Source organism: Enterorhabdus sp. P55, from assembly GCF_009911695.1.
In the GTDB taxonomy this organism is placed as follows: Bacteria; Actinomycetota; Coriobacteriia; order Coriobacteriales; family Eggerthellaceae; genus Enterorhabdus.
Window position 1 is genome coordinate 1 of sequence record NZ_QWKK01000007.1, and the last position, 55,115, is coordinate 55,115.

Consider the following 55,115-nt stretch of genomic DNA (forward strand, 5'->3'; position numbering starts at 1 on the left):
GCGCCGGGGCCGGTGACGGTGGGACCGGGCTGCTGCGGACGCGCGGCGGCGCGCCGGTCGGCCCCGGGCGTCTGCGGCCGCGAGCCGGGCGCCCCGTAGCAGGCCTCGTAGGGCGTCTGGGGGCGCGCCCCGCCGTGCGGCTGTCTGTCGTTGTAGGGACTCTGCGAACCCATGGGCTCCCCTCGAGCTCGTCGCGCGACGCCCTTGCGCCTCGCGCATCACAATCCCAAGAATTCTACCACTCCGCGCCACCCGCCTCGGGTCCCTCGCCCAAACCCCACAGCTGCGTCCCGTGACGACTCCTCTCTCGAAGAGCGCTGCCCGTCCGCGGAGCCGTCTGCGCAGTCCGCGCGCCTAAATTGGCCAAAAGCGACGGTTTGACGACGCTTGGGGCCGCCTTCGCCCCGGTTTTCGCGCCCCCGAGCGCCCTTTGGCGCAGGAGCATCGAACGCGACCTGGGGTTTTGCCGCCAATGGCAAGGGGGACGCGCCGCCGCCTCGTCGTCAAACCGACGATTTTGGCCAATTTGCCTCCGAGAATCGCGCGCATTGCGCCAACGTCCCTTTCTCCCTCCCTTGACAGCGTCCCAATGCAAGATATACTTTGCATTTGTCAGATATATATTGCATGAAGGGAACCCGAGTTGGCGGACGAGAAGAACATGCGGATGAAGGCGGCGCGGATGGAGCGCGGACTGTCCCAGGCCGAGCTCGCCGAGCAGGTGGGGGCCACGCGCCAGACCATCGGGCTCATCGAGGCGGGGCGCTACAACCCCAGCCTCAAGCTGTGCCGTGCCATCTGCCGCGCCCTCGGCGTCACGCTCGACGACCTGTTCTGGGATTAGGGAGGATCTGCGATGAGCCTGATGAAGCGCTGGGACGAGTACCTGGGGCCGAAGGACGAGCGCCTGGAGGCCGAGTCGGCCCGCTACCTGAGGATCGGCTACTACCTGCTGCTGGCGGGCGTGGTCCTGTGCATCTACTACGGGGTGATGCTCGAGCAGGTGTCCTACGTGACGGAGGTGCCGCTGCTCACGGCGGCCGGCGCGGAGGTGGTTTTCCCCAACGCCCTGCTGGTGGGGGCGCTGCTGGTGGCCTGCTTCGTCCCGCTCGCGCTCCAGGCGCGCTGCGGCATCGTGAGCGATCGCGCCCGCTTCGCCCAGGTGGACAGCGTCCCGTGGGACCTGGTGCTGCTCACGTCCCTGGCGTGCGGGGCGGTGGTGGCCGTGCTCAGCGTGGTGATGCGCGTGCTGGCCGAGATGCAGATCGTCGGCGTGGGCTCCGTGGCCTGGGGCGGCGACGTCGCCATCGGCATCGTCTGCTTCGGGCTGGCCTTCATGCTGGCCATGGCGTTCTCGGCCTCCCTGTTCCGCGACGCCATCAAGAACCGCCGCCGCCTCGAAGACGAGCTCGACGACTAGCCCCGCGAAACCCGCCGCGTCCGCGTCCGGCGCCCTCTCTTAGTCGTGGGAGATGCGGAAGTAGTCGAGGGCTGCCGCGAAGCGGTCCTGGGCGGCGAGGCAGGTGTCGATCAAGAATCCCTGCTCCTCGTCCCACTCGGCGAGCCCGCGGTAGTAGAAGTGCTTCAGGTCGTCGGTGATGATGAAGGGCGTGACGCCGCTCCTCAGGCATTCCCTGAACATGATGAGCCGGTCGACGCGGCCGTTCCCGTCCTGGAAGGGATGGATGCGCTCGAAGCGGACGTGGAACGCGATGATCTCCTCGAAGGTATGGGCGCGCGCCGGCTCGTAGCTCGTGAGGAGGGCACGCATCTCGCGGGCGACCGCCTCAGGCTCCGTCGTCTTCTGGCCGGCCACCTCGTTGGGGAGCCGCTTGTAGTCGCCGAGGGCGAACCAATCTCGCGCGGCGTCGGAGGTGGACTGCTTTAGCAAGCGGTGCAGCTCCTTGGCCGACGCCTCCGTCAGGGGCTCCTGCGCGTGGTCGATGAGGTGATCGATGGCGCGGAAGTGGTTGGACGTCTCCACGATGTCGTCGACGCGCAGGGCGCCGCCCTCGGCGCCGATGGTGGCGGTCTCGAAGATGAGCCGCGTCTGATCCAGCGAGAGCCGGCTTCCCTCTATGCGGTTGGAGTTGTAGGTCAGCTCCACCTGCACCTTGTGGTAGATGCCGCCGCGCGTGCCCGCGGCCTTCTCCTCGCGCAGGCGCCTGAGGAGGGGAGGGGCCGCCGCCTGCCTCCCGTTGGCACGCGCGGGCTTTTGCGCGTCCGCGGGTATGCTCCAGGTCTTGCCGGTGAGGAACGCGCCGGGCACCCGTCCCGCGGCGCAGTAGTTCCGAACGCTCCGCTCGGACACGCCCCAGGCTTCGGCAACCTCGGAAACGGAAAGATACCCCATCGGCCCACTGCTCCCATCGGCAAGAAACAACGGAAACAGCATAGCAGAATCTACGGTTTATTGCCGATATCGGCAAAAACATGTAACGATAAGAGATCTGGTCGGTTGCCACGCCCCCAACGCGACGACGCCCTCCCCGTTGATCGGCGGGGAGGGCGTCGTCGCGTTGGGGGCGTGGCCTTAGCGCTCGCCGGGGGCCTTTGGGGCCGCGGGCGCGCTTGGAACGCCCGGTGCTGCGGGCACTCCGGGCGCACCGGGCGCCGCGGGCATTCCCGGCGCTGCGTCAGCCGGCAGCTTGGCGCCGCAGGACGGGCAGGTGGGAAGTCCGGGCGCGCAGGCGGCGCCGCAGGACGGGCAGGGTCGATCCGCCGATACGGCGGCAGGTCTGAAGCACATGGGGTGCATCCCTTCTCTCGGATCTTCGCGGCCGGATCGCCCTCCTTGGGCCGGGCCGCGCGTCTGTCCCTAGGCGGCTGCGGCCGCAGCGGCGGGGTCGAAGCCCGTTGCCTTGGCGGCGACCTTCATGCAGGGGCCGAGCGTGAGCAAGATGGCCAGGAAGCCGAAGCCGAGCGCGCCAGGCCAGATCATGGCGAAGAATCCCGTGACGGCACCCATGCCGCCGGGCGTTGCGATGTTGTTGACGAACGACACCGTGAAGGCGATGCAGGTAATGAGCAGCACGGCCGTCACGACGCACTGGATAAGGTAGGCGACCGGGCCGCTCGCGCCCATCCGCGCCGCCAGGGTGCCGCCCCAGGCGACGGCGGGCACCAGATCGCCGAAGGGATAGGCTATGCAGAAGCTCAGCACGAAGCTCTGGACGAAGCCTATGGGGTTGAGCAGCCCCTGGGCGCCGGTGGCTCCCTCGATGATGAGGGGGATGGCGATGCTGAGCACGGCGCACATGATCGCGCACATCAGGATGTTCATCATCCTTCCGAACCCTTGGGGTCCTTTGAACATGGTTCCCTCCTTTGTCACGCGGGGGACGAGGCAACCGCGTCGCCCCCCGCCTCGGCTTGCCCGTCCCCGAGCGCCCCTCGCCTGACTCCCAGCGGTTCGCCGGGCACGAGGGAGAGGCCGCAGGCCGGGCAGGCGGCGGCGCCGGCCTCGACCGGGCCGCCGCAGGCTGGGCAGCGGAAGGGAGGCAGGATTCGGTCGGGCTTCTTGCCGCACCTCCCGCATCCTATGCAGGCATAGCCGCACATTCTCGTCTCCCTTCCCCGTCTGCTAGTTGGGCATCCAGAGGACCTGGCGCGGCTTGGCCTTGAAGTCCTCCACCAGATCGTCGATGCGGCCGAACTTCATGACCTGTGCCAGGCAATGGTGCACGCAGGCCGGCTGCTGGTGGTTGGTGACCCGCTGGGCGCACAGGTCGCAGCGGTTAGAGGGCGTGGGGATGTAGTTCCAGTTCCACTGGCCGTCGCCGTACTCGAACGGGCCGTCCTCGAAGACCCGGATGCCGCGCGCCTCGGGCGGGAAGTCGTGGGCTTCCTCGCAGGCCACCTCGCAGGAATGGCAGTTGGTGCAGTACTCGTAGTCGATGAGGAGTCCGTACTGGCTCATGGTTCCCATCCTTTCTAGCAGGCCGCCGGATCGAGCGACGGGTCATCGATGCGGAAGAAGTTGTCGGTGTGGTCGAGGGGCTTGCCGTCGGCGCCCTCCAGGCCATAGCGATCGGCCTCGACGAGGTCTTCCTCGCTCGCCTTGGAGATCTTGACGAGGGTGGTTCTGAACGGCGCGCCGAATCCCAGCTTGCCCATGCGGGAGTGGGGGATCAGCGTGTTGATGTTGGACTTCCACACGCCGTAGAGGTGCGGGGCCTCCGCGTCTTCCTCGGGGAACCACCAGCCGTGCTGGGCCTGGATGTAGCCCTCCTTGATGATGGGGGTGATCTTCGCCCTGAGGAAGCACACGCCCCAGGGATTCTCGATGCGCACCCAGTCGCCTTCCTTGATGCCGTGCTCGTCGGCGTCGACGGGGTTCAGCTCCACGAGCGGGTCGGGGCACAGGTCGCGCAGCTTCTCGATCTGACGGCCCTCGGAGTGGAAGTAGCCTATCTCGCGTGCGCCGGTCATCATGGTCAGCGGATAGTCCTTCGCCAGGTCAGGAGTGGAGACGGGCGTGGTGGGAGCCTCGAAGTAGTAGGGCAGGGGATCCTCGCCGACCGCCTCGAACATGGGGCTGTAGAGCTGGATGCGGCCCGTGGAGGTGTTGAATCCCTTGGCGCCGTCCGGCCGCAGCTTGCCGGTCTCGTACTTGCGATAGGAGACGTCGCGCTGGATGACCACCTTCTCCTGGACCTCGTCGTAGTCGAAGTCGTAGGCGCGCATCATGGCGATGTCGTAGAACTCCTTGAAGTCCTTCTCGCGGTTCTCCCAGGCCTCGGGGTTGAGGGCCAGGCCGAGGATGCGGTAGAGCTCCCACTCAGGCACGGCCTCGCCGCACTTCACGCACTTGTTGAGCGCGCCCACGTAGTTGGGCGAGCCGCCGTAGTGGGTGGGGACGATGGTCTCCATCTCAAGGGAGGAGGCGAGCGGCAGCACCACGTCGCAGCAGCCCTGGATGGTGGGGGTCATCCACGTGTCGGTGGCGAAGTTGAAGTCGACCTTGCGCAGGGCGTCGTACCAACGCTTGGGCTGGGCCGAGCAAGTGGGGGCGATGAGGTTGGTCTCGCCCAGCCAGCAGAAGTGGATGGCGTAGGGCTTGCCCGTCTCGAGCGCGTCGAGCTGGCGGTCGGCCTGCGACATCTTGAGGCCGCCGGTGTAGAAGGGGAACTCCTCGCGGCCGATGATGGCGTCCTTGAGCTCCTGCTTCATCTCGGGCCAGCCGACCGAGTCGATGTCCTCCTGCATGCCGCCGTCGCCGGCGGTCATGTCGACGAGCACCTGGCCGCCCGGCACGTCCATGTTGCCGGTGATGGACATGAGCGCAAGGATGGCCTGGCCCGCCTGGGCCCCGTTGGGGCTCTGGTCGATGGAGACGCCCCAGGCGATGGAGGCCGGCTTGGCGTTGGCGTAGAGACGGGCCGCGCGGTAGATCTGCTCGGCCGGCACGCAGCAGATCTCAGCCGCCTTCTCGGGCGGCATCTCGGCCACGCGCTCGGCCAGCTGCTCGAACCCGAAGCACCAGCGCTCCACGAAGTCCTGGTCGTAGAGGTTCTCGCTGATGATGACGTTGAGCATGGCCATGGCCAGCGCCGCGTCGGTGCCGGGGCGCAGCTGCACGTTCAGAATGGCGCGCGAGCCGGTCCAGGTGATGCGGGGGTTGATGTTGATGAGCTTGGCCCCGCGCTTCATCAGGTCGATGATGGAGTGGCCGAAGAGGCCGTCGGGGCTGGAGTAGATGGGCTCCTTGCCCCACTGGATGATGATCTCGGGGATCTGGTAGGCCGGATCGTCATAGCCGCCCGGCAGGCCGCCTGCGTAGTCGATCTCGGGGTAGGAGGAGCCCACGACGTCCATGGTGATGGAGACGCGCGGGCCGTAGCACGAGAAGCCGCTCAGCGGATAGCAGCCGTTGGGCGAGCCGAGCACGCGGTGGGCTCCCGTCGCGCCGATGTTGCCCTGGCGGCCCGTGCCCATGAAGGCGACCATGGACTCGACGCCGTAGTTCTCCTTCACCTCGTCGTAGTTCTTCTTAATGATGGCGATGGCCTCATCCCAGCTGCAGCGCTCCCACTTGTCCTTGCCGCGGTCGGCGCGGTCGCGCTTCATGGGATAGATAATGCGGTCAGGATGGTACAGGAAGTCCTTCATGGCCAGGCAGCGCACGCACAGGCGGCCCTTGGTCACCGGGTGGTTCTCATCGCCCTCCACCTTGACGACCTCGCCGTCCTTGACGTAGACCTTCAGGCCGCAGCCCACCGGGTGGCAGCCTGGGGCCGACCATACGCAGGTGCGGGTCACCGTGCAGCCGTCCTCCTCGTAGCGCCAGGGCTTTCCCACGTCGTCGCGCATCTCCACGGCAGCATCATTGAATTCCATGGTCTCCTCCTGTCTCAGATGATGCCTCTCCTGCCGATCCGCAGGGCCCGGCGTACGCTGGGGCGAACCCGGCGGATCTCTTGGAACCCATTATTCAGGGCAGGTGGGGGGACAGAAAGACTGCAGAACCCGCGCTCTGCTCCATGTTTGGAGCAGAGCGCGGGTTCTGTTCCATGGGGGCAGGACTAGTAGCCCGCGACGAGGGTGGAGAGGGGGAAGGCGATGGAGGCGTCCGAGGGCTTGTCTTCGATGTCGAGGGCCTCGAAGAGGTCTCTCGGCACGGCGGAGAGGAAGGCGTCGATGTACTCCTCCGACTGGTCGGGGTGCGGATCGGACTGCCATTCCTTTATGCACTCGATGCTCATCTTGGCGAAGGCCTTGATCTGAAACTCCACGCGTCCGTCAGGCTCGCGGCCGGTGGCTGCGGCGTACTGCTCGCAATAGTGCTCCACGAAGTTCTGCTCGACGGTCTTCTCCATGAGGGTCTTGCCGAGGGCGCTCGATCCGTTCATCTGGAAGAAGCGCTTGATGAAGCGGCGGTTGCTCGCCACGAAGGAGAACAGGCGGCGATGGCCTGTCTTCCATCCGCAGGTCACGCCTATCTGGCGCACCGAGTGCCAGGCGCCCTCCTCCATGAACCAGATGGCAGCTTGGTACTTGTCGCTGAAGTTGCGGTAGAAGGTCTGGCGGGACACGCCGGCGTGGGCGCAGATGTCGACGGTGCGTATCTCCTCGAGCGAGTGCTCCGCCATGAGCTCATCCATGGCCCTGATGATGGCGATCTTGTTCTCCAACGATCCCATGTTGGCCCCCTTGCTGCCGCCGTGCGTCGGAAACACCCTCCCCCATGCGAATTCTAGCAGTCTCTTCGGCGAATGCGCACAGGGTCTGCGGGGCAGTTGCCGCAGGGGGAGGAACCTCGCCCTGCCCCTGCTCCATGGGCTCCGTGCGAGTGCTACAGGGTGGCGGGCACCTTCACCACCGCGCCGCCGTCCAGCGGGACGGAGTCGAGGGGGTAGGCGCGGATGGTTGCGGGGTCTCAATCAGTCTTCCGACGGCCGCCCCTAGGGCTCAAGGAACAGCTCGACGGCCTTGGGCTTGGCGCACTCGCCCTTGATGGCCAGGGCGGCCAGGCGTGTCATGAGACCGCTCACCGAGCGGGCCTGGCGGGGGCAGTCGCGCACGCAGCGCATGCAGCCGATGCAGAGGGCCTTGTCGGCGGTGCGGCAGCTCTTCGCGTCGATGGCGCCCGCTGGGCAGCGCGCGGCGCAGAGCCCGCATCCGTCGCAGGCACTCCCCGCCTTGGGAACGAGGGACGCAGCGCCCGCCTTCTTGTAGGGGCGGCTACCCGGCACGGAGGGCACCGCGTCGTCGCCGTCGGCCAGTTTGGCGGCGATGGCGCGCGCTGCGTCGGCCAGGCATGCGAGGTCGTCGGCGTCGGGGCGCCCGGCGGCGTACTGGGGCAGGATGGAGTGTTGGGCCAGCGCCGCCAGCGTGGCGACGGGTCGCAGGCCGGCGGCTTGGCAGAGGTCGACAAGCTCCACAAGCGTGTCCTCGTAGGCCCGACCCCCGTAAACCGCCACCGCGATGCCCGCCGCGCCGGCGCCATCGATGGCGGCGAGCCGCTCGGCTGCCAGCGCCGGCACGCGGCCGCCGAAAGACGGCACGGCCACCACCGCGACGGTGCCGGGATCGACGGCGGCGGAGGCGAAGTCCGTCGAGCGGTCGGCCAGGTCTATGCGAGCGGTCACGGGCCCCAGGCCCTCGGCCAGGGCCCGGGCTGCCTTCCCGGTACCTCCGGTGGGGCTGAATTCGATGAGCGTCACATCCATGTGTTCTCCTTCCCCAGCGCCTCAGAGGACGCCGTCTTCCTGCGCCCTCTTCCTCATGTCCGCTATGACGTCCGCCAGCGTCATGTCTGCCAGCGCCTGGGCGCTCTCTGCCGACTGCCTGCTCTATCGCATCGATCGCCACCTTCTTGGTGATCCGATCCGACATCGACCAGCCCACGACCTTGCGAGAGAAGGCGTCGATGACGGCCGCGAGGTAGAGCCATCCCTCACTTGTCGGTACGTAGGTGATGTCGCCTACCCAGAGCCTGTTGCGCTCATTGGCGGCGAAGACGCGCTCGACCAGGTTCAGGCGGGGATCTCCCGGCTCGACCCTCTTCTGGATACTGTGCTTTCTGGCCGCGCCCTTGGCGACAAGTCCCAGCCTCCGCATGATGCGCAGCACGCGCTTCTCGCTCACGAAGATGCCGGTTCTGCGAAGCTCTCGGTTGATGCGCCGGTAGCCGTATCTTGCATGATGGCGCTCGAAGACATCCTCCACGAATCCCTCTAGCGCCTCGCGCTCGATTTGCGCGTTGGACTTGCGTCTGTGGACGTATTCGCAATAGCCGGATTTAGAGACTCTCATCAGCTCGCACGCCTTCCTGATGGGGCCGAACTCGCCCCTATGCGTCTTGAGGAACTCGAGCCTCACGCATGGTCTTGGCTCAAGAAGGCCCGGAAATTTTTTAGCATCTCGTTCTCGCGCTCGGGCTCTTCGATCTTCTTCCCGAGCTTGACGATCTCGTAGTCCTTGTTGATCTTCGGAGATCCATTTCCGGGGAATGCCGCTTCGCCCATCTCATCGTACTCGCAAGCCCGCCGTCTGAGCGTCGAGTCCTTTATGCCGAGCTCTTCCGAGAGGCCCCTCACTGTCATCTCGCCCGAAAGAACCACCTTCGCTGCCGAGATCTTGAACTGCCTGTCGTATCGCTTTCTTCTTTGGGTCATATCGAACACCTTCCGCCCTTAACTTGGTGTCCAGATTATCTTACCCACTCCAATTCCCCAGCTCATGCCCGGCATCATGTCGTCGCTGTCCATGTGCTACATCATGTCGTTCTCGCAGTACTTCCTCACGCTGCTCGTGGGCGGCGGAAAGGTGCAGACCTTCGTGCTCACGCTGTTCCCGTACCTCACGGGCGGCGACCGCACCATCGCCTGCGCGTACAGCCTCGTGTTCCTGGCGGTCACGTTCGCGGTGTTCCTGCTGTTCGAGGTGATGCTCAAGCGCTTCGGCGTGCGCGAGGGGGGCGGCTTGTATGAGTAGGGCGGGCAACGGCGTCGCGTCGGGGCGCGCAGGCGCGCGGCCCGACGCGGGCATGCGGACGCGGATGCGGCCGGGCGCGTGGGCGCCGCAGCGGGATTTCGAGGCACGAGGGGGCGGCTCATGCGGTTAGCGCTCGAGAACATAGGCCTGTCGCTCGGCGGGAAGGAGATCCTCTCCGACGTGAGCTTCACGGTGGAGGACGGCCAGTTCGTGTCGATCCTCGGCGAGTCGGGCGCGGGCAAGTCGACCACGCTCAAGGTCGTGACGGGCATCCTGCCGCAGGACGCGGGGCGCGTGACCTTCGACGGCGTGTGCGTGGACGACGTGCCCACGCACCGGCGCGACGTGGCCATGGTGTTCCAGGACATCCGCCTGTTTCCCCACATGAGCGTCGCCGACAACGTGGCGTTCCCGCTGAGGATGCGCGGCGTCCCGAAGGCGGAGCGGCAGAGGGTCGCGGACGAGATGCTCGAGGCCGTGCGCCTGGAGGGATTCGCGCGGCGGCGCACGTTCGAGCTCTCGGGCGGCCAGCAGCAGCGCGTGGCCCTGGCCCGCGCGCTGGCGGCGAGGCCCAAGGCGCTGCCGCTGGACGAGCCGTTCAGCGGCCTGGATGAGCAGCTGCGCGACGACATGCGCCGGCTCGTGGCGGCGCTGCACGAGCGCTTCGGCATCACGTCGGTCATGGTGACGCACGACCCGGACGAGGCGTTGGTGATGAGCGACCTCGTGCTGTTCATGAGCGGCGGGCGCCTGATCCAGGCGGGCACGCCGCGGGAGATGCTGCTGAGCCCGGCGCACGAGGCGGTCAGGACCTGCTTCAACGACTCGTCCGCCATCCAGGGCGACGTCGCGGACGGGGTCTTCGCGTGCGGGAGGCTCCGCGTGCCGGCGCCCGACGTGGCGGACGGTCCCGCCGTCCTGGTGCGCGTCCCGGGCCGCGTGCCCTTCGTGCACGCGCTGGCCTAGCGCGCCCGGGCCCGCAGGGCGTCCATCGCCGGGCGCGGGCTCTCGCCTATCTCGGTGAGGGAGTACTCCACCTGCGGATCCTCCTCGGCTTGATTCTCGCGGCCACGGGGGCGCCGCACCCACGCCGGCGCCCGAGGCGCGCGGCCGCCTTGCGAGAGCGGGCCGGCGTGACGTGCCGGGCGCCGCATTGGACGTCATGCCGGCCCCGCGATGGCCGCCGCGCAAAATCCGCGGCCAAAATGGCCAGAACGGACGGCTTGACGACGCCGCACCACCGTCCCCGCAAGTCCCGCGCAGCAAAACCCCAGGTCGCGAAAATCCAACCCACGGCAAGGCCGCGCGAATACACGCGAAACGCTCCTTTTGCGTCGTCAAGCCGTCCGTTCTGGCCATTTTGGCCGTCGTTTCTGCGCGAGTATCGACTTTCGGGGCCAGGAAGCTGCCTGGTGGGTCGCGCAGGGCGGGGTGGCGTGCGGGTGGGAGTGCGAGCGCGTGCGGGCGCGTCGTGCGGGCATGCAGGCATGTGGCGCTGGGCGCGACGTGCGTGGGTTGGGGTTCACGGCGCAGGCGCGTCGCGTGGGCGTGCGTCACACAGGCGCGTCACGCAGGCACGTCGCGCAGAGCTGGGTCTGCGCGACGCGACGATACGCGTGCGGGCGTGCAGGCGCAAGGCTGGGACGCACGGCGCAGGGCGTGCCATGCGTCGCGCTCGCATGCGGTAGGCGCGCCCGCGTCGGCTGCCTAGGACTCGATCGGGCGCGTGCCGTCCGCTATCCAGTCGACCCAGCTTCCCTCATAGCACTTCTGCCTCGTGTAGCCACGTGATTCGAGCAGGTCGCATGCCTCGCGGGCCAGGCCGCCGTTGTGGCAGTAGACGACGAACTCGTCGTCGGGGCCGAGCCCCGCCTCGGCGAACCTGCCGACGAAGCATTCCGCCGTGTCGCCAGGCGCCTCCTTGGCTGCCATCAGCTCGATGGACTGCGCGCCGGGGATGCGGCTCTCGGCGTACATGAAGCCGGGACGGACATCGACGATGGGCAGGACGCCCAGGTTGTCGAGGACATATGCGGCGTCGACGATCTCGTAGGACATAGGGGGACTCCCTTCATCGGGGCTGCGCGACGGCGCCATGCTACCAGTCCCGCGAGCCTGTTCGCCCAAGTGCCATCAACTTGGCACCGTCCGGAAAACCGTGGTCGTCGGGCGCCCGGGCGCGTGGGCCGCCGGTTTGCCTGCCGCGGCCGTCGGGCGCCCGGGCGCGGGCTGGCGCTCGCCTGCTGCGCGGAATTGCGGGCGACGCGACGTTGCCCTATGATCTCATCGTACCCCATGAGTTCGTTCGAGGAGGCATGCCATGGATAAGGATCTGATCGACTACATCGCCGAGCGCGTCGAGGTTCTCTCGACGTCGGGCGCGAGCACGCAGGTGACCAAGGACGCCGCGCTGGCGTGGAGGGACGCCGTCGAGGCCGGGGGAGAGGCCGCCGCCGACGCGGCCACCGAGCGGCTCCTCGACGTCCTGGAGGGGCGTCCCACCACCATCGACGGCGTCATCGCCTTCGCCGAGGGGCCGGCGAAGGCCCTGTTTGGCGAGGAGGCGGCCGCCCAGATGCTCGCGACGCAGCAGCAGCGCAAGGCCGAGGGCGCCAAGTGGTGCGACTGCGACGCCTGCACCGCCGCCACCGAGATCCTCGCCAGGTTCGGCCGCGTCGAGTTGTAGCCATAGCGCAGCACGAGGGCCCCGCGTCGTTGGGACGCGGGGGGCGCTACAGGGTAGCAGGCACCTTTACCACCGCGCCGCCGTCCAGCGGGACGGAGTCGAGGGGGTAGGCGCGGATGGCCGGGTCCTCGTAGGTGTTGTAGTAGTAGGTGCGGGTGCGGCCGGAGTAGCAGCTGGTGTAGAGGGTGTACTCGTAGTCGCCGTCGGACACCTTGGCCGCGCCGAGGGCCATGGCCACGCCGCCGAGGGTGTGGAACAGGCGGCTGACGTTGGCCTCCTCGCCCTCCTGGGCCGGGTAGTTGGCGTTGAGGTAGGCCGCGCGGACGAAGCGGGACGGCGAGTAGTAGTCGCCGGGGATGCCGCGCATGCCGGCGCCCGACCCGTAGGGGGAAAGCGTCGCCTCGCGCCAGTGGGCGTCGGCGGGGAACTCCGGCGTGCAGGCCAGGTAGCTGCGAACGTTCTCGCGGTGGTAGGCGAAGGTGGGCTGGTTGGCCAACACGTCCAGGTCGTCGTGGTAGACGTGCATGCCGTCGGCCTGGTACTCCACCACGATGGCGCGCTCCTTGTCGCCGATGAGCCAGTGGAGCAGGGCCACCTCGTACTGGTCGCTGGGGGCCTGGTTGAGGATGACGATGTCCTTGAGCGCCTCCTCGGCCTCGTCCACGGTCTTGCACTGGCTGGCCAGGTAGAAGGGGAACGCGTAGGCGGGCATGTTGACCTTGCCGTCCTCCGGTGTGTCGGCGTACTGGGCGTAGCCGGGGAAGTTGAGCCCGGCCACGGCCAGGCCCTCCTCGTTCATGACGTCCAGGTACAGCGGGCAGCCCTCGGGGGCGATGGCCATGCCGATGACGGCGTAGCGGGTGGGCACCTTGCCCTCCATGAAGTCGGGGTGGGTGAAGCCGCGCTGGGTGACGAGCACCTCCTGACCGTAGCCGACGGTCCAGTCGAGGTTGCGTCCGAAGTACAGGTTGCCCTCAGGGTCGGTGAAGCGGATGCCGGTGCACATGGTGGCCCCTCTCTCGGTCAGGCCCCTCTCGGCCCGGGCCCGAACGAGGGCGGGAGCGGGCGCGCGAGGCGGCGGGGTTGCAGCTACGTCCCAGCATGGCCCTGCCCCGCGCCCCGGCTGATTCGTTGCCAAGGCGTAGGGCCGCCTGGGCCTGCCGGTTAGCGCCGGGAAAGAAGAAGGGGAGCGGCCGGAGGCGAGATGCCCCGGCCGCTCCCCCGATCAGGTGATGGGCGCCGCGTGGCCTAGCGAGCCGTCGCGTACTCCACGCTGGCGCGAGTCTCGGCGCCGGCGGAGTCGAGCGCCCAGACGCGGGCGCCGCGCGCCTCCACCCGGGCGCGGGCCTGGGCGTAGGCGGACTGCTCGTCGGCCTCGTCGCCGAAGGCGAGGGCCTGGGTGGGGCAGTCCATGACGCAGAACGGCGGGAGCCCCTCGGCCACGCGCGGCGCGCAGAAGGTGCAGCTGGGAAGGTAGACCGGCTGCCACCACATGTGCAGGTCGGGGTACACGCCGGCGGGGCGGTCGATGCCCTGGCCCGAGCCGTGGGTCTCCACCTCCACGCGGTACACGTCGTCGTCCAGGTGGTTGCCCACCTTGCAGCCCATCGCGCAGGTCCAGCATCCCACGCAGCGGTCGATGTCGACCAGCATCTTGTAAGCCATGGCTTATGCCTCCTTCACGATGGTCTGTTGCGGGTTGGGCGTGAGCTCGCCCTCGAACTTGCGGATGTCGCACCAGGAGTCCCAGTAGCAGTCCGTCGAGCCCGTGAGCGAGCTCATCGACTCCACATAGGGGTTGGGATGGTGCCCGGCGGCCAGCCAGTCGGCGAACCACTTGTCCTCGAGCGGGCCCTGGGAGTCCTGGCCGGCGCACTGGTGGGTGATCTCGGCGTAGGTGCCCTCCTCGAACTGGCGGCGGCGCCAGCCGAACCACACGTGCACGGTGCCGTCGGGGACGCTCTCGTCGAGCACCAGGCGCGTGATGACGTGGCCGCGGTCGTTGAACACCTCCACAGTGTCGCCGTCAGCGAGCCCCAGGCGCGCGGCCTGGGCCGGGTTCAGGCGCGTGGCGGGCGTGCCACCGGAGAGCTTCACCGTGATGGGGTCGTCGGTGAAGCTGGACTGCATGAAGAAGCGCTGACGGCCCGTGAACAGCTGGTAGGGATAGGTGGCCGACTTGCCGATCTTGTTGGGCTCGAGCACCCGGGTCACCGCCATGTCCAGCTCGGCCAGCTTCTCGGCATAGATGATCTCCATGCGGCCGGTCTCGTTGTCCATGACCTCCTCGGGGTTGAGGTAGGGGGTGTACTTGGGCTCGGGCGGCGCGGCGGCGCGGATCATCTTCTCCTGCTTCAGGCGCTCGTAGGTGAGCGGGGGCTGCACGGCGGCGATGAGCGGGTAGGAGGACTGCAGGCGGATGTCGATGTACTCGGGGATGGACAGGGTGAAGTAGTCGCCCAGGCCCACCCGCTTGGCCAGCTCGCTGAACACCCACACCGGCTCGTGGCCGTCCACCTGCGGCTCGATGGCGGGCTCCTGGAGGATGATGTGGTTGTAGCAGGCGCCGGTGATGAGGTCCTCGCGCTCGAAGGACATGAGGTCGGGCAGCACGTAGTCGGCTATCTCGCCGGTGTCGGTGAGCCAGACGTCGTAGTCCACCACCAGTTCCATGTCGCGGACCACGTCCAGCCAGCGCTGGCGGTCGGGCTGCTGGTGCACCGGGTTGCCGCTGCAGACGATGAGCGCCTTGTAGGGGCTGTCGTCGGCCTCGGCGCGGGCGAACCACTCGGCCATGCGCACGGGCACCGACTTCACCCCTGCCACGCCGTCGGGGCAGCTGATGGGCAGGTCGTTGAACACGAGCGGCCAGCTCTGCAGCTGGAGCGCCTCGAAGACGCCGGAGCCGGGCTTGCCGAGCCGTCCGGTGAGGGCGCCGAGCAGCAGGAACTGGCGGTAGGTCTCGTTGGAGTTGCGGTAGCGCAGGCCGTAGCCGGAGAGGATGAAGGCGCTGTCGGCCTCCGCCCAGTCGCGGGCGAGCCGCTCGGCGTCCTCGGCGCTGATGCCGCACTTCTCGGCGGCCAGCTCGAAGGTGTAGGCCGCGGCGCCGTCCTTGAGCTTTTGGAGCGCGGTGGAGTAGCGGCGGCCGGCGAACTCGTAGGTGCCGAGCAGGGGGATGTCGGCGCCCTCGGGGTAGGCGCCGCGCTTGGCCGCCACCGGGGCCGGGGCGCCCGCGGCGGCATCCCATACGTAGAAGGCCCCGCCGTCCTCGCTGCGGGCCAGCTGGCCGGTCTCGTCGTCCACCAGGTAGGCAGCGATGGTGCGGGCCAGCAGGTAGGCGTCGTCCTGCAGGTCGTTCTCGAGGAGGTAGTTCACCATGGCCATGGCCAGGTAGCCGTCGGAGGCGGGCTTCATGGCCACGAACTCGTCGGCGAACCCGGCGGTGCCGTCGAAGATGAGGCCCAGATCGACGATGCGGGCGCCGGCCTCGCGGGCGCGCACGAGGTTCTGGGCGCAGCGCATCTGGTTCTCGATGGGGTTGCAGCCCCACACGTAGATGAGGTCGGTCCCCACCATGATGCGCGGGTCGATGACGGTACGGGGGAACTCACTGCCGGCGTTGTAGAACTCGGCGTAGAAGGGGCCGTTGTCGAGGCCGATGGAGCCCAGGGGCACCGTGACGCCGAAGGTGTTGGCGAAGCGGAAGGGCATGAGGTTCTCGAAGCTGTACTGCGCGGGGACGCCGGCGCCCAGGTTCCACAGCACCACCGAGTCGGCGCCGTAGCGGTCGCGGATCGAGCAGAGCTTCTCGCCGATCTCGTCGAGGGCCTGGTCCCAGCTGATCTCCTCGAAGGTGCCGCTGCCGCGCTCGCCCACGCGCTTGAGCGGGGCCTTCAGGCGCTTGGGGTCGTAGGGCTGGCGCCCGGCCAGGCACCCCTTCTGGCAGATGTGGCCGTCGGGCTCCTCGGGGGCCGAGTAGACGATGCGCTCCATGCGCTCGATCTTCCCGTCCTTCACGATGGTCTTGAGCGCGCAGTAGTCGTGGTCGCCCCATCCGGGGCAGGCCGTGTAGACGAACGACTCCTCTGACATGTGCAACTCCTCTCGATAGGTAGGCTGCCGCGTCCTCGGGCTCGTCAGGCGCCGAGGGCACCGTCTTTTAGCATAGTCGCGCCCCCTTCCCCGTAAAGCATCCTTCGTTGACAATGTGACTAATTGATAATATTGTGATTGAAATAACTGGGTGAGAGCGGATCGCGAGGGGGAAGCGATGGGAGCCAGGAGGCCAGATGCGCACCGGCGTCGGCTGGAGGATCGGTCGGATCCGGGGCACTTCGCCGCGCTGGAGGGGGAGTCGGACTACCTGACGGTGATGAACCTGCTGTTCCGCTCCATCAGCCAGGTGCTCGCCGACCAGTGCGCGCTCACGACGCTGCAGTACCGCATGCTGCTGCGCCTCCTGGGGGCGAAGGGCCGCGTGCTGCGCACCACCGACCTGGCCGAGAACCTCCGCGTCTGCGCGAGCACCATATCGGCTGCGGTGCCCCGGCTGGTGGAGGAGCGCCTGGTGGCGCGCGTCGAGGATCCGGATGACATGCGCGTGGTGTTGTTGGTGCTCACCCCGGCCGGCGCAGACGAGATAGGCCGGGCCGACGGCCCCGTGGCCGCGTTTCTGCGCAGCTACTGGCGCAACCTCACCCCCGAGCAGCTCAAGGTGGCCCTCGACAGCTCTGCGAACGCGGCGGCGCTCCACCACGCCTCGCGCATCGAGAACGGGAGCTTCCGGCTGGATACCGCCTTCTTCGACGCGGTGATGATCTCGCGTACCCTCACCGCGGCCAAGCTCGCCGGCTTCGGCCTGAAGACCTCGCAGTTCCGCGTGTTGGCCGCCCTGCGCATCCTCGGGCCCGGCGCCACCGCGTCCCAGGTGGCGTCCTACCTGTTCCTGAGAAGCAGTGATGTGACCGCGCCCCTCAAGGCCCTCGAGGAGCGGGGCCTCGTCTCGAAGGAGCGCAACGCCGACAACCGCCGCACCAAGGCCCTGGCCCTCACTGACCAGGGCTATGAGCTGGTGGAGGAGCTGGCCCCCATCGTCTATGACGCGCTTTTGGAGACCTGCCGCAGCGACGAGGCCGCCGTGCAGCTGCACCTGCAGGCCGCCCGCGAGGTGGTGGCCCGCGAGCGCGGAGCCTCCGTCTTCGCCTAGCCGCCCTGGCCGTCCCGCGCGGGGCCGGCGCGCTAGGAAACAGTCGCGTATCCGTTGCCGGGCTCGCGCGCTCGAACCACTAGTCTGTCCTCAGTGCGATTGTGCTGAAGGAGACGCAGGTCATGGCTAGGAAAGCTCGAATCATAGTAGTGGGGTGCAGCCCCTTCGGGGCGGCGGTGGCCCGGTCGCTGTCCGCCGCTGGATGCGACGTCACCGTGGTGGACATGCGCGAGGACGCCTTCGACCGGCTGGGCGACGACTTCGACGGCGAGACCGTCACCGGCGACGGGGGCAGCGCGCTCCTCTTGCGAGAGTGCGGCGCCGAGCGCGCCACGCACCTCGTGGCGGCCACGAACCGCGATACCGTCAACCTGCTCGTGGCCGAGCTGGCCAGCGAGGTGCTCGGGGTGCGCCAGGTGCTGCCCGTCGTGGACGACAGCTCCCTGGCGGAGATCCTCGAGCAGCTGGGCATCGACCCTATCTGCCCCCATCGCCTCTGCGAGGAGGAGTTCTTCCGGATCACTGGCCTGCCGCGGGCGGAGGAGGAGCGATGAGGGCCGTCATCGTCGGCGGGCGCTCCCGTGCCGACTTCCTCATGGGCGCCCTGGCCGACCTGGCCGACGAGATCGTGGCCATCAACAGCGATCGCAGCTTCTGCGAGTACCTGTCGAGCCGTCATGACAACGAGGTGGTCTGGGGCGATGGCACGAGCCGGCCGGTTTTGGAGGACGCCGGCGTCGCGGGGTTCGACGTGGTGGTGGCCCTTACCAGCTGCGACGCCGACAACCTGGCCATCTGCCAGGTGGCCAGGCGGTTCCTGGGAATCCGGCGTCAGCTGTGCATCGTGGCGAATCCGGAGAACGTGCGGGTGTTCCGCCAGCTGGGCGTGACGGCCGCCATCAGCGGCACCGCCACGCTCGCCCAGGGCATCCGCGACGCGCTGGTCGAGGCGGCTGGCGACGGCACGCCCGGCATCTCCGGCGACGGCGGGCCCCGCACCGACCTCGGCGAGGGCCGGGCGCTGCTCGGCTCGTGGCATCTGCTTGGGAGAGACCGGGCGTGACGGCCATGGCGGCTCGCACTCCCGCTGATTATCCCGCGTCCCTGCCCCTCGGCCTTCCCTCGGGCGGAGGGTCGCGCGCCCTCTCGCCGGTGGCTCGCTACGTCGGCACGGCCTTGCTGTTCATCGGCCTGGCCGGCTTCGCGCCTCTGGCCGTCCTGTGGCTTTACCCTGACGAGGCGTCTCTGGCGCCCTGCTTCATCTTCCCGAGCCTCGCTGCCATGGCTCTGGGATACCTCCTGCGCTTCGCCAGCTCCCTGCCGGGGCGCGCCCTTCCGCTCTCCCGGCGTCAGGCAGCGGTCTGCACGCTGCTGATCTGGGCGCTCGCGGTGGTGGCCTACGCCGCGCCCTTCGTGGCGGCTGGTCTGCTCACCCCCGTCCAGGCCCTCTTCGAGGCCACGAGCGGGCTCACCACCACCGGCCTGAGCGTGGTGGACGTGGCGACGTGCCCAGCCATGTTCCTGTTTCACCGCAGCCTCATCTGCTACCTCGGCGGCGTCGGGCTGGTGCTCGTCCTCACCTGCGTGGTCACGCGGACGGGCGGTCTGGGCGTTTACAACGCCGAGGGCCACACCGACCGGCTCCTGCCGAGCTCGGCGAAGACCGCCCGGCTCATCCTGCTCATCTACACCGGCCTCATCGCCGTGGGCGCCGTGGCCTACGTCGTCGCGGGCATGGCGCCCTTCGATGCCGTCAACATCTCCATGTGCGCGGTATCCACGGCTGGGTTCGCCACCCATCCTGAGAGCCTCGCCTTCTGGCAGAGTCCCGCCATCGAGCTTATCACCATCGTCCTCATGCTAGCTGGCGGCATGAACTTCCTTCTGCTGTTTCTGCTGATCAGGGGTAAGGTCAAGGCGTTTCTCACCCATATCGAGACGCCGCTGTACTTCGGCGTCATCGTTGTGTTCTCCCTGGCGGTGGCCGCGCTGTTCGGGGCTCGGGGCATCAGCGACGGGCCGGTCGACGCCCTGCGCGACGGGCTGTTCCAGGTGGTGTCGGTGCTTACCTCCACGGGGTTTCAGACGGTGTCCTCCTTCGCCGCCATGGGGCCGGCGCTGCTGTTTCTGTTCCTGCTCCTGATGTTCAGCGGCGCCGAGGCGCGGTCCACCTCGGGCGGCATCAAGATCTACCGCGTCGCCGTTGCCGCCTTGGGGCTGGGGCAGACGCTTCGCAGCCGCTATGGGAGCAGACGACACATCACCAGCGTCAAGATCAACCGCTTCGGCAAGCGAACGGCGCTCACTGCCGAGGACGTGTCCGAGGCCCAGGCCTTCGTGGCCCTCTACCTGCTGGTGTTCATGGCGGGGACGTTCTCGTTCATCCTCTGCGGCGCCACGTTGCAGGAGGCGGCGTTCGACTTCGCGTCCTGCCTGGGCAACACGGGGGTGGGGACGGGGTTTCTCGGGCCGGAGTCGGGGCCCGTGCCGCTCGTCATCGGAGCGGTGGGCATGCTGCTGGGGCGCTTGGAGATCATCCCCCTGTTCATGGGGGCGGGCGCCCTGCTGTCGTTTCTCCTAGGAGGTGTTCGCCATGGGCGATAGCGCGCAGCTGCGGATGCGGCGGGGCTGGCGGTGCCGGGGTCGGCTTCTGGTCCGTGACGTCAGCATCATCGTGCTGCTCTACGGTGCGGGGATGGCGGCGGTGTGGGGGTTCTCCCTCATGGCCGTCAGCCCCCTGGCGGTGTTTCCCGTGTTTGTCCTGGGGATTCTCATCGCCAGCCTGGAATCCGACTCCGGGGTGTGGGGCGCAGCGCTGGGGCTGGGCTACCTGGTGTCCTACGACTACCTGTTCACCGAGCCGCTCTACCATCTGAAGGTGTTCAACCACACCGATGTCGTGGCGCTCGTCATCTTTCTGGTGGTGGCGCTCATCATGGGCGTGGTCACCCATCGCATGCGGCACCAGGTGTCCGCTGCCGAGCGGACTGCCGTCGCGTTGCGCCGGGTCAATCGGCTCGGGGCCGAGCTGGTGGACAGCGTCACCGCCGAGGAGGCGTGTCAGGCGGCCCAGGAGTTCCTCGCGGCGTCTCTGGGGCGCCCGGTGGAGATAATCCTGGGCGCGCCCGATCCTGAGCGCGGTGAGGCCGCCCTCGACTGCTACGAGCAGCACTGCCCCACGGGCTGCGGCGAGCTGGGCTATCGGGGCGGGACGGAGAAGTTCCTGCCCTTCGGCATGCGGGGGCGCTCCTTGGGCGTGGTGGCCATCGACTGCTCCCGGGCCGACCTGGACCAGGCAGACCTCTCGCTCATCTCCTTCGTGCTGGCGCAGACTCAGCTGGCCGTAGAGCGCAACCGCGGCGTGGCGGGGCCGGAAGAGGCGGGGGCGTAGCGTCCTATTGGTGCCGTGCCGCTGCGGTGCATTGCGGGCGTGCTGGCGTTGCCCTATGATGCTCGCGTAAGTCACGAGCCGTCTGAGGAGGCATCCATGGAGAAGGAGACGATGGACTACGTCGCGGAGCGCGTCGCGATCCTTTCGGAGTCGGGGGCGAGCACGCAGGTGACCAAGGACGCGGCGCTCGCGTGGCAGCAGGCCGTGGCGGAGGGGGGAGAGGCCGTTGCCGACGAGGCGACCGAGCAGCTCCTCGACGTCCTAGAGGGGCGTCCCACCACCATCGACGGCGTCATCGCCTTTGCCGAGGGCCCCGCGAAGGAGGTATTCGGCGAGGAGACGGCCGCCCAGATCCTGGCGGCGCAGCGGCAGCGCAAGGAGCAGGGCGCCAAGTGGTGCGACTGCGACGCCTGCACCGCCGCCACCGAGGTGCTCGCCAAGTTCGGGCGCGTCGAGCTGTAGCCGTAGCCCAGCGCAGCACGAGGGCCCCGCGCCGTGACGGCGCGGGGCCCTCGTGCGTGTGGGGGCGCCCCTGGGACGGCTAGTGCGTGGGGGGCGGGTGATGTCCCTAGCGTTCGCCTGCGGGCGGCAGCGTGTCGGCGCCGTAGAGGCGGATGGGCGCGCCGCCGTCGTCGCGGACGTCGCTCGGGTACTCCCAGCCGCAGTGCTCGTAGAAGCGGTCGTGGTCGGTCACCAGGTAGAGGCGATCCAGCCCGTGGCGCGCCGCCTCGATGCTCTCGCGGTAGGCCTCGGCGGGGATGCCCCATTTCGAGGAGAGCCACGTTGCCGCCCGGCTGGCAGCCTCGGGATGCTCGGCGAGGGAGAAGACGGTCGCAGCGGGGGTCACGGATCCTCCTCGGTCGCGGTTCACTCGGTGATGAGGATGCCACGTTCGCAGCAACGCTCGGAATCGCGCGGAGGGCCGCTCGCGAGAGCGCGCTCCCGGCCAAATTGGCCAAAAAAGACGACCTGACGACGAAGTCTCGGCGACGCGAAGGCCTACGCTCAGTAAAAGCCCAGGTCGCAGAAGCCAGACGGTCAGATGGCGCGCGCAAAGGGCCCCAAAGAGAGCGTTTCGAGCGACGAATCTGTCGTCAGGTCGTCTTTTTTGGCCAACTTGCACGCCGATTCTGCACGCGGCCCTGCGAATGCGCCCCTGCGACCCGCACCGCCTTCCCGAAATGTTGCACAACAGATTTTCTCCGGGGGGGGGGGCAATTAAGTGCGGGAACCTCACAGAAAGGAGACGATATGAGGTTGAACCTGAAACGGATGGGGTCTCTCGCGGTCGTCGCCGCGCTGGCGCTCTGCCTGACAGGCTGCGCAAAGGCCGACGAGCAGACCCAGGCGGTCATCGACCGCATTGATGCCATCGGGGAGGTGACGTTGGGATCTAAGGCGGATATTGAGAGCATTCGAAAGGATTACGATAAGCTACCCGATGATCAGGTGAAGTTTGTGGAGAACCTGGACACGCTTGAGTCGGCTGAAGCTGAGCTGGGCAATCTGAAGGTCGACCAATGTATTGCCCTGGTCGACGAGATTGGCGAAGTGGAGTCTGCGAGCGAGAAAAGCGTTGAGGAGGCCTGGTCGGTTTACGATTCCCTGACTTCCGATGAGCGCAGTCGTGTGACAAACAGCGATAAGCTCAAAGAGGCCAAGAAGTCTGTCGATGCTAAGGCAAAAGCCGAGCGGGAGGCTGCGGCAAAAGCGGAGCGGGAGGCCGCGGCCGAGGCTAAGAAATCAACTAGTTCCTCTAAGTCGAGTTCTTCCAGCTCCTCGAAGAAAAGCTCTTCGACCAAGGAGGAAACGGGCAGGTACTATGACCCGAAAACCGGGGGTACGTTGTATACCTATAGTGATGGAACGGAAGAATACACCGACGGATGGGGAAACGCCGTAAGAGGAAAGAACGGTAAAGCCGACGAGTACACGACTGACGGCGGCGAGACGTGGCATAAGTACAAGGATTAGGAGACGCAATGCCTCAGGTTTTTGTTATAGCACTCGGTATATTTCTGGGTCTCGCGGCCTTCGCGGTCATAGGATGACGCCGCCCAGGAAACTGGAATACCGCTTTGAAGCCATAGCGATTTGCGCGATTGTCTCGATCTACTGCGCAAATCGCTTTCTTTATTCGTTTGACGGGCTGCTCCCGACCGCGTTTACCCGTAATCACTTTAACGATCTCTGCGGGGGCATGCTGTTTCCCGCATACGCCAATGCGCTGTTCGAGGCGCTCAAGGTGCCAATCCGGATCGATGATTATCCCAAGGCTATCGTACTTGGCCTAGCCTGCTCGGTTGCTTGGGAGGTAATAGCGCCGTTGGTCTTGGAGCGCAGCACGGCCGACCCTATAGATGCGTGCATGTATCTCGGCGGCGGTGTTCTCTACGTTTTGGCAAGAAGGCTCGTTTTGGGCTCTGACGCGAGGAGATGAGCGCGAAGATGGCGACCTCGCTTCGAGGCTTGGGGTGAAGTTGCATGCGGGCCCTGATGGAGGGGCGTGCTAGCTCCTCTGGGGAGCGAGGTAGTGGTCGGCGGCGTAGCGGTAGCGTTCCTCGAAGCGGGCGATGGCTAGCTTCGCCTTGGGCGTGAACGGCAGCAGCATGTCGTAGGCGTGGAACCATCGCGGATACACGTCCAGGTGGGCCTCGACGCCCGCGCGGCGGAGGTTCTCGACGTAGTCCAGCGTCTCGCAGTAGAACGGCTCGATGTCGCCGACACAGGTGTAGGCAGGCGGGAGCCCCGCGTAGTCGGTCGCCCGTGCCGGGGCGGCGTAGGCGGGAGCGGGCGCGGGGCGGATGCCGCGCAGGTATAGGCGCCAGGCACGGTGGTTCGACCACGTGTTCCACACCGGCGCGTGGTTGTTGCGGGACGAGGGGGTGTCCTTGTCGTCGAGCATGGGGTACAGGGGCATCTGGAAGGCGATGCTGACCTCGCCGAGGTCGCGGGCGAGCAGGCAGGTGGCCACCGTCAGGCCGCCGCCCGCGCTCTCCCCGCCCACCATGATCTGGGAGTCGTTGAGGCCCAGATCCTCGGCGTGGGCCTTCAGGTAGAGCAGCGCCGCGTAGCAGTCCTCGAGGTCGGCGGGGAAGGGGCTCTCCAGCGCGCAACGGTGCTCGGGCGCCACCACGACGGCGCCGAACTTGTCCACCAGGCTGCGGGCCCGCGCCAGCATGATGGCGCGGTACAGGCCGAACACGTGGCCGCCGCCATGAATCCACAGGATGCCAGGCGTCCGCTCGGGTGGACGGGCGCTCACCGTCGGCCGCATGACCAGCAGGCGGATGTCGCGTCCGGTGGAGGGAATGGCTCGCCATTCCTCGGTATGGAGCCTCTGACCCATCGTCGCCCTGCTCTCAACTCGGCTGCGTTGCTTTCGATCATTCTACACCGGGCTGCGCTGTCGGGCGGGGTCGGTGGGGCCGCGGCCTCGGCTCATGCCTCGGGCGTCGCGTCCTCCCTTAGGGCGTCGACGAGGGCTTGGGCGGCTCGGGGGAGCCTCTGGTGCTTGCCGCCACACGACGAACAGGCTCGTCTCGAGCGTGGGGGAGAGGGGTCGGAAGACGAGGTCTGTCCCGGGGCCGGCGTCCACGATGCCGTCGAGGGCGACGGTCAGGCCGACGCCCTCCTTCGCAAACTGCGAGGCGTTGTAGGCCAGGTCGTAGGTCGCCGCCACGTCCAGGTCGCCCCCCCCGTCTGATCCGAACCAGGACATGAGGTCGCTGCTGCGCGCCGCCCGGTAGGGGAGGATGAGGGGCCTGCCGGCGAGGTCGTCCCGGGTGATGGACGTGATGGAAGCGACGGGGCTCGAGGAGCTTCTAGGGCATCTGAACGCGGGCGAGGCCGTGGAAGGCGGGTCGCGCCTTCACGGGATCATGCACCAGGTCAGCCAGGAGGCCATCCGCATCTGCGCCGCCATGAACACGGGGTACCGCACGCCGGAGGAACTGGCCGCGCTCTTCGCCGAGCTCACGGGTCGGCCGGCACCGGAGGGATTCGGGCTGTTCCCGCCGTCAACGCCGACTGCGGCAAGAACATCCACGGGGGCCGGGACGTGTTCATCAACAGCGGCTGCAAGTTCCAAGACCAGGGCGGCATCTACCTGGGCGATCGTGCGCTCATCGGGCATAACGTGGTGCTGGCGACGCTGAACCACCTGCTCGACCCCGCGCGGCGCGCGAGCCTTGAGCCGGCGCCCATCCGCCTGGAGGAGGACGTGTGGGTCGGATCGGGTGCCATCGTCCTGCCCGGCGTGACCATCGGCCGCGGCGCGGTGGTGGCGGCCGGCGCCGTCGTCACGAGGGACGTGCCCGCCCTGACCGTGGTCGGCGGCACCCCCGCGCGTCCCCTCAAGGAGATCGCCTAGCGATTCTGCCCGCCTGCTACTGGCTGCCCCTCTCCAGCAGGTCGATCAGCTCCTGGCGCGTCGAGGCGCCCGTCTTGGCGTAGATGTGCTTGATGTGCGTCTGGACGGTGCTCTTGGCGATGAACAGCTCGTCGCAGATGAACGGCACGTTACGGCCCTTGGCGATGAGACGCGTTATCTCGGTCTCCCGCTTGGAGAGGCCGCAGGCGTCGGCGAGGGCGTCCACCGGGTCTTTCGCGGCCGGCTCGCATTCGGGGAGCGCCGGCGGTGCGGCCTCGAACACGCTGGCGGCCTCGCCGGGCTCGTTGGCGTAGACCTTCCCCCGGGTGGTGGTCCAGAGCCCGAGGGAGACGAGGAACATCCCGATGGTCGAGACCGTCCCCGTCCCCAGGTCAGTCGCCTCCGCCGCGGCTGTGAGGCAGAGCCCGGCCGCCAGCCCCGCGACCAGCGGCGCGAGTCCCTTGGCCAGGGCGTCGGCGGGGCTCCACTCGAACTTCTGCACGTGATTGCCCACCACGATCCAGAAGTACACGAAGAACAGCCCGTAGCCGGCGCCCAGGAGCGCCGATGCGACCGGGGTCCATGGCTGTCCTCCCAGCGCCAGGGCAAGGAAGCCGGCGGCTATGGAGAGGGGAGCGGGCATGTAGGCGCTGTTCGCGTCCTGAACGAATCCCGTCCGCGCCTTCTGCAGGCTCAGGAGGCCGATGGCCGCCACGGCTCCCGCAAGCCCCGCCATCTCCATGAAGGGGGAGTCCCCTTCGGCGAAGGAGGCTCCCAGGGCCCATGCGGCGCTGTAGAAGAGGACGGCCAGAATGAAGAACGGGGCGAAGGCGGCGCGCCCGCCTGACGTGGCCGCGGTGGGCATCCCAGGCGCTTCGCCGGTGAGGGCGTCGTCGCCCTCCGTCGGCGGGTCGGATCGGCCGCGCGCGCCACAGGTCGCGGCTACGAAGGGCATGACGCTCATGGCCGCGTAGGCAGCCGGCGGCCCGAACAGGACCAAGACGGTCGTCGCCAGGCAAGCCAGACTCGTGGAGGCGGCAGTGTCCACGATGCGCCTCCGCAGGGGCAGCTCCGCGAACCGGCAGCCCGCGGCCGCCAGCGCCCACGTCACGAACAGCAGGCTGGCTCCCTGCGCCAGCGGGGCCAGCCCATCGGGCGCCAGGAACATCCCGACGGCGCTTGCCGACTGCCCCACGGCGGCAACCCATCCCATCCACGATGACGGGCGCCCCCGCGTTCCCGGGCGCTCGGCCAGGAGGCGCAGCGTGAGGGGAAACGATGCCAGGCCCAGGCCCGCGCCTGCCGCCAGCGCGGCCGTGGATGCGATGAGCCTCCCGGAGCTGGCTTCAGGCAGCGTCCCCAGCACCAGGACGGCCAGGAAGTAGGAGCCCGTCAGCGCGGCCGAGGCTATCAGCCCCCAGTCAAACCCGCTTGGAGAATAGGACTCGTCGTCCGGTTCCATGGCCACCCCCGTTCCTTGCCTACGCGGGCGTTTTACCCGCTCAGCCATCATATAAGAAGGCCCCCGCCCCCGCATCCCCCTTTTATGGGGATGCCGGCAGGGCCGCCGCTTCCGGGGAAATCCCCGTTGCGCCGTGATGTGCGGAGGCGCCGATCGGGCCATCCTTGAGGGGAATCGTCAGCCGATTGTTCTGAAGGAGGAAGATCGATGGGAACAAGCGGGCTAATAAGCAGGAGGGGATTTCTCGGGTTAGGCGCCTTGGCGGCTGCCGGCACTGCCATGGCAGGTCTGGGAGGCTGCGCGCCGCGTACCCAAGCGGCCGTGGCCGCAGAGGCGGCATCCGCAGCCCCGGATTGGCTCGGCGCTCCGCGGGAGATATCCCCGCGTGACGTGGTCAGCACCGTCACCGCGGACGTCGTGGTCGTCGGCGGAGGCAACGGGGGCATGTTCGCGGCCGCGGCCGCCGCTGAGGAGGGCGCCTCGGTTGCGCTCTTGGAGAAGGCGGGCGAGATAGGGGTCAACTGCCGCGAGTGGATCGGGGCCGTGGGCTCGAGGCTCCAGAAGGACGCAGGGGTGGAGATCGACAAGCACGAGATCATCGAGACCCTCTGCATGTACGCCTCCCACCGCTGCGACCAGCGGCTCATCCGCCTGTGGGCCGACCATTCCGGCGAGACGGTGGACTGGCTCGAGGATGTGGTGCGGTCCCACGACCCGAACGCGTATGTGTTCTTCGAGACCGACATCGGCGAGGGCGACCACGGCATCTACAAGACGTTCGCCATCCAGCACAACGTCCAGAGCGACGAGGAGCGGCTGCGCTCCCTCGACTTCGTGGCCGCCGAGATCGAGGACCTGGGCGTGGACGTGCGGACGTGGACCGAGATGATCCAGCTCGCCCAGGATGAGTCCGGCCGCGTGACCGGCGTTTACGCCGAGGGCCCCGACGGGCTGATGCTGTTCGAGGCCACGAAGGGGGTCATCCTGGCCACCGGCGGCTACTGCGGCAACCGGGAGATGATGGAGTCCCTCAACAAGCTGGCCGTCGATCACTGCGTCGCGATGCAGTCCCCTGGCCCCAGCAACTTAGGCGACGGCATCAAGGCGGCGCTCTGGGCGGGAGCCGCCAAGGACGAGCAGCCCACCGTGATGGTCTTCGACCGCGGTGGCGTGCCCGCGGGGACCAAGGGCGGCTGCGCCTACGACGGCCTCGGCTTCATGACCCACATCGGCAGCCAGCCCTTCCTCAAGGTGAACAAGGACGGCGAGCGTTTCTGCAACGAGAGCACCCCCTACGACTTCATCTACGCCGCGGGAACCCTGGAGCGCGACGGCGTCTACTGTCAGATCTGGGACGCCAACTGGCTCGACCACGTGGCCCAGTTCCACACCCTGGCCTGCTCGCGCATCATTCCGAGCCCCACGGGCGGCAAGGCCCAGATCTTCACTCCCGAGGCGGAGATGGGCATGATCGAGGGTGTCCTCAAGCCTGCCGGCGTGGTGGTGGAGGCCGACACGCTGGAGGAGCTCGCCGAGAAGCTGCAGATCCCGGCCGATGCCTTCGTCCAGACGGTCAAGCGCTACAACGAGCTGTGCGCCAAGGGTGATGACGAGGACTTCGGCAAGGAGAGCTACCGGATGATCGCCCTCGACACCCCGCCCTACCAGGCGGCCACCATCGGAGGGCAGCTGCTGTGCACCTTGGACGGCCTGCGCGTCAACACGGATCTGCAGGTGCTAGACGCCGACCACGACCCCATCCCCGGGCTCTACGCTGTGGGCAACGACTCGGGCGGCTTCTTCGCGAACAACTATCCGGAGCTCCTGCCGGGTGTCGCCTGCGGACGCACCATCACGTTCGGCCGCCTTGCGGGAAAAACCGTCGCGCACCAGTAAGCCGCGCAGAGGAAGGACATCAGAATGGAAACTCAGAATACTCCCCGGCCTGCGCGGAAGGGGCGCAAGGGCACCGTCGTGGCCGGCGTCGTGGCGGCCGTTGTGGTTGTCGCGGCCGTGGGCCTGTTCGTGTGGCACGAGCAGCCGAGCTTCTGCGCAGCCCTGTGCCATACCCCCATGGACGCCTACTACGACAGCTACGCGACGGGCGAGACGGACAAGTACGGAATGGAGGTCCAGGAGGCCGACCGCGCCAGCATGACCGCCTACCAGCACCAGGTTCAGGCGGGCACCACCTGCATGGGCTGCCATGTGCCGACCCTGAGCGAGCAGATAGGCGAGGGGCTGGCCTGGGTGGCCGGCGACTATGAGGTCGCCGGGGACAACCTCAAGGGCCAGGCCATCCTCAGCACCCGTTCGCTCAGCCAGCTGACTGAGGCCCGCGGCGCGGAGGGCAACGATTTCTGCATGAACGGGGATTGCCATGACCTGACGCAGGAGGAGCTTGAGGCGGCCACGGCCGATCTCGGCCCGCGCAACCCGCACTCGTTCGCCCACGGGGAGATAGCGTGCGGCGACTGTCACAAGGCCCACAGTCGCTCGGTCAACAAATGCGGCGAATGTCATGGCGATGCCGCGTTGCCGGACGGCTGGCTCGCGCCCCAGGCCGCCAACGCCATGGCCGCCGGCGCCATGGCCGCCGCCAACTCCGCCGAGGCCTAGCGCGAAAGGGGGGCCATCCTCGGGGGGGGCGAGGCTGTGCGGGCCGCCCCCCCCTGCGCTAGATGAGCGCGAGCATGGCGGCCAGGTCTTCGACGATCATCGTCGACTTCGACTTCTCGATGGCGAGGTTGCCGCCGGTGATGATGTAGGAGGGCATGACCCTCGCCCCCTCGTGGAAGAACTCGCCCGCGCGCAGCTTGTACGTCGAGCCTGCGGGCACGGCGTTTCTTCCGGTCGCCTTCTTCGCGATCATATTGAACGCCTTCTTTGCCACGTCTCCCATGAGCATGACCACCTTGACGTTGGGGAAGAGGGCGAGCTCCGCCTCGAGGTAGGGCAGGCTGTCCTCCAGGGCGCCCTTCTCCACGGCGTAGCCAACCTTGGGCGTCTTCACGGCGTTCGTGACGTAGATCCCCCGGTCCAGGGCGTCGTAGATGCTCCCGATGTCCGCGCCGGCCTCGCGGAGCAGGGGAAGGGCCGTCTTGAGGTACTCGGCATCTGGCGATCCGTAGAAGTCCTGCGCCGGGTCGGCTGGCACGACCTCGTTGATGAGGATGACCTTGACGTCATCCGGCCTCACGTCCACGTCGTTCAGCCGCACATCGGCACCGTCGCCGACCAGCCTCGTAAGCTCGCTTTTCACGTTCATGGGGTCGCTCCTTTGCTCGGCGTCGCCTCTCTCGCTTTTCCTCTATCGAAGAGGATGTCGGGGGATAGCTCCCGGCAACTTGGTGGAAGCTGTGGGCCTCCGGTAACTGTACAGCGCTTCCGGGCCAAGATTCAATGATGCCTCCTGAATGCCCGCGTCTGGTGTGTGCCGCCGGCTCCCTGCCTCGCCTCCTTCTTGACAAGACAGTAAACGACAGTAAAAAATATGAGAAACAGTAAACGACAGTAAAAACTTCAGAGAACAGTAAAACTTGAGGAGGCGCTGTGGGAAAGCAAAATCCTTACACCCTGACATTCGGCAAGGAGCCCACTCAGCTCATCGCGCGAGCAGCTCAGTCGCAGCAGGTCATCGACGCCTTCCTCGGTGAGCCAAGCACGCAGCAAGCGTACATGGTCACCGGCATCCGCGGGTCGGGCAAGACGGTATTCATGACCGAGACCGCTCGAAAAATCGCCTCACAGAAGGATTGGATAAGCGTCGAGCTTAACCCCGAGAGAGACTTGCTGACCAGTCTTGCTGCGAAGCTGTCCAGCGAAAACGAGCTTGCGCGCCTTTTTCAGTCGGCCGAGATCAACCTCTCGTTCTTCGGGTTTGGCCTGGAGGTCAAGGGTGCCGCCCCCATCACCGAGATAGAGACAGCCCTCCAGAAGATGCTGCTCAGCCTGAAAAAGAAGGGCAAACGCCTGCTGATCAGCGTTGACGAGGTTACCAGCACTCCTCAGATGAGGGCGTTCGCCGCCGCCTTCCAGATTTTTCTCCGCCAAGATCTCCCTGTCTATCTTCTCATGACGGGGCTGTACGAGAACGTGAGCGCTCTTCAGGATGAGAAGAGCCTGACCTTCCTCTATCGTGCGCCCAAAATCCACCTCGGCCCCTTGAATATCGGAACCATTGCCGAAGACTACCAGGCTGTTCTTGGGCTGGACGAACAGGAGGGAATGGCTCTTGCGAAGCTGACGAAGGGGTACTCCTTTGCGTTTCAGGTGCTCGGCTATTTCGCCTGGGAAAACGCCGATGATGCCCGGGTTGCTCAGCAGCTTGCGCGTCAGTATCTCGACGAGTATGCCTACGACAAGGTGTGGTCCGAGCTTTCGCGTAAAGATCGCGAGGTCCTTCACGGTATCGCCCAGGTGAAGTCCGGGCGCATCGGCGAGATACGCGAACTGCTGGGCTTGAGCACCAACGAGTTCAACCCTTACCGCCAGCGTCTCATCCGCAAGGGCATCATCTCGGGGGAGGAACGCGGCTACGTGCGCTTGCTCTTGCCGTTCTTCGATCAATACGTTCTGGCCCATTACGATCTCGATTAGCGACCTATGGCGAGGAGCATTGGCTTTGAGGCCGTGACCACATGGAAGCCTCCGCGCCCGCACGGCCGGTGGGCGCTACTCCACAACGAGCTCGCGGACGCTCACGTCCTTGATTCTCCCCGACATCCCGAAGGCTGAAAGGGCGAAGACGAGGGAGAAGGCCGCGCTGACGGCAAGCGCCTCCCAGGCGGGCAGCGCGAGGCTGAACGCGCCGACGCCGAACAGGCCGAACAGCGAGCTGATCAGAGCGCCCCCAGCTGCCATCGTAAGAGCCGACCCCGCCAGGGCACCTACCGCCGACACGCCGAGAAAGCGCAGCGCGAACGAGGCGCGCAATGAGGCCACCGTGAATCCCATGGCGCGATAGACGCCCATATCACGGCGCTCGGAGAGGAGCGTTCTCCTGCTTATCAGCATCACGGCAACGCAGGCAAGGCCCATCGCAAATGCGGACATGACATAGCCCATGATCGTCAGCATGTCCCTGCAGAGCAAAAGCATGTTCGTGCTCGACCCGAACAGTCCGGTCAGTTCGGTGTCAACGCTGTCCCCGAACCGGCTTGCAAGCGCCTCTACCGCTTCTTCGGCCTTGTCGGGATCGGCCAGCTGGTATTGGCGCGAAACGTCCATGGCGTCCGCCCCCAACTCCACCAGCTCCTGAAATCCCTCATGGGTGAGGACGACGCCATTGCCCCCATTGAACACCGATGACAGCAAACCGCTCACGATGTAGGTTCGCTCCTCGCCGTCGCCCTTCTCCACCTGCAGCTCATCGCCCACCGAAAGCCCCTTGGCGCGGGCAAGGCTCAATCCTACGAGCGCCTCGTTGGCGTGCTTTGGCGCGCGCCCCGAGACGATGGACGCCTCTTCCAGAACGCCCGTATCGGAAAGCCCGACGAAGGTGCAGGCCTCGCCGCTCAAATTGAGAATCGCTGCGCTCTCTTCCCACTCGCGCGTTATGGGAGAGATGCCCTCTATGGTTTCACGCACCTCGTCAAGGCTCACTTCCTGCTCGTCGAAGCGAACCGAGCCGTCGCTCTTCCACACGCCGAAAGCCTTGTACACCGCGTCATCGCCGGCAACTGCGCCGCCGATCCCAAAGCACAGCGTGACGAAGGCGCACAGCAGCAGCGAGCAGATGCCGATGCCCGCATAGCGCCCCTTCTCAGATACGATTGCGCGCCATGCCAGCGATGCCCTCAAGCAGCTGCCCGATATCGCACTCGCTCCGCGTGGCGAAAAGCGAATGTCGCCGTCGCCTTGCCGGAGCGCCGCCAAGGGCGTGATGCGCCCTATCTTGCGGGTCATTGCGGCAACGCATACCACGAGGGCCGCCAACAGGGCGAAACAACAGCAAATGGCCGCCCAGGGGAAAGGTGCCTCGACCACGAGAATTCCCGTGATGAGCAAGAATGTCGGCCAGAAGAACGGCTCTAAAAGGCAGCCCGCGACGAAGCCGAGCGCGAGGCCAATGAGCGCGGCAAGCGCATACTGCATGACCAGGACCCTACGGAGCGCATTACGCGGAAGCCCCACGCCTTTCAGGACGCCCCAGTCGGCATATCCGCTCTGTATGCTTGAGGACGCCGTGTGCAGGCACAGGATGAGGGCCACCACGAACAGGATCAGCGAGAACACGGCGAGCACTGCGGTGATGACCTGCACGACCAGAAGACCATAGCCAGCGAGAGTCTGCCGGGAAAACATCGTATGCGCGGATGCGCCCCATGAAGTCCCGTCGTCGATCAACTGCGTCAGGTCATGCCCGTCGATTCCCTGGGAGCGCGCCTCGGATGTCAGCATCACGTTGATCTCCCTGATGGGGTACGCCTCCTTCTCCATGGCCACGGCACCGCCGGAGACGCCGGCGCCGGATACGCCCGTCTCCTCAACCTCCGCCAACAGCTCCTCGAAGGTGCCGGAAGACAGCAGGTAGCGCTTCGTCCCCATGAAAGGCGTCCCGAACTGCGGATCTTCGTAGAATCCCGCGACGCGCAGAGAGGTCTCTCGCCCGCCGATGTCAAGTACGATGAAATCGCCTACCTGCATATTGTGCAGGGTGCGCTCCGCAACGCGAACGTAGGCCTCGCCATCCGCCGGCCCCTTTCGATCGCGGTGATACGACGAGAGATCGTCGGTGATGACATTGAATTCAAGGGATGAGCCCCAAGCTTCGTAGACGTTCACCGATGGCGGCGAGCTTTTGACTATCTCGTTTCCTTGAGCGCCCTCGACACGGGTCGGAGCCGTGAAGGCCTCCGTCACCTTCACGTCCTGCACTTCGGGCAATGCCTCTATCTCGCGAATATCCTCGTCGGTGAGGTTCGAGACCAGGTCATTGGCGAAAACATCCCCCGCTGCAATCTGGTCGAGCAAGGCCTCCTCGCGATTGGAGAGGTCGGCGAAGAGGCTGGTGGTCAGCGTCAGCGCGAAGGCGGCAAGGAACAAGAGCAGTGCGAGGCCGACGAACGTCCCTTTGTCCTTCCGCAACCCTGCGAGCACAAGCGTGCGCAACGGTTCCATGGCGCACCCCCTACCAGGAAAGCGAGGCAAGCCAGGCGCTTGCCATGGCCTCGCGCTCGCGAACGTAGGCTTCGTCGCCGGAGAGCGCCGGGTCCCAGGGGGCCAGCTCCAGCTCGCCGCGGATGGCGCCGTCCTCGAAGTAGAGCACGCGGTTGCCGCGGATGGCGCTGCGCACGTCGTGGGTCACCATGAGGATGCTGATGCCGTCGCGGTTGAGTTCGCCCAGAAGGTCGAGCACCTCCAGGCTGTTCGCGCGGTTGAGCGCGCCGGTGGGCTCGTCGGCGAACACGATCGCCGGCTCGTTCACCACTGCGCGGGCCACGGCGCAGCGCTGCTTCTGGCCGCCGGACGCTTGGCTGGGAAGGTGCGAGGCAACTTGCGCCAGCCCCATGCGCGCAACCAGCTCATCGGTGGCGCGCTTCGTCTCGGAAGCGCTGCGCCCCCGCTTCAGATAGCCGGGCACGGCGATGTTCTCATACAGGGTGAGGTTGCTCACGAGGTTCGCCGCCTGAAAGACGAACCCGAAGCGCTGCGCCCTCAGCTCGGAGAGCCGGCCCTGCCCAAGGCGGGCGATGTCCTCGCCTTCGAAGATGACCTCGCCTGAAGTGGGGGCATCCATGCCCGAGAGGCAGTAGAGCAGCGTGGATTTTCCCGAGCCCGAAGGGCCCATAATCGAGGTGAAATCCCCCTGGTAAAGATCGAGGCCGACGCTTCCCAGGACGTGGGCCTGCACGCCGTCTGCAACGTAGGTCTTCGACAGTTTTCGCGTCGAGAGTATGGTTTCGCGCATGGTTGGTCCTTTCCCTTGTGCGCCGTCGGCCCCATCATAGAAAGACGGCCCTTAAGGAATCATTAAGGCCGCAGGGGTTGTGGCTCAGGGCAGGAGGGGAAGCTCTATGGTGGCCTTGAGCCCCGGGTGGGCATTGGCTAGGTGCAGGCGGCCGCCCATGCGTTCTGCCAGATAGGACGAGATGTAGAGCCCCAGCCCCGAACCCGGCTTGTCCGACGTGTTCGCGCCCCGATAGAAGCGCTCGGTGGCAAACGGCAGGTCCTCAGGCGGAATGCCCGGCCCGTAATCGCGCACCGCTATCGTGTACAGCCCGTTCTCGGCCGTGGCCTGGATGTCGATGGCCGAACCGCGCGCGTACTTGATGGCGTTGCCGATGAGGTTGCCGATGGCCTGGGCGAGCCGCGCCTCGTCGGCTTCCACGCGGGCATCGTCCACGCGCACGCAGGAAATCCGGGCCAGGCCGGACGAGTCGCTGGCGCAGCGCCTCACGATGGGGGCCGCCTGCACGGGCTCGCAGGCCACCGCGATGCGATCCATGTCCGAGAGCGCATGCTGGAACAGGTCCTCCACTAAAGATGAGGCCTCGTCGCATTTTCGGATGATGGCGCGCTCGTATTCCGCTCGCTCCTCCTCCGAGTTCACCAGCCCCATGTCCAGGGCCTCGGCATAGGCCCTGAGGGACGCGAGCGGGGTGCGCAGGTCGTGGGAGAGCGAGGCGAGCGCGGCCTTGTGGTCTTCCCTCGCGCGTTCCTCGTCCTTCCGGGCGCGGTCGAGTTCCTTGCGAAGGTGGTCGAACGCCCAGGTGAACTTGCCGAAGGGGTTGGATCGCTCGTAGGCGAGCGGCGCGTCGAGGTTGCCGGACGCGACCTCCTCGGCGAAGCCCTCCAGCCGCGTGAAGGGCCGCGCCACCGCGCGGTGCAGGTAGATGGCCAAAAACGCGAGGGCCGCAACGGAGACGAGCGCGGTGAGCGCCACGGCGCCGGCCGCCGCGTCGTTGCGGGATTCGGCGGCATCCCGCAACGCATCCTGGGCGCCTGCGAGCGCTTGATCGGCCACCTGCAGGGAGCCGTTGCGGCCGTCGGGCGCAGTTTCCGCGATTTCCTGCCGGGCGTCGTTGAGCTCGACCACTTGACTTCGCAGCGCATCCTCGCCGCCGTTGGTGACAACCGCGATGCCAGAGGCGGCCGCAACAATGACGGCAAGCGCGGAGGCGAGGGCCGCGCCGGCAAGCCGCTTCGTCAGGCGTTCTCCCTGCTTCGCCATCAGCGATTGCCCTCGGGAAGATCGAAGCGGTAGCCCTCGCCGCGAACGGTCGTGAAGTAAATGGGGTGAGCCGGGTCATCCTCGAGTTTGGCACGAAGCCAGCTCATGTGGACGGAGACCGTCTGCGGCTCCACTTCGGCAAAGGCGCCCCAGACTTTCGCCAGAAGGGCGTCGCGGCTGAGGCTCTGGCCGGCATTGCCCATGAGGGCCGACGCGAGCTGGAATTCCCGGGGCGACAGGGCGATCAGTTGCCCGTCCTTCCGGATGGTCTTGGCCCTGCCGTCAAGCTGAAACGGGCCGGCGGAGAGCACGGCCTCGTCGGCGCCGGTCTTCCGCTCGGGCCGCATCATGAGCGCCTTCGCCTGGGCAAGCATTTCCCGCAGGCTGAACGGCTTGGAGAGGTAGGCGTCGCCCCCTTCCTCCAGGGCGCGGATGCGCGCGTCGGGCTCGATGCGCGCCGAGGCGAACACCACGGGCACCCCGCTGCGCTCGCGCAGGTTGCGGCAGAGGGCGTAGCCGTCGTCGCCCGGGAGGTTCACGTCCACCATCAGGCAGTCGAATACGGCGCTGGTCAGAAGGTCGTACGCCTCCTCGGCGCTGCTGGCGATAACGGCCGCGATGCCGTCCGCCTCGAACGCGCGGCCCATGAGCTGCGCCAGCTCGCGCTCGTCCTCGACGATGAGCACTCTTTTCATGATGCCGCCCCTGTGCCTTCGCTCATGCCCGCCTCCTGCTCGCAAGATAATACGCTAACACAGGGGAAACACAGGGGGCAGGGGAAACACAGGGGATAGAAACACAGGGCAGAAACACAGGGGACAGTTCTGTGTGTTTCGCACAGAACTGTCCCCTGTGTTTCCTGACAGGGCTGTTGCTGACCAGCCGCAGCCCGTTGTCGTAGCAGCGCTGTCTGGCCGATGAGCCGTCTGAAACGCCGGAATCGTTCCTGGCGTTTTCTATTGTATTGCCAGCTTGTAAAACCCCGCGAGGCGGTGCTGACATTTTCCGGCGGGCTACTATCATGGCCTTACGGAGGCTCAATGGCGCGCTTCCTTTTCATATCGGCGTTACCTGCGAGGGGGCAATGGGGCCCGTGCTGACAGGTGATGGCGTTCCAAACAGATTCAAAGGCGAACTGTTTCCCTGGAGGGCGCAGACAGAGCGGCCTCGGGGCCGTAGGTCTGCAATCTCAAGCCGAAAGATGAAAAGAGAGTGAGAATCTCATGACGCCTCCATCTGATGTCGCCGTGTTGAACGGCGTCAAAACCGAATCGAGGGAATATTTCGAAAGGCGCTCCTTGAAAAAGGGCGCGGTGAGCTGGGTTTTGCTCATGAGCCTGGGCATTGCCTACGTCGTCTCTGGCGACTTCTCGGGTTGGAACTTCGGCATCGCCCATGGCGGCTGGCTCGGAATGGTCATCGCCTTCGTCGTGATGGGCGCGATGTACCTGTTCATGGTGCTCGGCTTGGCTGAGATGTCCTCGGCCATGCCCACGGCGGGAGCCGGCTACGGGTTTGCCCGTCGTGCCATGGGCCGGGTCGGCGGCGCGCTGACGGGCTTCGCTATCCTGATCGAATACACCATCTGCCCTGCGGCGATCTCCACTTTCATCGCCTCCTACGTGCAGGCGCTGAACCTGCTGCCGGGCGTCCCCGCTGAGGCCATCATCGCCTTCTTCTTTATCGTGTTCGTGGGCATCCACCTTCTTGGCGCTGGCGAGGCGCTGAAGATCGTGTTCGGCATCACGGCCATCGCCATGGTTGCGCTCGTCGCCTTCTTTGTGGGCATGGCGCCTCATTTCGAGGCAGCGAACCTCTTCGACATCGCCCCCACCGCTGGTAACTCGGTGTGGCTTCCCTTCGGCTTCGAGGGGGTGCTCGCCGCGCTGCCGTTTGGCGTGTGGCTATTCCTGGCCATCGAGGGCGTTCCGCTCGCTGCCGAGGAGTCGGCCAACCCGAAGAGGGATCTGCCGCGCGGCATCCTGGGCGCCATCGGCGTGCTCATGCTGACCGGTGCGCTCGTCGTCGTCCTTACCGCCGGGGGCGCCGGGGCGCTCTTCGCCGGAGAGGCTGGGGCGCCACTCGTAGACGCTCTCAACGAGGTGGGCGAGGGCTCCCTAGCGGTGTTCGTGAACTACGTTGGCCTCGCGGGGCTGGTGGCGTCGTTCTTTTCCACCGTGTTCAGCGGCTCGCGCCAGGCGTTCGCCCTCTCCCGGGCCGGCTACCTGCCCAAGTTCCTCTCCATCACCGGCTCCCGCAAGACCCCCTACATCGCGCTTCTGGTTCTCGGCTCCATCGGCTTTATCCTCGCGGCGTTCGTGGGCCATGGCGATATCCTGTTGAACATGGCCGTCTTCGCGGCGTGCGTGTCCTACGCCATGATGAACCTCTCTCATATCATCCTGCGCAAGAAGGAGCCGAACATGGAACGCGGCTTCGTCGCCCCGGGCGGCGTTGTCCTGACGGGCATTTCCTTCGCTCTCTCGCTGGTGGCCATCGTCTCCACCTTCGTCGTGGACAGCTTCGCAGCGGGCTGCACCCTGGTTGTCATGGTGGTGCTCATGGCGTACTTCTTCCTGTACTCCCGAAAGCACCTAGTGGGCAACGCCCCCGAGGAGGAGTTCGCCGCCCTCCAGGCGGCCGAGTCGGAGCTGAAGTAGGCCATGGGCGCGACCAAGGCGGTGGTGTTCGACTGCGATGGGACGCTCCTGCGCTCAATGGACGTATGGCATGCCATGGAGTCCGGCCTCGCTCGGCGGGCTGGAATCCGCCTCGACCCACAGCAGGTCGAGCAGCTGAACGCCAACACGCTCTCGCAGACGGTCGCCTTCTTCCACGACCGCTATGGGGTGGGGAAGAGTCGCGACGAGTTGTTCGCCGACGCGTTCGCGCTTCTCCTGGCCGGCTATCGTGAGCGCGTGGCGGCCCGTGCAGGGGCCTCTGACCTGGCTCTTGCGCTTCGCAGCCGGGGGCTCCTCCTCGCGGTGGCCTCATCGAGCCCGCGGGTTTTCCTAGAAGCAGGATTGGAGCGGGCGGGAATGCTCGACCTGTTCGACCTCGTCGTGTCGGCTGAGGACGAGGGGGCGTCGAAGCGCGACCCCCGCTTCTTCCTGCGGCTGGCAGACCGTCTCGGGGCTTCCCCCGATGCCATCTGGGGCATCGACGACTCCGTCTACGCGATCCGTGCGATGGACGAGGCGGGCTACTCCACGGTGGGCATCTACGACACCGACGAGGCGGGCACGTTCGAGGAACTGAGGCTTGCGGCGCACCGTGCCGTGCGTGAATTCGCAGAACTGCCCTGCGAGGGGTTGCTGCGCACCGTGAAAGAAACGAAGGTGAGGAGAAGATCCATGGAATCGGCCGAGAGCAACGTGGGCATCTTGGAGTCGAACAGCTTCGACATGCGGCGTGTCGATGAGCTCGACGGTACCCTGCGCGACCTCGTCGAGCGACGAAAGGCGTTGGGGTCATGTTACCGACTGTTCTACCAGAAGCCCTTGCACCTGGTGCGCGGGGAAGGCTGCCGCCTCTTTGACGCGGATGGCACCGAGTACCTCGACATGTACAATAACATCCCCTCCATGGGGCACAGCAACCCCTACGTGACCAGGGCGGTCACCGATCAGCTGCAGCTCATCAACACCCATACGCGCTACGTGCACGAGAACATACTCGATTACGCGGAGAGGCTGCTTAAGACCCTGCCCGATGGGATCGACCGCATCATGTTCATGTGCTCGGGTTCGGAGGCAAACGACCTGGCGGTGCGCTGCGTCCAAAGCTACACGGGCGGCGAGGGCATTATCGTGACGGCTGAGGCGTACCACGGTAACACCGCGCTGATCTCCGGGCTCTCGCCTTCCATCGGCAATGAGGTCGCGATGAGCCCCACCATGCGTATGATCCCCACCCCCGACACCTATCGCCTCGGCACGGAGGACATCGGCGATTGGATGTGCGCCCGCATTCGCGAGCAGATTGCCGACATGCGTCGCCACGGCATCAAGTTCGCGGGTGTGCTGTTTGACAGCATCTTCTCCTCCGACGGCGTGATTCCCGGCAAGCCGGGCTTCTTACAGCCGGTGGTCGACCTGGTCCACGAGGAGGGCGGCCTCTACATCGCCGATGAGGTGCAGCCGGGCTTCTGCCGGACCGGTGAGGCGTTCTGGGGCTTCGGTAGGCACGGTGTCACACCTGATGTCGTCACGATGGGAAAGCCCATGGCCAACGGCATCGCTTGCTCTGCCATGGCCATTCGCGAAGACGTGCTCGATGCGTTCGCGAAGAGCGCGCCCTACTTCAACACCTTTGCCGGCAACCCGGTCGCCATGGCGGCAGCCCAGGCGGTGCTCCGCTATATCGAGGACTTTGCCATGCTCGACCATGTTCGCGTCATGGGCGACCGGCTGCTTGCCGCGGTGCGGCAGCTGGCGGGCGACCATCGCTGTCTGGGTGACGTGCGTGGCGCGGGGCTGTTCCTGGGCGTGGACATCGTGCGGCCCGGCACCACCGAGGCGGACCGCGAGACTGCCGTGAAGCTCATCGAGGTGCTGCGGGAGAACCGTGTACTCATCTCGCTGTGCGGCGCCTACGGCAACGTCCTGAAGATCCGGCCGCCGCTCGTATTCGGCGAGGATGACCTGTGGTTTTTCATCGAAGCGCTCGACGCGTCGCTCTCGGCCGTCGAGGAGGGCTGATCCTCGCTCGGCCCGTCGCTTGCGGCTGTCGGAGGCGGTCAGCCCCGCCGTGGCATCGGCAATCCATTGAAAGCACGATAAGGAAGAGAGAGGAGTCGGTCTCGATGGCAAACAACTTCGAGAATCCCGAACTATTTCTAGAGGTGGCGCGCACGGCGGCGAAACGCTACCCCTTTGAGCGATCCGAGGCGAAGCTGCTGGCCTTCTCGGAAAACGCGACCTACCTGATCTACGACCCGCAGACCGGCGAGAGCCTGTGCGTGTTGCGCGTGGGCCGTCCCGGCTACCACACCCTCGAGGAATACCAGAGCGAGATCGACTGGCTGCGTCAGATCAACGACTATACGCCGCTGAAGGTGGCGAATCCCCTTGCAGCGAGCGACGGGTCGTATATCCAGATGGTTGAGGCCGATGGGGCGGTGTACTATTGCATGGCCACGGAGTTCCTGTCGGGCGCGACGCTGGAGAACGACAACTCCCCCGAGGCGGCCCCCGCCCATTTCCGCACGCTGGGCGAGACGACGGCCTACCTTCACCGCCAAACTGAGATCTGGAACGGCACGAAGGACATCAAGCGCGCCCACTGGGATTACGAGAACATGATCGGGGAGGAGGGCCTCTGGGGCAACTGGCGCGACTACCCTGAGCTGACCAGCGAGCAGGAGGCGAAGATCGCCCAGTGCTGTGCCATCATCAAGCGACGGCTTGAGCGGTATGGTAAGAACGACCAGAACTACGGCGTGATCCATGCGGACCTGCGCGACACGAACATCATCGTCGAGGGAGACCAGATCAAGGTGATCGACTTCGACGACTTCGGCTTCGGCTGGCATCTGCACGACTTGGCTGGGGCGCTCACTTTCATCGAGGAGCGCGAAGACGTGCCCGATCTCGTGAACGCGTGGCTTGACGGCTATCGCAAGGTACTCCCGTTCACTGACACCGATTTCTCCGAGATCGACACGTTCATCCTGCAACGCCGCATCCAGATGCTGGCGTGGATGGGCAGTCATCAGGACTCCACGCCCGTGCAGGGCTACATGGACGGCTACATGGATGGCACGATGGAGCTGGTGGATCGCTACCTCAAGCTCTTCGGGTAGCGTCGGATGGCGTTCGGTCAAACGCGAGAATGGAAAGGATCTGCCCATGAAGGAGATAGAGTTCATCGTGAACGGCGATAAGCTGGAGCGAGTCAAGCGGATACTGCTGGCTCACTCCAAAAGTGGAATCTTCGTGACTCAGGGCTTCGGGTACGGGCACCAGCAGGGGTTTCGCCAGGTGTACACCCGGGATGACGACCGGGGGGTGAATATGCTGCCGAAGGTGTCGGTGCGCACGGTGGTGCGCGACGAGCTCGTCGATGCGATCATCGACGAGGCGGTTGCCGATATGGGAAACGCAACCTTCGGGGATGGGAAGGTGTTCGTCAAGAACATTCAGGATGCGGTGAGGATCCGCACGAACGAGCGGGGCGACGAGGCTCTGTAAACCCCGTCCCGGCAGGGTCATGCGGGGATGGGCGGCCAGAGGAGGGCCGGGCAGCGGCCGGCCCTACGGCTGTGGCGGAGTCAGGATGATGGCCTCCGCCACGGCTCGCAGGGGTCGGCGCGTGTTCATCGCGGTCTTCTGGAGGAGGGAGAAGGCCTCCTCCTCGGTGAGGCCCTGCTGCATGAGAAGCGACTTCGCTCGGTCGGTGAGGCGAAGCGTCTCCATGCGTTCTTCCAGCTGCTGGATGCGTTCGTGGAGCGCGCGCTCGCGTTTGAAGCAGCCGCAGGCAGCCTCGATGGCGTAGATGAGGTCTTGGCTGGCGGGCGCGGGGCTGCTGTAGACGATCGCTCCTTGGCGGGCGAGCTCCACAAGCGAGCCCTGTTTGCCGGCGGCGGAGGAGGCTGATGGGGAGCACACGACGACCAGGGCGCAGATCGGCTGCCTCTCTGCTACGCGAAGCACCCGGGCCGTGTCGGGTAGGGAGGCGTCGATCACCAGGCAGTCAGGCGCGAGCTCGCGGGCGATCTCAAGCGCGCCTTCTCCCGTGCGCGCGGTCGTTATGACGACGTAGCCTTCCTCCGGCTGGTCCCCCGCCGTGAGGAGGGGGCGGATGAAGGGGCGATCTTCAGCGACAACCAGGCGTATGCCTTCCCTCTTTCGCTCCGATTCCATCAGCTACCCTGTCCCGTGTCCATGCTTTACTTTGCGCCGCCTATTGTGGGACGTCGTTGTTTCTGTTGCGTTTCCCTGGGTGCGAGCGGAAAAGACGATATGAGCAGAACATGGTGAGCCCCTGCTTCACACCGTCTTCTTAGAGAACATAGGGGACAGTTCTGTGTGTTACCGTCGCTCTTTTAGCGGCGTCCTCAATTCTCTATTGCTGAGAAGAGAGAATTGAGGACGCTTTGCGATAGAGAAATCTCGCTGCTCCTTCCGCGCAAGTGGAATTAACAGCATCGATGACGGCAATAGCTTCATCGACAGCAGTCTCATCCAGAACACCATTGGAAATGGCCTGAAAATGCTGATCCTTTATTTCTTGGAGCCGTCCCGCTGATTCGATTTGGCATTTACCATGCGTTCGTATGAAACTTAGGCAGCCGTGCCAGCGACGGTAACCCCAACGATAATTGCCTTGCCCTTGTTGTCGCGGACAACCGCAGCTGCCTTGCTCGCAGCTTCGCTAACAGCATCGCCAGGTGAGACGCCCGCCTCTTCAAGGCGCGCAACGATCTCGCCTGCTTGATTGCGTATGACGCCGCCAGAACGAATGGGTTCTCCAGTTGCCAGACCAAGGTCAAACTCAGGAGCTGCCAAGAGGGTAACTTGCTGAAGAGGCGAGATGGTCACCTGCGAAAGTCAAAAACTACAGCTCAGATTACGCAGGCATGATTTCGGCTTGTGGCGCCAGCATGCCCTTGCGTTGTTGATGATGTGAGGAATGGAGGGGTGTTCCAATGCGGAACACATAGAACTGTCCCCTGTGTGAGTCTCGCAGTCCCCGCTGTCGGTATGACGCGAGGGTGCGCCGCTAAGCGTTGGCTTTCCCAATCGCGGGCTTTTCGATGCACCTCTCGCGCAGGAACGAAATGAGCTCATCGGGGACATTGCTCTCGTAGAACGCCACCAGTAGTCCGAAGAACTCGTTTTGGGCGTCAATGGGCACGGCTAGAATGCCCTCGCCAGAATGGACGAGGATGTCGTTGGCGACAAGCTGCGCCGTCCGCTTGTTGCCGTCGCGGAACAGCTGCGAGCGACACGTCCACGCGAATGCCAGCAAAGCGCGCATGACGGGTTCTTCCACGCAGAGAATTCGCGCGAATTCGCTGCGGGCTTGATTCTCGTCGGGGACGGCCGGCACGAAATCGGTGCCTCCAATGCGAACAAGTCCATCGCGCAGCTCGCCCGCATAGCGAACTACTCCGCCTTGGCCGATAAGCAGGTTGAGCCGCAGGAGCGCATCGAAGCCTATGGCGTGGGGCTCATCGAGGACGTAGCGCCATGCTTGCTTCAGGTTGTTGAGGGCGAGGTTCTGCTCAAGGCTCAGGTCGGCCACCACACGGCCTTCGAGCACGTCAGCAGTTTGGGGATACGTGACGGCGATGCCCTCAAGACGCGCCTCTTTCCAAATGCTGTCCACCAAGTTTCGCTTGGCAAGGAAGATATTGTCCTCGAGGGAGAGCCTTCCGTTCGCGGTCATCGGACATCGACCCCTTCTGCCTCAAGGAATTGGCGCAGAGCGGCTTCGTACACATCGTTCTTTTTAAGCCGACGCCCTTGCTTCCGCGCGTGGTAGATGTAGTCGTCTACGGCATCAATAAGGTTTTCGTCTATGGTCAGTCCGACTTTCGCCTTATGGGAGGGGGCTTTGGGATATTTCGCGCTGGGCGCAGAAGAGGGCTTGCCTGCAGGTGCCGGCGCCTCCCCGCTGGAGTCACTGGTATGGCAGACCTTCCGTTCCGAGAGGCGAGCGGGCGCTCCAAGGAAGTCCTCGAACGATGCTGGCTTGATGGCGTTAGACATGATAATCTCTTTCAAAGGAAGATTTCTAGAAATCCAGCATTCTATTTTTCTTCCCTCTATATTATTTGTCAAGGGTTGAGATGCCTGCTGCGGCACATGACCCGCTTGCCCTCTCCACGCACGCCAGGAAAAAACAAATAGCACGGGGGACAGTTCTGTGTGTTGAAGAGTCAACACACAGAACTGTCCCCCGTGCTACTGATCAGGCTTACTCGTTGGCTTCTGGCTACGCTCATTTCCCCCTGTCCGAACGGATTAAACTCTCTTAAGTATACTTATTGCGCAAGGATAGGTCCTTTGGGGAGCGATTCGCGGTCGCACCCAGCCAATACTCGCACGGGATATGAGAGGACGCGCCTTCTCCTGCCCGGTAACCTGGATGCGAAAGGAGGCGTGGATGAGCCAGCTTGAGAACTTGAACCGAGCCATGGGCTACGTCGAGGAGCATCTGGACGGGACGCTCGACCTGGAGGAGCTCTCCCGCATCGCCGGATGCTCCCAGTACCAGCTCCAGCGGATGTTCCCCTACCTGGCGGGTGTGACGCTTTCGGAGTACGTCAGGCGCCGGGCGATGACGAGCGCCGCATATGACCTCGCGTCAACCGATGCGAGGGTGATAGACGTGGCTCTGAGGTACGGGTACGACTCTCCGACGTCGTTCAGCAGGGCGTTTCGGAGCGTGCACGGCGCATCGCCGAGTGAAGCGCGCCTGCCCGGCACCACGCTCAAGCTCCACCCACGCCTCGCGTTCACGCTATCCGTGAAGGGAGAAGAGGCAATGGACTACAAGATCATCGAGCAGCCGTCTTTCCGCGTGGTCGGGATACCGTCCGACAACGGGACGTGGGACGTCGAGGGCGCCGGGGCGAAGGCCACCGAGTACTGGGCGAAGATCGGGCCGGACGTCCACAAGGTGCTGGATCTGATGGACGGCAGCGAGCCTGCGGGCCTGCTGGGCGTCCAGTTCTGCGACAGCGGCGAGTTCGACTGCTACATGGCCTGCGTGGCCACAGGCCAGCCGTGCCCCGAGGGCATGGGGGAGCGCGTTGTCGAGGCGGCCACCTATGCGGTCTTCGAGTGCGTCGGGCCGATGCCCGATGCCATGAACGAGCTGTGGCATCGCATCCTCGCCGAGTGGCTGCCGGCCTCTGGGTACCAGTGGGCCTCGGGCACCGATGTCGAGAGGTACTTCACGCCGGCCATGACCGCGCCGGACAGCAGGAGCGAGGTCTGGCTTCCCGTGGTCAAGGCCTAAGGCCCGGCCGCGTTCGCCGACAGCGAGCCGATAACCAGAGCAATCATCACGTAAGGAGCGAGGAGCCCCATGCCGTTCGACTACAAGAAAGAGTACAAGGACATCTATCAGCCGTCGAAGAAGCCGGCTCTCATAGAGATGCCGCCGATCAGCTACGTGGCGGTGCGCGGCAAGGGGGATCCGAACGAGGAAGACGGCGAATACCAGCGTGCCCTCCAGACGCTCTACGGCATCTCCTTCACCATCAAGATGTCGCCCAAGTCGGGCTACGACATCGAGGGGTATGCGCCCTACGTCGTTCCGCCGCTCGAGGGCTTCTGGACTTTTCCGGAGCCCACCGATCGGCTGGATCCGAAGCGCAAGGCCGAACTCGAGTGGATGAGCTGCATCAGGCTGCCCGAGTTCGTGACGCCCGCCGTGTTCGACTGGGCGGTGCAGGAGGCCACGCGCAAGAAGAAGGCCGACTTCTCGAAGGCGGAGATGGTCACGGTGGACGAGGGGCTGTGCGTGCAGTGCATGCACGGCGGATCCTACGACGACGAGCCCGCGACGATCGATACGCTGAGAAGCTATGCCGAGTCAGAGGGCCTGCGGTTCGACCAGGGCGGCGAGCGCCTCCACCACGAGATCTACCTCTCCGACCCGCGACGGGTTGCCCCCGAGCGCCTGAAAACGGTCATCCGCATTCCCGTGAGGCCCGCGTAGCGATCCAGGCTTCGCCAGGCGAGGAAGATGCTGTCCTCGAGAGAGCCTTCCGTTTGCGGTCATCGGACATCGATGCGCCTCGGGGGCGCCCAGTTCAGCGCGGGCATTTCGGTGGAGTTGCGGCAGAGGACGCGTGACGCGCAATCGGGGTCAAGCTGCGGGCAGGTTCTGTCCTCAGCATGCTCTCATCCAGCGCGTCTGGCCCAATCCGGGGGTAGCACGGGGGACAGTTCTGCGTGCTGCTCTGCAGCACGCAGAACTGTCCCCCGTGCTACCCCCGTGCTATTGATCAGCCAGTCCCTGAACCCATCTCTATCCGCGAATCGCAATTCCTCGCTCATGCTCGCCTCCTGCATACGTCAAACTAAATCACCAGACATCCTGTGGCAACTCGTTCATCTGCAGCTTTCCGCATCATACAATTAAGCCAGAGCTCGCCAATGCGCTTTTCACGCACGTCACCTGTCACCATCGTTTCGAGGAGTTGCAACGCAGGCACATCCTCCAAGACACATGCAAGATGATCCTCGTCCATGGAGGTGAACCATCTGCCATTGCGATATCCCTCGAAATCGCCAAGTTTGAAAGAGGCGTAGAGAATCCCGCTCGGCTTCAAAGCGCGAGCAGCAATATCGAGTACATTGGACAACTCGTCACTCGGCACGTGAAGAAGCGACGCGTTTGCCCAGATACCGTCGAACTCGTTTACAGCGCGAAGCTCGGCAAAGGTCTCATGCCGTACGTCTAAGCCCGTCAGCTCGGATGCGGCTGCGCACATGGCATCCGAAGCGTCAATTGCCTTCACCGCATAGCCCGCATCGAGCATGCTCCTGCTATCGCGACCCGATCCACAGCCCCAATCGAGAATATGCGCACCCTCAGGCACTCGGTCCAAGAACCATATGAGTTGCCTGCTCATTTCGGCATTCGCCGTAGAAGACAAGAAACGCTTAGCGTTATCGTCGTAGTATTTAATTGTCGTTTTCTCAAGCTCGGACTTCATGTTGATTGCCTCATGACTTCATTGGCGAATGCATGCGGGTCACCCAAGCTCAAACCAAAGGCCCGGACGCACTTCTTGCCGAGCATCGTGCGAACCTCAATGGGTCGCTTGGCCACGATCCAGATGTTCGCCTGATAGAAGGTTCCGTAGTTGATCTTGTCTTCCTTCTCAAGAACGCCGGTGTCGCTTTCGAAAAGGCATACCTTCTCGATATCGGAAAGCAGAACAACTGCCTCCATCTGGATGTCGCATTCCAGACGAACGCAACCATCACCGATCGCGACAGGACGCATCACACGAGCCCGCGCATCGCCTATGAGCCAGATAACCGCGTAGGCCGAAAGCGCCGTCACGACGCATGCAACAACCACGCTCCACTGCGATATGAGGATATGAACACCCACGATCTCCACCGGGAACGCTAGCGCGAGGCCGAGCATCATATTCATGTAGCCGCCAGCGTTGTGATAGCTGAAAGCGCTTTCTCCCGGAAGCACATAGGGCTTCTTTCGCCACGAGAGCAATGCGTAGTACCAGACGCTGAGCTCCGCTGCCGCCATGCTCGCAGGCGCATCCTTCCTCACGAGATAGAGCATCGTCTCCTTAAACCAGACCATGGGGTCTGCGCTGGCTTTCCTTGCTGACTTGTAGACCTGGGCCACCTTCAGGCACTCCCTGACCGCGATGGCGAACTCAACTGGCATTAGCGCAGCAAACAGATACGGCAGCACACCAGCGTCGGCAGACCCGAGCGCAAAGACGCTCAGCCAGTACCCGACCCAGATGACAGGTATGACCGTGAGCGGCGTGAGCCTTCGCGGCCTTACGACAAGAAGATAAAAGCCGACAGGTATCCCGACCATGAAATCGAGCGGCAAAGCGATGCCTTCGATGTGGCTTGGTATGTATGGAGCGGAGAAGACGCCGTAGGTGTAGAGAGCGAGACCCAGCGTGCAGAAGCCGATCAAGCTCAATCGCTGCCTTCTTGCTGCATCCATCTCTTCTCCCTCCTTGCTTCACTGGAACAAATTGTCCCATCGGCTCTGAACTGGCATTTCTTCGCGAAAAGGCTAGTCAGCAGTTTTGGCGTCCTTGACCGCATTGGCCAACGCGCGAAGAGACGCGAGCGCGTCTTGCCAACTGACTGACTCAGCGAAGGCGTTTGCCGCCTGATACCGGCTCCAGCGCCCCTCCATCATCTCGCTTTGCGCAAGCAGGTCTATCACCTCGTCGCTCCGGTCGAGCGGCACCGTGCTCTCGCGAACCGCCATGGTCGCATCGAGCGCATCTCCCAGAAGGGCGAAGTCGATGTCACGGCCCGATTCCGTGAGGGCGTAGATGTCGTAGAAGTCGCGCATCCTCGTCGTCTGGAGCGCGAGCGAGAGGATGGTCTCCAGCTTCTCGGCCAGTGCGGTCTCGGTGTTGTACGATCGAAGCGGGATACTCCTATCCTCGAACAGCAGCTTGTAGTCGTACTCGATCGCGTCCGGCGTGATGGCGTCGCCTGTGGAGATGTCGATCTTGAAGGTCGTCTTCGTCTTCTCGATGGACGCGCTCACGTTGACGCGCACGCCACCGTATTCAGAGTCCTCCATGATCTCCTGAGGCTCCCCGAGCTCGAATGCGAATCCGTCGCCGATGTCGATGGAGGCGACCTCGGCAAGGATGCGAGAGACGTTGTCCAAGCTCATGTCGTGCCTGCGCATCGTAGCGTCGATGTCTCGTGTGGTGCGCTCGTCCACGCCGATGAGGGACGACACGAGCATGCCTCCCTTGATGATGAGGTCGTCGCTGTAGTCAGAGACGGACAGCCTCTCAAGCAGACGTTCCATGGCGTAGTGCCGGAGCAGCATCTGCGACTTGGCGCTATCGCCCTCGGCGCGGTTTCGGATGAGGTCCTTGATCCTTCTTGCACCGGTTATCACAGCGCCACCTCCATAACCTCGAATACACGGGATTCCATGTTCATCGCGCGAGCGTAGGACGACAGGCGAGCGAGATCCTTGTCCTTGGAACGTGTGTAGTCGCGGATGGCCTGCCTGAACACCGCAGAGTCGACGGTTGCTCTCTTGCGGATGAGGTCGCAGATGGTGCGCTCCTTGTCGTATGCCCGCACCTTGATGCCTCCTGGCGTCTCCACCTCCGTGAGCCCGAGCTCGTACCACTCCGGCTTCACGTAGTAGATGCGCACGCCCTGACCCCTCAAAGGGCCAGCGTTGTAGTTGGAATCCACTGTGACAGAGATCGGCATCGGTTCTCGGTCGGTCAGGTCATGGAGATAGAGTGCCGAATCGTGCGAGAACACGGCCTTCGGGAAGCGCTTCTGTAGGAGCGCCATCTCGTCCGGGACGACATCCGGGTCGATGTAGACCCCGCGCGACGTCCGCTCAAGACCGCGCCTGCGGACATAGTCTGAGAAGGCAGGGCGCGTGGCTCCCGCCTCCTGCGCCTTCGCCGAAGTGATGATCCCCGCGTTGTTTTCGAGGATGGCGTCGAGTGTCTTGTCGTATTTATGAGACATTTACAATCACGCTGATATTCTATCAAATATTCAGCATGGTTGTAAACTATTCCCACTCCACCGTGCCCACGGGCTTGGGGGTCAGGTCGTAGCAGACGCGGCAGATGCCGGGGACCTCGTGGGTGATGCGGTCGGTCATGCGCTTGAGCAGCGCCCAGTCCAGCTCGGGCACTTCGGCGGTCATCACGTCCACGGTGTTGATGGCGCGGATGATAGCCGGCCACTCGTAGGCGCGCACGCCGTCGCGCACGCCGGTGGCGCGCATGTTGGGCACCACGGCGAAGTACTGCCAGGCGCCCACGTTCGCCGCCTCCATCTCCTCGCGGACGATGGCGTCGGCCTCGCGCAGGGCCTCCAGGCGGTCGCGGGTGATGGCGCCCAGGCAGCGCACCCCCAGGCCGGGGCCGGGGAAGGGCTGGCGCTCCACCATGGACTCGGGCAGCCCGAGCTCGCGGCCGACCACGCGCACCTCGTCCTTGTACAGCAGCTTCACCGGCTCCACCAACTCGAACTGCAGATCGTCGGGCAGGCCGCCCACGTTGTGGTGGGCCTTCACGCCGTCCTGGGATTCCAGGATGTCGGGCCAGATGGTGCCCTGGGCCAGGAAGTCCACCTCGTCGCCCACGCGGCGGGCCTCCTCCTCGAACACGCGGATGAACTCGGCGCCGATGATCTTGCGCTTGGTCTCGGGCTCGTCCACGCCGGCCAGGAGGTCGAGGAAGCGGTCGGTGGCGTCCACGTACACGAGGTTCGCATCCATCTGGTTCTGGAACACGTCGATGACCTGCTCGGACTCACCCTTGCGCATGAGGCCGTGGTTCACGTGCACGCACACGAGGTTCTTCCCGATGGCCTTGATGAGCAGCGCCGCCACCACGCTGGAGTCCACGCCGCCGGACAGCGCCAGCAGCACCTTCTTGTCGCCGACCTGCTCGCGCAGGGCGGCAATCTGCTCGTCAATGAACGTCTGGGCAAGCTCGGGCGTGGTGATGCGCTCCATGTCATCGGGGCGGACGTTCTGATCCATCAAGACCTCCTCGGGGTAGCGGATGGCTTTCATGCTCCGCTGATTATAAGCGAACGGGCATCGTCTCGGAATGCGGCCTGCCCAATGGGCCGGGAGAGGGGCGCTGCGCGGCGAGCGAGGGGGATTTCCGCCAAAAACGAGGTTGCGAGCCGCAGGAATCGCTGTCTTGGGGCGCGGAAAGGAGGGCGCGCTTCCCGCAAGGGAAAAGTGCCTGGAAATTACCGCAGGTAACTTTTGTGGGGTGTCCGGGGGCTGCGAAGAGCGGCGCACAGCCCCGTTTTTTGGCGGAAACGAGAGGGAAGGCGCGCATTGGCTTGCGGTGGACGGCCCGGACATGGGCGGGCCGTCCACCGCAAGCCCGGCCATGGGTGGGTCACCCACTTGCGCCCGGGCATGGGCAGGCCGTCCACCTGCGCCCGGGCCGTAACTCGCAGTGGCGGCCCGGGCGGGGCCCTAGGCCCCTGCGGGCTGGTGGCGGTAGGCGGTGGCAGAGACGCGCGCGATGAGGCGGCCGGTGTCGTCGGTCACCTTGACCGCGTAGAAGGCCAGGTGGCGTCCGTCCTTCTCGCAGTCGGCCGTGGCGGTGAGCTTGGCGCCACGGGTGGCGGAGAGAAACTCGATGGAGCTGGTCACGCTCACCGTGGGCACCTCGCCGACGTTGCAGGCGATGGCCAGCGCGAAGTCGGCGAGCGTGAAGATGGCGCCGCCCATGACGTTGCCCTGGGCGTTGCGATGGATGTCGGCAAGCTCCATCTCGGCTACCCCGTGGCCGCGCCGGCCCTCGACGATGCGGCAGCCCGCCGCCTGGGTGGCGAAGCGGTCGGCGTTGAAGAAGGCCTCGAGCTCGGCTCGGGTGGGGTTCTCGGGAAGCATGGTCGTGCCTTTCTCGCTAGGATGGGCCGGCGTCTCCCGCGCAAGGGGCGACGCCGAGGAACACGCGGCCGTCGGTCGCCTCCACGCGCGCCGCGCCGGTGGGGCAGGCGGCGGCGCACAGGCCGCAGCCCACGCAGTAGAGCGGGTCGTAGGCGAGCACGCCGTCGGCGGCGTCAGGCAGCCGTGCGCCGGTGGGGCAGGCGTCAGCGCAGGCCAGGCAGTCGTCGCAGCGGGCGCGGTCGGTGGCTGACAGCGTGACCTCCACGCGGCTGGCCACCGACGGGTCGGCCTCCAGGGCGCTCAGCAGCATCTGTCGGCGCGGCATCATCAGGCGCTGCTCGAGGCCGCCGGCGCAGAAGCGGTTGGGACGCGGCACGTCGGGCGGCCGCAGCGCCCGGGCGCTCGCCCGCAGGCGCTCGCGGCGGGCGTAGAAGTCCTGGAGCGCGTCGGAGCGGCGCCGGCGGTAGTCGCCCGAGGCGATGTCGGCCACCCCGCGCACGGCGCCGGCCAAATACCCGCGTCGGTCGGCCTCCTCGGCCGACACCAGGCGCTCCACGAGCGAGGCGTCGGCGGGCACGGTCGAGCGCACGCGCACCTCGTGCCCTGTCCATTCCTGGGCCTGCTCGATGGCCTCGGCGAAGAGCGCCACGGCGGCCTCCCCGGCCCGCTCGCAATCATCGCAGCGGTCGAAGTCGCAGACCACGCACGCCTCGACGCCCTCGGCCAGCACCTGGGCCCAGAGCTCCGCCGGCAGTGCCGCCAGGCACGACACCACCGCCACGTTGGGGGCGGGCTCGCCGTCCAGCGCCTCGGCCAGCACCTCGCAGGCCACCACGGCCTCCTCGCCGCCCCGGGCGATGCGCGCCAGGCGCTCGTGCAGGTCGGCCAGGGTCACGCGGGTGGGGGAGAACACGTCACACACCCCCACGCACAGCCCGCAGCCGGTGCAGGCGTCGTCGTCCACCACCGGCGCCCCCTCGGCGTCCAGGACGATGGCATCGGCGGGGCATGCCCGGGCGCAGCGCTCGCAGGCGCCGCCCCGGGGGTTCAGGCACAGCTCGTCGGCCGCTATGACGCGGGGTCGCGCCACCTAGGCTCCGAACACCTCGGCGGCCACGGCGTCGATGCGCGCCAGCACGTCATCGGGATCCATGAGCACGATGGACTCGAACAGCGGCGGCGACACCATGTTGCCGCACACGGCCACGCGCAGGGGCTGAAGCAGGTTCTTCACCTTCAGGTCCAGCGGCTCGGCGAGCGAGCGGCACGCCTCCTCCAGGGCGGCGGCCTCCCAGGGCACGTCCTCGCGGGCGAGCGCCTCGCGGCAGGCGGCGAGCGCCTCCTGGGCTCGCGCCCCCTCCTTGAGCAGCACCTTGTTCATGCTCTTCTCGTCCAGGCGCACGCCACCGCCCCAGAACAGGAACTCCAGCTTCTCGGGGATCTCGTCCAGGCGATTCAGGCGCTCGATGACCAGCGGGTACACCGGCGCGTAGGCATCCGGGTCGGCCAGCACGTCGGCCAGGGCCGCGCCCACGGCCTCGTCCCAGCCTTCGCAGCCCGGGCCGAAGTCGCGCGGGGCAGGCTCCTCGCCGGGGGCAGGCGTGGGCACCACGGTCACGCCGTCGTCCACCGACGCGCCCTGGGCCTCGGCGCGGGCGATCCACGGGGCGGCCGCGGCCAGCCAGGCATCCTCGTCCATCTCGCGCAGGTACACGCCGTTCATCCAGTCGAGCTTCTGGGGGTCCATCACGCCGTGCTTCTTGCTGATGCGGTCGAGCGAGAACACGCGGCAGAGCTCCTCAGGCGGCACGATGGTGGTCTCGCCGTCCAGCGACCAGCCGATGAGCGCGAGGAAGTTCACCAGAGCGTCAGGCAGGTAGCCCTCGTCGCGGAACTGCTCCACCGACGTGGCCCCGTGTCGCTTGGAGAGCTTGTGGCCGTCCGGCCCCAGGATCATGGGCAGGTGCGCGAACAGCGGCACCTTCGCGCCGAGCGCCTCGTAGACGAGCACTTGGCGCGGTGTGTTGGACAGGTGGTCGTCGCCGCGGATGACGTGGGTCATGGCCATGTTGACGTCGTCGCACACCACGGCGAAGTTGTAGGTGAAGGTGCCGTCGGTGCGCTTGAGGATCATGTCGTCCATCACGTCAAGCGGGAACGACATGTGCCCGTACACGGCGTCCTCGAACTCCACCGGGCCGTGGTCGTCGGGTACCGCCAGGCGCCAGACGTGGGGCTCGCCAGCTGCGATGCGCGCGGCGGCCTCCTCAGGCGCGAGCGCCCGGCAGGTGCGGTCGTAGCCGCCGTATCCGCCCTCCTCGGCCTCGGCCTTCTTGCGCTTGGCGTCGAGCTCCTCCTTCGTGCAGAAGCACGGGTAGGCCGCCCCGGCGGCGATGAGCTGGTCGAGGGCCGCCTGATAGGTGTCGGTGCGCTCGGTCTGGAAGTAGGGGCCGCACGAGCCGCCCACGCCCGGGCCCTCGTCCCAGTCCAGGCCCAGCCACTCCATGGCGCGCAGGATGATGCCGGTGTTCTCCGCCGTGGAGCGCTCGGGGTCGGTGTCCTCGATGCGCAGCACGAAGGTGCCGCCCATGGCGCGGGCGAAGGCCCAGTTGTAGATGGCGGTGCGCGCGCCGCCCACGTGGAGCTTGCCGGTGGGGGAGGGCGCGAAGCGCACGCGGACGGGGGTGTCGGTGGTAGCAGTCATGGTCATCCTTCTTCTACGATCTTCGGTCGGGGCCGCGCCGCATGAGGCGGCGGCCGGCCACGAGGGACAGTATAGACATACCGCCTGTCACGGCGAGCCACGTGGCGGCCATCCCCATCCAAAATGCGAGCGGGTACATGCTGATGAGCAGCGAGTCCCATGAGAACGTCCAGTTCCCCTGGGGGAAGAGCACGGCGTGGAAGGCGGCGAACAGCCCGTTGAAGTCGAGCGCGCCCCACAGCCCCAGCACGGCGAAGGCGGCGATGACCACGGCCGGCGCAGCCATGAGGGCGCATCCGGCTAACGCGCGCCGGCTGCGGACCATGAGGGCCACCAGGGCCAGGGCGCCGGCGGCGGTGGCCGCGAGCGCGAGGGGGGCGGCCGCGCCGATGAGGCGGTTGCAGTCATCGAGGTGCGAGAGCGCGTCGGCGTCGAGCGCATAGCGGTCGCTCAGGCGCGCGAGGGCCTCCATCGTCTCGATGGCGCCTGCGTCGGCGGCAAGCGCCTCCCGCGCTCGGGCCGACCACTCGCCGGCCGTGGGCGGGCCGGCGTCGGCGGCGCGCCGGGCGGCGTCCACCACGCG

Annotated in this window: 54 protein-coding genes and 2 pseudogenes; 23 read left to right on the forward strand and 33 right to left on the reverse strand. The window is 65.9% G+C overall.

The features are described 5' to 3' along the window. The first annotated feature begins 643 nt into the window (after positions 1-643). Together D1643_RS01395 and D1643_RS01400 are read left to right on the forward strand one after the other, a co-directional pair. Complete coding sequence (locus D1643_RS01395) at positions 644-844, forward strand: helix-turn-helix transcriptional regulator (protein WP_236643291.1); 201 nt, start codon at positions 644-646, stop codon at positions 842-844. Positions 845-856: 12 nt separating this feature from the next. Beyond that, positions 857-1,420 (forward strand): hypothetical protein, encoded by a 564-nt coding sequence (locus D1643_RS01400; protein WP_160707867.1) that lies wholly within the window; start codon positions 857-859, stop codon positions 1,418-1,420. A gap of 39 nt (positions 1,421-1,459) precedes the next feature. Here the strand turns inward: D1643_RS01400 and D1643_RS01405 are convergent, their stop codons facing one another. The 8 genes and pseudogenes from D1643_RS01405 to D1643_RS01440 all read right to left on the reverse strand — a co-directional run bounded on the left by D1643_RS01405 (position 1,460) and on the right by D1643_RS01440 (position 9,119). Further along, positions 1,460-2,353, reverse strand: a complete 894-nt coding sequence (locus D1643_RS01405; protein WP_160707869.1) for a DNA-binding protein — start codon at positions 2,351-2,353, stop codon at positions 1,460-1,462. 465 nt (positions 2,354-2,818) lie between these two features. Next, positions 2,819-3,316 carry a hypothetical protein gene (locus D1643_RS01410; RefSeq protein WP_160707871.1) on the reverse strand — a complete coding sequence of 166 codons (498 nt, stop codon included), beginning with the start codon at positions 3,314-3,316 and terminating at the stop codon, positions 2,819-2,821. A gap of 267 nt (positions 3,317-3,583) precedes the next feature. Then, on the reverse strand, positions 3,584-3,919 hold the full coding sequence (locus D1643_RS01415) for a 4Fe-4S dicluster domain-containing protein (RefSeq protein ID WP_160707873.1): 336 nt from the start codon (positions 3,917-3,919) through the stop codon (positions 3,584-3,586). A gap of 14 nt (positions 3,920-3,933) precedes the next feature. Then, on the reverse strand, positions 3,934-6,339 hold the full coding sequence (locus D1643_RS01420) for a molybdopterin-dependent oxidoreductase (RefSeq protein ID WP_160707875.1): 2,406 nt from the start codon (positions 6,337-6,339) through the stop codon (positions 3,934-3,936). A gap of 185 nt (positions 6,340-6,524) precedes the next feature. Further along, a complete protein-coding gene (locus D1643_RS01425) occupies positions 6,525-7,142 on the reverse strand; it encodes a TetR family transcriptional regulator (protein WP_160707877.1) in 618 nt (205 codons plus the stop codon). Between the two features lie 261 nt (positions 7,143-7,403). Beyond that, entirely contained in the window at positions 7,404-8,171 is a 768-nt protein-coding gene (locus D1643_RS11720; RefSeq protein WP_160707879.1) for a 4Fe-4S binding protein, read from the reverse strand. Between the two features lie 109 nt (positions 8,172-8,280). Continuing rightward, positions 8,281-8,838: pseudogene (locus tag D1643_RS12190) on the reverse strand (IS3 family transposase); the annotation flags it as partial. Continuing rightward, entirely contained in the window at positions 8,820-9,119 is a 300-nt protein-coding gene (locus D1643_RS01440; protein ID WP_160707881.1) for a transposase, read from the reverse strand. The pseudogene D1643_RS12190 and the gene D1643_RS01440, both read right to left, overlap by 19 nt. A gap of 64 nt (positions 9,120-9,183) precedes the next feature. Between D1643_RS01440 and D1643_RS01445 the strand changes: the two genes are divergently transcribed. Next, on the forward strand, positions 9,184-9,438 hold the full coding sequence (locus D1643_RS01445; protein WP_160707883.1) for a hypothetical protein: 255 nt from the start codon (positions 9,184-9,186) through the stop codon (positions 9,436-9,438). 120 nt (positions 9,439-9,558) lie between these two features. Then, on the forward strand, positions 9,559-10,404 hold the full coding sequence (locus tag D1643_RS01450) for an ABC transporter ATP-binding protein (RefSeq protein WP_160707885.1): 846 nt from the start codon (positions 9,559-9,561) through the stop codon (positions 10,402-10,404). 741 nt (positions 10,405-11,145) lie between these two features. Here the strand turns inward: D1643_RS01450 and D1643_RS01455 are convergent. Continuing rightward, positions 11,146-11,496, reverse strand: coding sequence for a rhodanese-like domain-containing protein (locus D1643_RS01455; RefSeq protein ID WP_160707887.1), 351 nt, complete (start codon positions 11,494-11,496; stop codon positions 11,146-11,148). Between the two features lie 262 nt (positions 11,497-11,758). On the opposite strand from D1643_RS01455, the gene D1643_RS01460 reads away from it, so the two are divergent. Then, positions 11,759-12,124: a 3-hydroxyisobutyrate dehydrogenase gene (locus D1643_RS01460; RefSeq protein WP_160707889.1), complete on the forward strand. Its 366-nt coding sequence runs from the start codon at positions 11,759-11,761 to the stop codon at positions 12,122-12,124. Positions 12,125-12,170: 46 nt separating this feature from the next. Here D1643_RS01460 and bsh read toward each other — a convergent pair whose 3' ends face one another. From bsh to D1643_RS01475, 3 genes are all read right to left on the reverse strand, one after another. Then, positions 12,171-13,130 (reverse strand): choloylglycine hydrolase, encoded by a 960-nt coding sequence (bsh, locus tag D1643_RS01465; RefSeq protein WP_160707891.1) that lies wholly within the window; start codon positions 13,128-13,130, stop codon positions 12,171-12,173. Between the two features lie 242 nt (positions 13,131-13,372). Further along, on the reverse strand, positions 13,373-13,789 hold the full coding sequence (locus D1643_RS01470) for a 4Fe-4S dicluster domain-containing protein (protein WP_160707893.1): 417 nt from the start codon (positions 13,787-13,789) through the stop codon (positions 13,373-13,375). A 3-nt stretch (positions 13,790-13,792) separates the two neighbouring features. Continuing rightward, positions 13,793-16,216, reverse strand: coding sequence for a molybdopterin-dependent oxidoreductase (locus D1643_RS01475; protein ID WP_160707895.1), 2,424 nt, complete (start codon positions 16,214-16,216; stop codon positions 13,793-13,795). Between the two features lie 178 nt (positions 16,217-16,394). Here D1643_RS01475 and D1643_RS01480 point away from each other — a divergent pair, with 178 nt between their 5' ends. The 6 genes from D1643_RS01480 to D1643_RS01505 all read left to right on the forward strand — a co-directional run bounded on the left by D1643_RS01480 (position 16,395) and on the right by D1643_RS01505 (position 21,183). Further along, the gene (locus D1643_RS01480; RefSeq protein ID WP_160707897.1) at positions 16,395-17,330 is read left to right on the forward strand and encodes a MarR family winged helix-turn-helix transcriptional regulator; all 936 of its coding nucleotides are present in this window, start codon (positions 16,395-16,397) and stop codon (positions 17,328-17,330) included. A gap of 122 nt (positions 17,331-17,452) precedes the next feature. Beyond that, positions 17,453-17,884 carry a TrkA family potassium uptake protein gene (locus D1643_RS01485; RefSeq protein WP_160707899.1) on the forward strand — a complete coding sequence of 144 codons (432 nt, stop codon included), beginning with the start codon at positions 17,453-17,455 and terminating at the stop codon, positions 17,882-17,884. After that, the gene (locus D1643_RS01490; protein WP_160707901.1) at positions 17,881-18,393 is read left to right on the forward strand and encodes an NAD-binding protein; all 513 of its coding nucleotides are present in this window, start codon (positions 17,881-17,883) and stop codon (positions 18,391-18,393) included. The genes D1643_RS01485 and D1643_RS01490 overlap by 4 nt, the downstream gene beginning before the upstream one ends. A gap of 5 nt (positions 18,394-18,398) precedes the next feature. After that, the gene (locus tag D1643_RS01495; RefSeq protein ID WP_236643292.1) at positions 18,399-19,934 is read left to right on the forward strand and encodes a TrkH family potassium uptake protein; all 1,536 of its coding nucleotides are present in this window, start codon (positions 18,399-18,401) and stop codon (positions 19,932-19,934) included. Then, a complete protein-coding gene (locus D1643_RS01500; RefSeq protein WP_160707905.1) occupies positions 19,924-20,721 on the forward strand; it encodes a DUF4118 domain-containing protein in 798 nt (265 codons plus the stop codon). Before D1643_RS01495 ends, D1643_RS01500 begins: the two co-directional genes overlap by 11 nt. Positions 20,722-20,817: 96 nt before the next feature. After that, the gene (locus tag D1643_RS01505) at positions 20,818-21,183 is read left to right on the forward strand and encodes a 3-hydroxyisobutyrate dehydrogenase (RefSeq protein ID WP_160707907.1); all 366 of its coding nucleotides are present in this window, start codon (positions 20,818-20,820) and stop codon (positions 21,181-21,183) included. A 106-nt stretch (positions 21,184-21,289) separates the two neighbouring features. Here D1643_RS01505 and D1643_RS01510 read toward each other — a convergent pair whose 3' ends face one another. Beyond that, positions 21,290-21,568: a hypothetical protein gene (locus D1643_RS01510; protein ID WP_160707909.1), complete on the reverse strand. Its 279-nt coding sequence runs from the start codon at positions 21,566-21,568 to the stop codon at positions 21,290-21,292. A gap of 404 nt (positions 21,569-21,972) precedes the next feature. On the opposite strand from D1643_RS01510, the gene D1643_RS01515 reads away from it, so the two are divergent. Together D1643_RS01515 and D1643_RS01520 are read left to right on the forward strand one after the other, a co-directional pair. Further along, complete coding sequence (locus tag D1643_RS01515; protein WP_160707911.1) at positions 21,973-22,695, forward strand: hypothetical protein; 723 nt, start codon at positions 21,973-21,975, stop codon at positions 22,693-22,695. Positions 22,696-22,768: 73 nt separating this feature from the next. Then, positions 22,769-23,161 carry a hypothetical protein gene (locus D1643_RS01520; protein WP_160707913.1) on the forward strand — a complete coding sequence of 131 codons (393 nt, stop codon included), beginning with the start codon at positions 22,769-22,771 and terminating at the stop codon, positions 23,159-23,161. 69 nt (positions 23,162-23,230) lie between these two features. Here the strand turns inward: D1643_RS01520 and D1643_RS01525 are convergent, their stop codons facing one another. Beyond that, positions 23,231-24,070, reverse strand: a complete 840-nt coding sequence (locus tag D1643_RS01525) for an alpha/beta hydrolase (RefSeq protein ID WP_160707915.1) — start codon at positions 24,068-24,070, stop codon at positions 23,231-23,233. A 42-nt stretch (positions 24,071-24,112) separates the two neighbouring features. Continuing rightward, positions 24,113-24,526 (reverse strand): annotated as a pseudogene (locus tag D1643_RS01530) (LysR substrate-binding domain-containing protein); the annotation flags it as partial. A gap of 255 nt (positions 24,527-24,781) precedes the next feature. Here D1643_RS01530 and D1643_RS12195 point away from each other — a divergent pair. Beyond that, on the forward strand, positions 24,782-25,093 hold the full coding sequence (locus tag D1643_RS12195) for a DapH/DapD/GlmU-related protein (RefSeq protein ID WP_201750899.1): 312 nt from the start codon (positions 24,782-24,784) through the stop codon (positions 25,091-25,093). Between the two features lie 16 nt (positions 25,094-25,109). Here the strand turns inward: D1643_RS12195 and D1643_RS01540 are convergent, their stop codons facing one another. Then, the gene (locus tag D1643_RS01540; protein ID WP_236643293.1) at positions 25,110-26,555 is read right to left on the reverse strand and encodes a helix-turn-helix transcriptional regulator; all 1,446 of its coding nucleotides are present in this window, start codon (positions 26,553-26,555) and stop codon (positions 25,110-25,112) included. Between the two features lie 279 nt (positions 26,556-26,834). On the opposite strand from D1643_RS01540, the gene D1643_RS01545 reads away from it, so the two are divergent. Both D1643_RS01545 and D1643_RS01550 read left to right on the forward strand, forming a co-directional pair. Next, entirely contained in the window at positions 26,835-28,451 is a 1,617-nt protein-coding gene (locus D1643_RS01545) for an FAD-dependent oxidoreductase (protein ID WP_201750900.1), read from the forward strand. Between the two features lie 24 nt (positions 28,452-28,475). Beyond that, positions 28,476-29,174 carry a cytochrome c3 family protein gene (locus D1643_RS01550; protein ID WP_160707921.1) on the forward strand — a complete coding sequence of 233 codons (699 nt, stop codon included), beginning with the start codon at positions 28,476-28,478 and terminating at the stop codon, positions 29,172-29,174. A gap of 58 nt (positions 29,175-29,232) precedes the next feature. On the opposite strand, the gene D1643_RS01555 is transcribed toward D1643_RS01550, so the two are convergent. Further along, positions 29,233-29,823, reverse strand: coding sequence for a uracil-DNA glycosylase family protein (locus D1643_RS01555; protein ID WP_160707923.1), 591 nt, complete (start codon positions 29,821-29,823; stop codon positions 29,233-29,235). A gap of 284 nt (positions 29,824-30,107) precedes the next feature. On the opposite strand from D1643_RS01555, the gene D1643_RS01560 reads away from it, so the two are divergent. Beyond that, complete coding sequence (locus D1643_RS01560) at positions 30,108-31,154, forward strand: ATP-binding protein (RefSeq protein WP_160707925.1); 1,047 nt, start codon at positions 30,108-30,110, stop codon at positions 31,152-31,154. Positions 31,155-31,229: 75 nt separating this feature from the next. Here D1643_RS01560 and D1643_RS01565 read toward each other — a convergent pair whose 3' ends face one another. From D1643_RS01565 to D1643_RS01580, 4 genes are all read right to left on the reverse strand, one after another. Next, positions 31,230-33,677 carry an FtsX-like permease family protein gene (locus D1643_RS01565; RefSeq protein WP_160707927.1) on the reverse strand — a complete coding sequence of 816 codons (2,448 nt, stop codon included), beginning with the start codon at positions 33,675-33,677 and terminating at the stop codon, positions 31,230-31,232. A 10-nt stretch (positions 33,678-33,687) separates the two neighbouring features. After that, on the reverse strand, positions 33,688-34,467 hold the full coding sequence (locus tag D1643_RS01570) for an ABC transporter ATP-binding protein (RefSeq protein WP_160707929.1): 780 nt from the start codon (positions 34,465-34,467) through the stop codon (positions 33,688-33,690). A gap of 84 nt (positions 34,468-34,551) precedes the next feature. Continuing rightward, positions 34,552-35,730, reverse strand: coding sequence for a HAMP domain-containing sensor histidine kinase (locus tag D1643_RS01575; RefSeq protein ID WP_160707931.1), 1,179 nt, complete (start codon positions 35,728-35,730; stop codon positions 34,552-34,554). Then, positions 35,730-36,425, reverse strand: coding sequence for a response regulator transcription factor (locus tag D1643_RS01580; RefSeq protein ID WP_160707933.1), 696 nt, complete (start codon positions 36,423-36,425; stop codon positions 35,730-35,732). The genes D1643_RS01575 and D1643_RS01580 overlap by 1 nt, the downstream gene beginning before the upstream one ends. A 603-nt stretch (positions 36,426-37,028) precedes the next feature. On the opposite strand from D1643_RS01580, the gene eat reads away from it, so the two are divergent. The 4 genes from eat (at position 37,029) to D1643_RS01600 (ending at position 41,921) form a co-directional block, all read left to right on the forward strand. Further along, the gene (gene eat / locus D1643_RS01585) at positions 37,029-38,390 is read left to right on the forward strand and encodes an ethanolamine permease (RefSeq protein WP_201750901.1); all 1,362 of its coding nucleotides are present in this window, start codon (positions 37,029-37,031) and stop codon (positions 38,388-38,390) included. A gap of 3 nt (positions 38,391-38,393) precedes the next feature. Continuing rightward, a complete protein-coding gene (locus tag D1643_RS01590) occupies positions 38,394-40,430 on the forward strand; it encodes an aminotransferase class III-fold pyridoxal phosphate-dependent enzyme (protein WP_160707937.1) in 2,037 nt (678 codons plus the stop codon). A gap of 104 nt (positions 40,431-40,534) precedes the next feature. Next, positions 40,535-41,533, forward strand: a complete 999-nt coding sequence (locus tag D1643_RS01595; protein WP_160707939.1) for a phosphotransferase enzyme family protein — start codon at positions 40,535-40,537, stop codon at positions 41,531-41,533. A 46-nt stretch (positions 41,534-41,579) separates the two neighbouring features. Next, complete coding sequence (locus tag D1643_RS01600; protein ID WP_160707941.1) at positions 41,580-41,921, forward strand: P-II family nitrogen regulator; 342 nt, start codon at positions 41,580-41,582, stop codon at positions 41,919-41,921. A gap of 63 nt (positions 41,922-41,984) precedes the next feature. Here the strand turns inward: D1643_RS01600 and D1643_RS01605 are convergent, their stop codons facing one another. The 3 genes from D1643_RS01605 to D1643_RS01615 form a co-directional block, all read right to left on the reverse strand. Beyond that, positions 41,985-42,593 (reverse strand): ANTAR domain-containing response regulator, encoded by a 609-nt coding sequence (locus tag D1643_RS01605; RefSeq protein WP_160707943.1) that lies wholly within the window; start codon positions 42,591-42,593, stop codon positions 41,985-41,987. Between the two features lie 859 nt (positions 42,594-43,452). Then, complete coding sequence (locus D1643_RS01610; protein ID WP_160707945.1) at positions 43,453-44,121, reverse strand: Fic family protein; 669 nt, start codon at positions 44,119-44,121, stop codon at positions 43,453-43,455. Continuing rightward, positions 44,118-44,444, reverse strand: coding sequence for a hypothetical protein (locus tag D1643_RS01615; RefSeq protein WP_160707947.1), 327 nt, complete (start codon positions 44,442-44,444; stop codon positions 44,118-44,120). The genes D1643_RS01610 and D1643_RS01615 overlap by 4 nt, the downstream gene beginning before the upstream one ends. A gap of 397 nt (positions 44,445-44,841) precedes the next feature. Here D1643_RS01615 and D1643_RS01620 point away from each other — a divergent pair, with 397 nt between their 5' ends. Both D1643_RS01620 and D1643_RS01625 read left to right on the forward strand, forming a co-directional pair. Beyond that, positions 44,842-45,699 (forward strand): AraC family transcriptional regulator, encoded by an 858-nt coding sequence (locus tag D1643_RS01620; RefSeq protein WP_160707949.1) that lies wholly within the window; start codon positions 44,842-44,844, stop codon positions 45,697-45,699. 69 nt (positions 45,700-45,768) lie between these two features. Further along, positions 45,769-46,404 carry a GyrI-like domain-containing protein gene (locus D1643_RS01625; RefSeq protein WP_160707951.1) on the forward strand — a complete coding sequence of 212 codons (636 nt, stop codon included), beginning with the start codon at positions 45,769-45,771 and terminating at the stop codon, positions 46,402-46,404. A 364-nt stretch (positions 46,405-46,768) separates the two neighbouring features. Here the strand turns inward: D1643_RS01625 and D1643_RS01630 are convergent, their stop codons facing one another. The 9 genes from D1643_RS01630 to D1643_RS01670 all read right to left on the reverse strand — a co-directional run. Next, complete coding sequence (locus tag D1643_RS01630; protein WP_160707953.1) at positions 46,769-47,407, reverse strand: bifunctional 2-polyprenyl-6-hydroxyphenol methylase/3-demethylubiquinol 3-O-methyltransferase UbiG; 639 nt, start codon at positions 47,405-47,407, stop codon at positions 46,769-46,771. Then, a complete protein-coding gene (locus tag D1643_RS01635) occupies positions 47,404-48,405 on the reverse strand; it encodes a hypothetical protein (protein ID WP_160707955.1) in 1,002 nt (333 codons plus the stop codon). The genes D1643_RS01630 and D1643_RS01635 overlap by 4 nt, the downstream gene beginning before the upstream one ends. A gap of 72 nt (positions 48,406-48,477) precedes the next feature. After that, on the reverse strand, positions 48,478-49,332 hold the full coding sequence (locus D1643_RS01640) for a nucleotidyl transferase AbiEii/AbiGii toxin family protein (RefSeq protein ID WP_160707957.1): 855 nt from the start codon (positions 49,330-49,332) through the stop codon (positions 48,478-48,480). Then, a complete protein-coding gene (locus D1643_RS01645) occupies positions 49,329-49,928 on the reverse strand; it encodes a type IV toxin-antitoxin system AbiEi family antitoxin domain-containing protein (protein WP_160707959.1) in 600 nt (199 codons plus the stop codon). The genes D1643_RS01640 and D1643_RS01645 overlap by 4 nt, the downstream gene beginning before the upstream one ends. A 46-nt stretch (positions 49,929-49,974) precedes the next feature. Further along, on the reverse strand, positions 49,975-50,955 hold the full coding sequence (gene guaA, locus D1643_RS01650) for a glutamine-hydrolyzing GMP synthase (RefSeq protein ID WP_160707961.1): 981 nt from the start codon (positions 50,953-50,955) through the stop codon (positions 49,975-49,977). Positions 50,956-51,408: 453 nt separating this feature from the next. Beyond that, positions 51,409-51,828 (reverse strand): PaaI family thioesterase, encoded by a 420-nt coding sequence (locus tag D1643_RS01655; protein ID WP_160707963.1) that lies wholly within the window; start codon positions 51,826-51,828, stop codon positions 51,409-51,411. 16 nt (positions 51,829-51,844) lie between these two features. Next, positions 51,845-52,918: a 4Fe-4S binding protein gene (locus D1643_RS01660; protein ID WP_160707965.1), complete on the reverse strand. Its 1,074-nt coding sequence runs from the start codon at positions 52,916-52,918 to the stop codon at positions 51,845-51,847. Then, the gene (gene gltX, locus D1643_RS01665) at positions 52,919-54,532 is read right to left on the reverse strand and encodes a glutamate--tRNA ligase (RefSeq protein ID WP_160707967.1); all 1,614 of its coding nucleotides are present in this window, start codon (positions 54,530-54,532) and stop codon (positions 52,919-52,921) included. Between the two features lie 13 nt (positions 54,533-54,545). Then, positions 54,546-55,115 (reverse strand): DUF1461 domain-containing protein (locus tag D1643_RS01670; RefSeq protein WP_160707969.1); only part of this gene is annotated, 570 nt, incomplete at its 5' end.

What these genes read in the sequence shown, in the direction of transcription:
- D1643_RS01400 (WP_160707867.1), top strand. Translation starts at nt 857, where the DNA reads ATGAGCCTGATGAAGCGCTGGGACGAGTACCTGGGGCCGAAGGACGAG.
- D1643_RS01405 (WP_160707869.1), bottom strand. Translation starts at nt 2,353, where the DNA reads ATGGGGTATCTTTCCGTTTCCGAGGTTGCCGAAGCCTGGGGCGTGTCC.
- D1643_RS01410 (WP_160707871.1), bottom strand. Translation starts at nt 3,316, where the DNA reads ATGTTCAAAGGACCCCAAGGGTTCGGAAGGATGATGAACATCCTGATG.
- D1643_RS01415 (WP_160707873.1), bottom strand. Translation starts at nt 3,919, where the DNA reads ATGAGCCAGTACGGACTCCTCATCGACTACGAGTACTGCACCAACTGC.
- D1643_RS01420 (WP_160707875.1), bottom strand. Translation starts at nt 6,339, where the DNA reads ATGGAATTCAATGATGCTGCCGTGGAGATGCGCGACGACGTGGGAAAG.
- D1643_RS01425 (WP_160707877.1), bottom strand. Translation starts at nt 7,142, where the DNA reads ATGGGATCGTTGGAGAACAAGATCGCCATCATCAGGGCCATGGATGAG.
- D1643_RS11720 (WP_160707879.1), bottom strand. Translation starts at nt 8,171, where the DNA reads ATGGATGTGACGCTCATCGAATTCAGCCCCACCGGAGGTACCGGGAAG.
- D1643_RS01440 (WP_160707881.1), bottom strand. Translation starts at nt 9,119, where the DNA reads ATGACCCAAAGAAGAAAGCGATACGACAGGCAGTTCAAGATCTCGGCA.
- D1643_RS01445 (WP_160707883.1), top strand. Translation starts at nt 9,184, where the DNA reads ATGCCCGGCATCATGTCGTCGCTGTCCATGTGCTACATCATGTCGTTC.
- D1643_RS01450 (WP_160707885.1), top strand. Translation starts at nt 9,559, where the DNA reads ATGCGGTTAGCGCTCGAGAACATAGGCCTGTCGCTCGGCGGGAAGGAG.
- D1643_RS01455 (WP_160707887.1), bottom strand. Translation starts at nt 11,496, where the DNA reads ATGTCCTACGAGATCGTCGACGCCGCATATGTCCTCGACAACCTGGGC.
- D1643_RS01460 (WP_160707889.1), top strand. Translation starts at nt 11,759, where the DNA reads ATGGATAAGGATCTGATCGACTACATCGCCGAGCGCGTCGAGGTTCTC.
- bsh (WP_160707891.1), bottom strand. Translation starts at nt 13,130, where the DNA reads ATGTGCACCGGCATCCGCTTCACCGACCCTGAGGGCAACCTGTACTTC.
- D1643_RS01470 (WP_160707893.1), bottom strand. Translation starts at nt 13,789, where the DNA reads ATGGCTTACAAGATGCTGGTCGACATCGACCGCTGCGTGGGATGCTGG.
- D1643_RS01475 (WP_160707895.1), bottom strand. Translation starts at nt 16,216, where the DNA reads ATGTCAGAGGAGTCGTTCGTCTACACGGCCTGCCCCGGATGGGGCGAC.
- D1643_RS01480 (WP_160707897.1), top strand. Translation starts at nt 16,395, where the DNA reads ATGGGAGCCAGGAGGCCAGATGCGCACCGGCGTCGGCTGGAGGATCGG.
- D1643_RS01485 (WP_160707899.1), top strand. Translation starts at nt 17,453, where the DNA reads ATGGCTAGGAAAGCTCGAATCATAGTAGTGGGGTGCAGCCCCTTCGGG.
- D1643_RS01490 (WP_160707901.1), top strand. Translation starts at nt 17,881, where the DNA reads ATGAGGGCCGTCATCGTCGGCGGGCGCTCCCGTGCCGACTTCCTCATG.
- D1643_RS01495 (WP_236643292.1), top strand. Translation starts at nt 18,399, where the DNA reads ATGGCGGCTCGCACTCCCGCTGATTATCCCGCGTCCCTGCCCCTCGGC.
- D1643_RS01500 (WP_160707905.1), top strand. Translation starts at nt 19,924, where the DNA reads ATGGGCGATAGCGCGCAGCTGCGGATGCGGCGGGGCTGGCGGTGCCGG.
- D1643_RS01505 (WP_160707907.1), top strand. Translation starts at nt 20,818, where the DNA reads ATGGAGAAGGAGACGATGGACTACGTCGCGGAGCGCGTCGCGATCCTT.
- D1643_RS01515 (WP_160707911.1), top strand. Translation starts at nt 21,973, where the DNA reads ATGAGGTTGAACCTGAAACGGATGGGGTCTCTCGCGGTCGTCGCCGCG.
- D1643_RS01520 (WP_160707913.1), top strand. Translation starts at nt 22,769, where the DNA reads ATGACGCCGCCCAGGAAACTGGAATACCGCTTTGAAGCCATAGCGATT.
- D1643_RS01525 (WP_160707915.1), bottom strand. Translation starts at nt 24,070, where the DNA reads ATGGGTCAGAGGCTCCATACCGAGGAATGGCGAGCCATTCCCTCCACC.
- D1643_RS01540 (WP_236643293.1), bottom strand. Translation starts at nt 26,555, where the DNA reads ATGGAACCGGACGACGAGTCCTATTCTCCAAGCGGGTTTGACTGGGGG.
- D1643_RS01545 (WP_201750900.1), top strand. Translation starts at nt 26,835, where the DNA reads ATGGCAGGTCTGGGAGGCTGCGCGCCGCGTACCCAAGCGGCCGTGGCC.
- D1643_RS01550 (WP_160707921.1), top strand. Translation starts at nt 28,476, where the DNA reads ATGGAAACTCAGAATACTCCCCGGCCTGCGCGGAAGGGGCGCAAGGGC.
- D1643_RS01555 (WP_160707923.1), bottom strand. Translation starts at nt 29,823, where the DNA reads ATGAACGTGAAAAGCGAGCTTACGAGGCTGGTCGGCGACGGTGCCGAT.
- D1643_RS01565 (WP_160707927.1), bottom strand. Translation starts at nt 33,677, where the DNA reads ATGGAACCGTTGCGCACGCTTGTGCTCGCAGGGTTGCGGAAGGACAAA.
- D1643_RS01570 (WP_160707929.1), bottom strand. Translation starts at nt 34,467, where the DNA reads ATGCGCGAAACCATACTCTCGACGCGAAAACTGTCGAAGACCTACGTT.
- D1643_RS01575 (WP_160707931.1), bottom strand. Translation starts at nt 35,730, where the DNA reads ATGGCGAAGCAGGGAGAACGCCTGACGAAGCGGCTTGCCGGCGCGGCC.
- D1643_RS01580 (WP_160707933.1), bottom strand. Translation starts at nt 36,425, where the DNA reads ATGAAAAGAGTGCTCATCGTCGAGGACGAGCGCGAGCTGGCGCAGCTC.
- D1643_RS01590 (WP_160707937.1), top strand. Translation starts at nt 38,394, where the DNA reads ATGGGCGCGACCAAGGCGGTGGTGTTCGACTGCGATGGGACGCTCCTG.
- D1643_RS01595 (WP_160707939.1), top strand. Translation starts at nt 40,535, where the DNA reads ATGGCAAACAACTTCGAGAATCCCGAACTATTTCTAGAGGTGGCGCGC.
- D1643_RS01600 (WP_160707941.1), top strand. Translation starts at nt 41,580, where the DNA reads ATGAAGGAGATAGAGTTCATCGTGAACGGCGATAAGCTGGAGCGAGTC.
- D1643_RS01605 (WP_160707943.1), bottom strand. Translation starts at nt 42,593, where the DNA reads ATGGAATCGGAGCGAAAGAGGGAAGGCATACGCCTGGTTGTCGCTGAA.
- D1643_RS01610 (WP_160707945.1), bottom strand. Translation starts at nt 44,121, where the DNA reads ATGACCGCGAACGGAAGGCTCTCCCTCGAGGACAATATCTTCCTTGCC.
- D1643_RS01615 (WP_160707947.1), bottom strand. Translation starts at nt 44,444, where the DNA reads ATGTCTAACGCCATCAAGCCAGCATCGTTCGAGGACTTCCTTGGAGCG.
- D1643_RS01620 (WP_160707949.1), top strand. Translation starts at nt 44,842, where the DNA reads ATGAGCCAGCTTGAGAACTTGAACCGAGCCATGGGCTACGTCGAGGAG.
- D1643_RS01625 (WP_160707951.1), top strand. Translation starts at nt 45,769, where the DNA reads ATGCCGTTCGACTACAAGAAAGAGTACAAGGACATCTATCAGCCGTCG.
- D1643_RS01630 (WP_160707953.1), bottom strand. Translation starts at nt 47,407, where the DNA reads ATGAAGTCCGAGCTTGAGAAAACGACAATTAAATACTACGACGATAAC.
- D1643_RS01635 (WP_160707955.1), bottom strand. Translation starts at nt 48,405, where the DNA reads ATGGATGCAGCAAGAAGGCAGCGATTGAGCTTGATCGGCTTCTGCACG.
- D1643_RS01645 (WP_160707959.1), bottom strand. Translation starts at nt 49,928, where the DNA reads ATGTCTCATAAATACGACAAGACACTCGACGCCATCCTCGAAAACAAC.
- guaA (WP_160707961.1), bottom strand. Translation starts at nt 50,955, where the DNA reads ATGGATCAGAACGTCCGCCCCGATGACATGGAGCGCATCACCACGCCC.
- D1643_RS01655 (WP_160707963.1), bottom strand. Translation starts at nt 51,828, where the DNA reads ATGCTTCCCGAGAACCCCACCCGAGCCGAGCTCGAGGCCTTCTTCAAC.
- gltX (WP_160707967.1), bottom strand. Translation starts at nt 54,532, where the DNA reads ATGACTGCTACCACCGACACCCCCGTCCGCGTGCGCTTCGCGCCCTCC.